We start from the raw sequence: 57671 nt of genomic DNA on the forward strand, positions 1-57671 counted from the left end.
TCCAGGCGCTGCATGTCTGGCCGGAGTTGGACATCACGTTGGCGACGCCGACGTTGACCGCCCTGGCGAGGTCGGCGCTCGGCAGGATGACGTTGGCGGACTTGCCGCCGAGTTCCAGGGCCACCTTCTTGACGGCGGCGCCCGCCGTCGCGGCGATCCGTCGGCCCACGGCCGTGGAGCCGGTGAAGGACACCAGGTCGACGCCGGGGTGCTCGACGAGGGCCTGGCCGGCCACCGGGCCGAGGCCGGTGACGAGGTTGAGGACGCCGGCCGGGACGCCCGCCTCGTGGACCGCCTCGGCGAAGAGCTGGGCGGTCAGCGGGGTGTCCTCGGCGGGCTTCAGGACCACCGTGCAGCCCGCGGCGAGGGCCGGGGCGACCTTGGCGACGATCTGGTGCAGCGGGTAGTTCCACGGGGTGATGGCGCCGACCACGCCGATCGGCTCGTGGAACACGGTCGAGTTGCCGACCTTCTCCTCGAAGGGGTGGGTCGCGGCCAGCTCGGCGTAGGAACCCGCCACCGCGATCGGCACCGCCGCGTGGACGGCCTGGGAGAAGGCCAGGGGCGAGCCGAGTTCGGCGGTGATCGTCTCGGCGATCTCGTCCTTTCGGGCGGCCAGCGCGTCCCGCAGAGCGGTCAGACGGGCCGCGCGCTCGGCGGGCGGGGTCGCGGCCCAGCCCGGCAGTGCGGCGCGAGCCGCCCGTACGGCGGCGTCGACGTCGACGGCGTCCGCCGCCGGGACCCGGGCGATCACCTGCTCGGTCACCGGGTCGACGACCTCGATCACGTCCCGGCCCGTGGCCGGGCGCCAGGCACCGTCGAGGTAGATGCCGTCATGTGCCTTCATCGCGTTCCCTTCGGGCGGGCCTCGTCGTCCGCGACCTAAACTAGCGTTGATAGTTTTCTGGCACCAGAGGACAACGGGTGAAGGACGCGGAACGGACGGGGGACGGACGGGACACCGGACCGCGGACCCCCGGGCCGCCGGCGCTCACTCGTCGAGGTCGGGCAGCCGGGCCGGGGCCGGGCTGATGCGCTCGCCGTGCTGGTCGAAGACGAAGAGGTGGGCGATGTCGACGAGGAGCGGGACCTGCATCCCGTGCCGGAGGTCGAAGTCGGGGGTGGTGCGCACGACGAGGTCGCCGAGCGGCCGGGCCTCCGGGGACGCGGGCTGCCCGTCCCGCGCCGGCGGCTCGTCGAGTACGTCGACCGCACCGGTCCGCAGACCGCCCGCGCTCTTGCGCAGCCGGTCCAGGACCCCGCCCTCGCGGCGCCGGCGCCGGGGCGGCCGCTGGACGGGGCGCGGCGCCTCCAGCTCCGGCACGACGGCGAGCCGGGAGCCGGTGTTGAAGTGGACGAGCACCTCGTGGCCCTGGAACTCCACATGCTCCACCAGGCCGGTGATGTGCGTCTCGCCGGGCCTGGCCTCGGCGGGTGTGGCGATACGGACGGCTTCCGAGCGCAGCCCGACGATCACCTCGCGGCCCTGCTGCACCCGCAGCAGCTTGTGGTCCAGGGAGTGCGGCTCGGGCAGCCGCAGCGCCTGCTTGCCGAGGCTGATCGTCATGGCGCCGTCGAGCGGGGCGCGGACCAGGCCGCGCAGCAGGTTGATGCGCGGGGTGCCGATGAAGGCGGCGACGAAGACGTTGCGCGGCAGGGCGTAGACCGACCGCGGGGTGCCCACCTGCTGGAGGACTCCGCCGCGCAGGACGGCGACCCGGTCGCCGAGCGACATGGCCTCGGCCTGGTCGTGGGTGACGTAGACCGTGGTGACGCCCAGATGCCGGGTCAGCTTGGCTATCTCGGCCCGCAGATGGTTGCGGAGCTTGGCGTCGAGGTTGGACAGCGGCTCGTCCATCAGGAAGGCGGAGGGGTGCCGGGCGATGGCGCGGCCCATGGCGACGCGCTGGCGCTCGCCGCCGGAGAGCTGGCCGGGGAAGCGGTCGAGGAGGTCCTCGATGCCGAGCATCCGGGCGGTGGCGTTCACGCGGGGGCCCGGGTCGGCGCCGGGGGCCTCGATGCGCAGCGGGAAGCCGATGTTGTCGCGGCCGGTCATGTTCGGGTAGAGCGCGAAGTTCTGGAAGACCATCGCGATGTCCCGCTCCGAGGGCGCCAGGTCGTTGGCGTACTCGCCGTCGAGCCGTAACTCGCCCTCCGTGATGTGCTCCAGGCCGGCGATCATGCGCAGCACGGTGGACTTGCCGCAGCCGGAGGGGCCCAGCAGGACCAGGAACTCGCCGGGCGCGATGTCCAGCGACAGCCGGTCCACGACCCGGACGGCTCGGGTGTGGACCTTGCTGACGTCGTGCAACGAGATGGCGCGTGTCATGAGAAGTGTCCCCGGGGACTCGTGTGCCGGGCCGGCCCGGCCGGTGCTCCGCTGTCCGACCTGCCCCGTGCGGGTCGAACGGGGCTTGTGAGTCACGGAAGTTAACGGACTGTGTGCACCCGGGGGAAGAGACTGGCCCGGATCGGACGCCGCCGTCCGACAGGCGAGAAACCGGACTGTCTGATTCAGCGGCTGCCGGGCCCGCCGGCGGACGCCGGCGCGGCCACGGCGGCGGGTCAGCGGGTCGCCGTCAGATGGGCGAAGACGACGACGTTGCTGGTGTAGCCGGTCGCGTGCCGGAAGAGGCCGCCGCAGGTGAGGACGCGCAGCTCGGGACGGCGGGTCGGGCCGTACACCTCCTTGTCGGGGAAGGTGGCCTTGTCGAAGACGCGCACCCGGTCGACGGTGTAGACGGCCGTGCGGCCGTCGGCGCGCCGGGCCTCGATCCGGGCACCCCGGGCCACGCGTGCGAGGCCGGCGAAAACCGCCGGGCCGGTCCTGGTGTCGCGGTGGCCCACGGCGACGGCGGTGCCCCGCTCCCCCGGCGTGGGGCCGCCCGCGTACCAGCCCACCAGCTTGGGCCGGTCGAGCGGGGGCGTCCCGAGGTGCCGGTCCGGGCCGAGCCGGAGCGGGACGATCGGCGCGTCGATGCCCAGGGAGGGCACCCGCAGGCTGGTCGCCGGGGACCGGGGCAGCGGGCGGGGCGGCGGCTTCCGGCTCTCGGAGTCCTTCTTCCCCGCCGTCCGGCTCTCCTGGTCGGCGTCGCCCCCGGGGGCCGGGGCGGCCTGCGCCCCGGCGGACGCCTGCTCCCCGGCCCGGGCCTCCGTGACCGACCCGTCGTGCCCCGCGCACCGGACTCCGACCGTCACCAGGACGACCGTGAGCACGGCCGTCCTGGTGAGGCGGTAGGCGCGGGTCCGGTGCCAGGGCCTGCGTACGCGCCTACGCGGCACCGTGCGTGCGCCGGCGGATCAGGCGGAAGTAGGCGACACCGCCGACGGCCACCAGGCCGACGGCCGCGGCTCCGGCCAGCGGGGTGAAGGCCTGCGAGGTGTCGGCGAGACCGCCACCGCCCGCGTGCACGCCGCCCTCCGGGCCACCCTTCTCACCGTTCCACGCGGAGCCGCCCTGGGTGCCGCCTTCCCGCCCGCCGGAGCTCTGCGTGGTGCCGTTCTGCGCGGTGCCGTTCTGCGTGGTGCCGTTCTGGCCGCCGCCGTTCTGGCCGCCGCCGGCCTGGCCGTTCGGGGCGCCGGCTTCGCGGCCGTCGTCGGTGATCGGCCGGTTCGGGCCCCCGTTCCCGTCGCGCTGACCCTCAGGGCAGTTGATCTTGAAGACCTTCACCTTGGGCGAGGGGACCGGGACGCCCTCGACGGGGGCGAGGGTCCACTCGAGGGTGTACGACCCCTCGGCCAGCCCCAGCGTGTCGGTGTGCCCGGCACCCTGGGTCAGGGTGATGGTGCCGGTGACCGTGGCGGTGTCGGGGGCCGGGGGACGCGCCTTGATGGTGTAGGCGACGCTCGGCAGCTCGCCGAAGTTGGCGGCGTCGAGGTAGAAGCGGCAGGCCACCGGGTCGTCCTTCGAGACGCCCGGGGGGACCTGCTCGCGGTGGATCCTGATGTCACCGGCCTCCCCGACGGCCACGGCGGACGGTGCCGAGAGGCAGGTGAACCCTGCCGCGGCGAGCACCGTCAGGGCCGTGACGCCGAGGCGGGAGCCGAGGGCGGACGGGAGCGTCGAGCTGGACATGCGCATTCCTCCGAGTCAGGACGATTTTCATACAAATCGTTCTTGCACCTGACTCTCTTTCACATCGGCGCGCACGACTGTGGGAGCGGCGCCCGACGCGCCGTCAGACATCGCTCGACCGGCGCAACCCCGATCCGGACCGGCGCCGGGACACGGCGGCCCCCGGTTCCGTCTCCGCGGCCGCGTCCGTCCCGGCGTCCGCCTCGGTCCCCGTCCCCGCGGCCGCCGCCGCTTCCGCGTCCGCACGCGAGCGCACCGCCACCCCCGACGACACCAGCAACAGCACCCCCAGCATCAGGAACGGCGCGGCCACCCCCGCGGCCCCGGCCAGCAGCCCGGCCGCGGCGGGCGCGGCGACCTGGCCCAGCCGGTTGCCGGTCAGGCGCAGCGCGAGAGCGGTGGAGCGGGCGCCGTCGGGAGCCGCCTGGACGACGGTCGTCATGGACAGCGGCTGGCCGACGCCGAGGCAGAAGCCGAGCAGCGCGAGGAGCACGCCCAGCACCCGGACCGGCACGGGCAGCGCGATCCCGGCGCACAGCAGGGCCGCCAGCAGACAGGTCACGGTGAGCAGCGTCGTCCGGCCGAGCAGCCGCAACAGCGGGGTGAGGACGAGCCGGCAGGCTATGGAGGCCGCCGCGCGGACGCTGAGCAGGACCCCGATGACCGACGGCGCGATGCCCCGGTCCTCGCCGACCACCGGCAGATAGGCGGTGAGGATGTCGGTCGCCGACAGCACGGACAGGCTGATGAGGATGCCGGCGGGGACGCCACGGGCACGCAGGATGCGCCCGACGGGGACGCGTTCGCCTTGCTCCGTAGGGGACTTGGGGGTGCCGTCACGGTGTTCGATGCGCCACAGCGAGGTGAACGCGACCGCGCAGCCGGCGCCCGCGACCAGCAGGGCGAGGGCGCTGCCGGCCGCCCGGTCGGGCCCGCCGATCAGCGCGCCGGCGGCGACCGGACCGACCAGCTGGCCGAGCGAGGCGCCGATGGTGAAGTGGCCGAAGTTGCGGTCCTGTTCGTGCGGCGCGGACTGGCGGGCGACGAGCGACTGGGAGCCGATGACGAAGCAGAGATGGCCGAGGCCCATCACCCCGCTCCACAGGGCCATCGTCCAGAGGGAGCCGGCGACACCGCTCAGCACACAGCCGCCGGAGATGAGGACCACGCCGACGGGCAGCAGCGGCGCGCAGCGGCCGTGGTCGGTGCGGCGGCCGAGCGGTACGGCGGCGAAGAGCGGCAACAGGGCGTACACACCCGCGATGACGCCGATCGCCCGCTCGTCCGCGCCCAGCGCGAGGGCCCGGTAGGAGACGGCGGGCCGCGCCATCGACACCGCCCCCTGCGCGAAGCCGAAGGCGATGACGAGACGGAGCAGCCAGCCGCGGTTCCTGCCGGGCCTCACACGTTCCTCCATGGCGCGGTTCAGATGATCCCGAACAGGATGCCCGCGCCGAGGATCGCGAGGCAGGTGAGGGCGGCCCACTTGACCACGAACCTCGTGTGGTCGCCGAACTCGACCTTCGCCATGCCGACGAGGACGTAGACGGCCGGGACGAGCGGGCTCGACATGTGCAGGGGCTGCCCGACGAGCGAGGCGCGGGCCATCTCCAGCGGCGAGACACCGTGCGCCGCGCCGGCCTCGGCGAGGACCGGCAGGACACCGAAGTAGAAGCCGTCGTTCGACATGAAGTACGTGAGCGGGAGGCTCAGGACGCCGGTGACCAGGGCCATGTGCGGGCCCATGCCCTCCGGGATGACGTCCACCATCCACGTGGCCATGTGGTCGACCATGCCGGTGCCCTGGAGGACGCCGGTGAAGACCGCGGCGGCGAAGACCATGCCGGAGACGTTCAGGACGTTGTCGGCGTGGGCGGCGAGGCGGGCTTTCTGGTCCGGGATATGCGGGAAGTTGACGGTGAGGGCGAGGGCGGCACCGAGCAGGAACAGCACCGGGATCGGCATCCACTCCATGATCATGGAGGTGAGCAGCACGACCGTCAGCAGCGCGTTGAACCAGTACAGCTTGGGGCGCAGGGTGGCCCGGTGCGGGTCGAGGCCCTGGAAGTCGCCGTCGTCCTCGCGGGCACCGCCGCTCCCGCCCCGCGCGGCCGCGTCGGTACCGGAGCCGGAACCGCCCGTGCGGACGGGGGACTTGCCGTCGCCGGAGCCGCCGGCGCCCACCAGCACGGTCTCGGCCTCCTTCTCCTCGACCAGCACCTCGTCCAGCGTCAGCGTGCCGAGCCGGGCGCGCTCGCGGCGGCCGAGAACGTAGGAGAGGGCGATGACGAAGAGCAGGCCCACGGCCAGGGCCGGGATCATCGGCACGAAGATGTCGCTGGCGTCGAGCTTCAGAGCGGTCGCGGCACGAGCGGTCGGGCCGCCCCAGGGCAGCGTGTTCATCACGCCGTTGGCCATCGCCGCGACACCGGTCATCACGACCAGGCTCATCTTCAGGCGCTTGTACAGCGGGTACATCGCCGAGACGGTGATCATGAAGGTGGTGGAGCCGTCGCCGTCGAGGGAGACGATCGCGGCGAGCAGCGCCGTACCGATGACGATGCGCAGCGGATCGGCCTTGCAGAACTTCAGGATGCCCCGGACGATCGGGTCGAAGAGGCCGACGTCGATCATCACACCGAAGTAGACGATCGCGAACATGAGCATCGCCGCCGTGGGGGCGAGGCTGGTGACGCCGTCGATGACGTAGTCACCGAGTTCGGCGCCCTTCCCGACGAAGACACAGAACAGTGCCGGGATCAACACGAGCGCCGCGATCGGCGACATCTTCTTCAGCATGATCAGGACCAGGAAGGTCGCGATCATGGCGAAGCCGAGGATGGTCAGCATGAGTGGATACCTAACGTTCGCCCTTGAACATCCCACCTGGGGGTCGGCGGTGGGTTGACGTTAGGTCCGTTCAAACGGTGTTAACAAGACGTTGACCCGCGAGCAATAAGCGCAAAAGTCCAGGTCACAGCTTTGCTCAGCTCAGTGGGCCGGTACGGGGACAAGTTCCACCGGCACTCCGTTGAGCACGGCGTTGCCCGACAGGGGGTCCAGCAGGCTGCCGTCGAGGAGCTGGTTGACGTTGACGCCGGGGTCGGCGGCGGCATGGCTGAGGCGGGTGCCGGGCCGGTCGTGGCCCCAGCCGTGCGGCAGGCTGACCACGCCCCGGCGGACGCCGTCGGTGACCTCGGCCGGCGCGGTGACCTCTCCCCCGGCGCCCTTGACCCGGACCGCGGCGCCGTCGACCACACCGAGCCGTTCGGCGTCCTCGGGGTGGATGTGCAGGGTGCAGCGGTTGGTGCCGCCGGTGAGCGCGGGGACGTTGTGCATCCAGCTGTTGTTGGACCGCAGATGGCGCCGGCCGACCAGGACGAGTGCGTCGGGCTGCCGCAGCAGTCCCTCCCGCAGCCGCGGGAGGTCGTCGACGATCGGCCGCGGCAGCAGTTCGATCCGCCCGCTGCGCGTCTTCAGCGGCTGGGGCAGGCGGGGTCGCAGCGGCCCGAGGTCGATGCCGTGCGGGTGGGCGAGCAGCCGGTCCAGGCCGAGTCCGTCCGGGCGGATGCCGAAGCCGTCGCCGTAGGGGCCGAGGCGCAGCATCATGTCGAGCCGGCGCTCGGGACCGGTCTCGCCGGTGAGCTGTGCGGCGAGCTCGCGCGGATCGCGGCCGTGCACGGGCGAGTGCGGCTCCTGCACCGCCTTGCCGAGGGTCTGGCCGATGACCAGGTCGTCCACGGCGGAGGGGTCGGCACCGTGCATTCCGGTGGCGGCCAGGGTCAGCCGGGCGAGGATCTCGGTCTCGGCCATCCGGCCGGGTTCGAGCGGGACGGCCGGCCGGCTGTAGCGGACCTGGTTGCGCACGGCGAGGGTGTTGAAGGCGAAGTCGTGGTGGGGGCTCTGCGAGGGCGGCGGCGGGGGCAGCACCACGTCGGCGTGCCGGGAGGTCTCGTTGAGGTAGGGGTCGACGCTGACCATGAAGTCGAGGGAGTCGAGGGCCTTGTCGAGCCGGTCCCCGTCCGGGGCGGACAGGACGGGGTTGGCGGCCACGGCGACGAGCGCACGGATCGGCTCGCCCTCCTCCGTCGCGGTGTCGATCTCCTCGGCGAGCGCCGACAGCGGCAGTTCGCCCTTGGCCTCCGGGTGGCGGCTCACCCGGGAGTGCCAGCGCGCGAGCCGGAAGCCGTGGCCGGGACCGGCCGGGCGGGGTGTGCGGTCGGTGGCGGCCTGCGGGAAGAGCGCGCCGCCGGGCCGGTCCAGGTTGCCGGTGAGGATGTTGAGGACGTCGACGAGCCAGCTGGCGAGGGTGCCGTAGGGGACCGTGCAGCTGCCGATGCGGCCGTAGACGGCGGCGGTGGGGGCGGCGGCGAGTTCACGGGCCAGGGTGCGGATGAGCGGGGCGTCCACGTCACAGGCGGCGCTCACCGCTTCGGGGGTGAACTCCCTCACGGCCTCGGCGAGTTCCTCGAGGCCTTCGAGGTGGGGTGCCGTCTCGCCGGGATCGACGAGGAGTTCCTCGAAGAGCACCTGGGCCATCGCGGCGAGCAGCAGCGCGTCGGTCCCCGGCCGGATGGCGATGTGCCGGTCGGCGAGCTTCGCGGTGCGGGTGCGGCGCGGGTCGATGACGGTGAGGGTGCCGCCGCGGGCCTTGAGCGCCTTGAGCTTGCCGGGGAAGTCGGCGGCGGTGCACAGACTCCCGTTGGACTCCAGCGGGTTGGCGCCGATGAGCAGCAGGTGGTCGGTGTGGTCGAGGTCCGGCACCGGGATCGCGTTGGCGTCGCCGTAGAGCAGTCCGCTGGAGACGTGCTTGGGCATCTGGTCGACCGTGGAGGCGGTGAAGAGGCTGCGGGTGCCGAGGCCGGCGATCAGCACGGCCGGGTAGAGCGCGCCGGCCATCGTGTGCACGTTGGGGTTGCCGAGGACGACTCCGACGGAGTGCGGCCCGTACCGCTCGACGACCGGCCGGATCCCGGCGGCCACGGCGTCGAAGGCCTCCTCCCAGGTGGCCTCGCGCAGCTCGCCGTCCCGGCGCACCAGGGGCGTCCGCAGCCGGTCGGGGTCCCCGTCGACGGCGCCGAAGGAGGCACCCTTGGGGCAGATGAACCCCTTGCTGAAGACGTCGTCCCGGTCGCCGCGGGCGCCGGTGACCTTCGTCCCCTCGATGGTGAGCGTCAGCCCGCAGGTGGCCTCGCACAACGGGCAGATTCGCAGGGCGGTGCGGGACACGGGTCCTCCTGGGGCAGGGCGTCGGCGATGACGCGCGGGCTGCCACCGAGCATACCGACCGGTATGAACGGAGGGGAGGGGTCGCGGGGGTCACGGCCGAAACCCGCGGAGAGCGCGAGGGATCCCGGTCGGCGCACCCCCGCGGGACGGCTCAGTCCAGCACTCTCGCCAGATAGGCGCGCAGCAGCTCCCGGATCTCGGCGATGACCTTCGGGTCGCCCTCCGGATCCACCCGGAAGGCGAGCTGGACCAGGGTGTCCGCGGTCTCCACGGCGATCAGGAAGATGCGGCGCAGGTCGTCGTCGGGCTCGCGGACGAGGTGGGCGGAGAGCAGTTCGGTGAGGCGGTCGGCGACCCGGTGATTGGGTTCGGCGTGCCGGGCGCCGACCGGGATCTGGTTGCCGAAGTCGACGAGGGAGAACCCGGGCGCGGTGTGCTTCATGGCCAGGTACTCGTCGAGCACGGCGTCCATGGCGGCCCGCCAGTCGCCTTGGCGCGCCCCCTTCAGCCGCTCGGTGACGCGCTCGGAGTAGCGCTCGAGGTTGCGCTGCGCGAGCGCGTCGGCCATCTGCCGTTTGTTGCCGAAGAAGCGGTAGACGGAGCCGATGGGAACGCCGGCGCGCTCGGCGACGGCCCGGGTGCTCAGGCCGTCGTAGCCGACCTCGTCCAGCAGGTCGGCACAGGCGTCGAGGATTCTGGTCAGCCGTTCGGCGCTGCGCCGCTGCACGGGCGCACGACGGAGCGATGTCGCTTGGGGCACGGAGCTCATGATGCCTTTCCGTCGCGGCGGGGTGAACCTCACCCCTCGGTACGGAGAAAGATGCCCGATGCACTCAACGGGGAGCACGCCGGAGGGAGGGAACCGCTCAGGGCGAGGGCTCCGACGCGGTGATGTACGCCGTGCTCTCCACCGGCTTGCCGTCCACCGCCCACACCGTGCCGTCGTCCGCGTACAGCCGGGCGGTGACCTGGTGGGTGCCGTGCGGGAGGTAGCCGGCCGGGATGCGGTAGGACGGGGCGCGCAGGTCGGCGACCGGCTGGTCGTCCACGTAGAGCCGGGCGGCGCCGCGGCCGTGGGCCGCCGCCGCCTTCGCCGCGGTGGGCGTGAACCGGAAGTTCTCCACCTTCAGGCGGACGTCCCAGCTGCCGTCGTCCTCGGGCTCCACCTCGACACCGACCTCGGGTGCCCCCTTCTTCCCCACCTCGCGGTAGTGCCGCCCTTCGCCGTCCGTGTCCTCGAGTACCTTGCCCACCGGCGAGGGCGAGACCGACACCGCGGTCGCCGCGTCCCCCCGGTCATGGGCGTCACTGGTGCCGCAGCCAGCGGATCCGGTCAACAGCAGGACACAGACCGCGGCCACGGCGAGGCTTCCGCGCGTCCACGACATGCGGGGGAGCGTAGAACAACGGACCGACACGCGGATCCCCCTGGAGTCTGGTTCCGGCCGTCTTGATCGTCCTACGGGAGGAGGACGGGCGCATCTCTTGCGCGGGGGAAACCGCAATCCTACGGTGATACACAGGAATGAGCGGGCGCGCCGACCGGGGCGCCGGAGGGAGCGATCATGAGCAGCGGGGACGCGCGCAGGACGGCCGGGGGCCTGAGCTATCTTTCCGGGTTCGGCAACGAGCACGTCTCCGAGGCACTGCCGGGAGCCCTGCCCGACGGCCGTAACTCGCCGCAGCGCGCGCCCCTCGGCCTGTACGCGGAACAGCTCAGCGGGACCGCGTTCACCGAGCCGCGCGCCCACAACCGCCGCTCGTGGCTCTACCGGATCCGCCCGTCCGCCGCGCACCCGGCGTTCACCCGCGTCGACGACGGCGCTCTGCGCACCGGCCCGTTCACGGAGACGGTCCCCGACCCCAACCGGCTGCGCTGGGACCCGCTGCCCGAGCCGGCGGCGGGCACGGACTTCCTCGCCGGGCTGTGGACCCTCGGCGGCAACGGCGACGCCACCCAGCGCACCGGCATGGCCGTGCACCTGTACCACGCGAACACCTCCATGGAGCGCGTGTTCGGTGACGCCGACGGTGAGCTGCTGATCGTCCCCGAGCACGGCGGGCTGCTGCTGCGCACGGAGTTCGGGCTGCTGCGCGCCGAGCCCGGCGAGGTGGCGCTCGTCCCGCGCGGGGTCCGCTTCCGCGTCGAGCTGCTGGACGCCTCCGCCCGCGGCTACGTCTGCGAGAACTACGGCGCGCCCTTCCGACTCCCCGACCTCGGCCCGATCGGCGCCAACGGCCTCGCCAACCCCCGCGACTTCCGCGCGCCCGTCGCCGCGTACGAGGACGTCGAGGCTCCGGTGGAGGTGGTCGCCAAGTACTGCGGCCACCTCTGGAGCGCGACCTACGACCACTCCCCCCTCGACGTGGTCGCCTGGCACGGCAACCATCTGCCGTACGTCTACGACCTGCGCCGGTTCAACGTCATCGGGACCATCTCCTACGACCACCCGGACCCGTCGATCTTCACGGTGCTGACCTCCCCGTCCGACACCCCCGGTCTGGCCGGGGTCGACTTCGTGGTCTTCGCGCCGCGCTGGCTGGTGGGCGAGGACACCTTCCGGCCGCCGTACTTCCACCGCAACGTGATGAGCGAGTACATGGGCCTGATCGAGGGCGCGTACGACGCCAAGACGGCCGGAAAGGGCGGCTTCGTGCCGGGCGGCGGCTCCCTGCACAACATGATGTCGGCGCACGGCCCGGACCGTGAGACCTTCGACCGGGCGAGCACCGCCGAGCTCGGCCCGCAGAAGATCGACGACGGGCTGGCGTTCATGTTCGAGACCCGCTGGCCGCTCACCCTCACCCCGCACGCGGCCGGGGCGGACCACCTCCAGCAGCGCTACGACGACGTCTGGCGGGGCCTCGAACGCCACTTCCGTCCGTCCGGCGGGGCGCCCGAGGGACGATCCGACGGAACGTCCGACGAGAGGTCCGGCGGGACGTCGCACCGAGCGGCGCCGATCGGTACGGACGGCCCGTGACCGCCTTCGCCCCGGACTCGATCGTCCTCACCCGCAAGCTGCCGCTGTGGTACCAGGTGTCGCAGTCGCTGCGCGCCTCGATACTCGGCCGCTCCCCGCAGGACCCGCTCCGGCTGCCCACCGAGGAGCAGTTGGCGGTTCACTTCGGGGTGAGCGTGCTGACCATGCGACAGGCGCTGAAGGAGCTGGAGGAGGAGGGGCTGATCACCCGGCACCGCCGGCGGGGCACGTTCATCGTGCCGAGCGCGCGGCGGGGCGCCCCGGTCCGCCTCCTCGGCTCGGTCGACGCGATCGTGGCCCAGCAGTCCGCCATGACCACCGAACTCCTCGGCCACGGCCGCACGGCGGTCCCCGCCGAGGTCGCCGAGTACTTCCCGGACCTGACCGAGGTGGCGTCGTACCACCGGCTGCGGAGCGACGAGGACACGGGTGAGCCGACCAACCACGCCCGCAACTACGTCCGCCCCGAACTCGCCGCCCGGATCGGCCCCGACGACCTGGTCCACCGGCCCATGACGAAGGTGCTGCGCGACCTCGCGGGCGTGGAGATCGGCCGGATCACGGACACCGTCGAGGCCCGGCTGGCGGACCCGGAGACCGCCCGGCTGCTCAGGGTCCCGCTGCTCAGCCCGATCCTGCGCTGCACCGGCGTCATCCACGACACCGGCGGGCAGGTCCTCGACGTCGCCGTCATCCACTACCGGGGCGACCGTTTCTCCTTCACGGTCACGCTCGACGCGACGTGACCGGCCAGGGGCGACCCGTCGTACGATGCCCAGCGTGACGCCCGACGACGCTCCGCCGCTGGCGGACCTCATGCCGTGGTCCGTCGCACCGCCGCGGCTCGGCCGGGGGTGGCCGACGGACCCCGACCCGGCTTCCCTGAAAGCCCGCTGGGCCGCCCTGGTGAAGGCCGAGGGCCCACACCGCGAGGCCCTCTTCGAACCGACCCGCTCCCGCACCCTGCGCACGGCGGTCGGCCAGCTGCCCGGGCACTTCGGCGGCACGGAGAAGCTCGTGCGCGCCGAGGGTCCCTGCCCCGAGCCGGTGCGGGTGCTGACCGCGCCCTTCGACGAGCACTGGCTCATCCCCGACCACCGGCTGATCGACGCGGCCCGCCCGGAGCTGTGGCGGGTGGCGGACGAGCACCAGGTCTTCGTGGTGGAGACGCCGTCCCCGCCGGGCCCGCCCCTGCTCGCGACCTCCCTGATCCCGCTGGCGCGCCCCGGCCGGGTCCGCCCGCTGTACCGGCGCCCCGGCGGCGCGGAACCGAACCTGGCGCCCGGCCTGCTGGAGCACCTCGGCCACTCCCCCGATCCGGTGGACTTCCTGGCCTGGACCCTGACCGCCGTCCGCGCCGATCTCACCGTCCCGCTCACCCGGGACCCCGGACTCTGGGCCCGGGGCGTGGAACTGGGCCGCCGCGCCCTGTGGCTGCTCCGCCGCGACGGCGACCGCCCGCGGCTCCCCGGCGGCCGCCGCCCCTACGTCCGCGCCCCGCTGCCGAGCCTGCCCCTGACCCTGCACTACGACCGCGACGAGGAGACCCTGCACCTCGACGGCGGCCGGATCTCCCCGGTCCCGCCGGCCGCCTGGGACTTCACGGCCGGCGGGGTCCGCGTCCTGGAGCAGTGGTTCGCGGCCCGCACGGCGGAGCCCGGGCCGGGCGGCCTCGCCGCGATCCGCCCGACGGCCTGGCCGCAGACCTGGACGTCCGAACTCCTCGAACTGATCACGGTGTCGGCCCTGTTCGCGGAGACGCGCGCACGGCAGGAGGAGTTGACGGTGCCGGACACGGTCACGGCGAAGGAACTGCGCGCGGCGGGCGTCCTGCCGGTCCCGGATCAGGCCCGGCACCCGGCCACGGTCCTCGACCACCACGAGGAGGGCCCGGAGGGCCAGTTCGCCCTGATCTAGCATCCCCCCATGGACCAGAGCCCCCCGCCGTCACCCCCGCCCCTGGAGGGCCTCACCGTCGTCGCCGTCGAACAGGCGGTCGCGGCGCCGTTCGCCACCCGGCAGCTCGCCGATCTCGGCGCCCGCGTGATCAAGGTCGAGCGGATCGACGGCGGCGACTTCGCCCGCGGCTACGACACCGCCGCCGCCGGCCTCGCCTCGCACTTCGTGTGGTGCAACCGGGGCAAGGAGTCCATCGCGCTGGACCTCAAGGACCCGCGCGGCCTCGACGTCGTACGCCGGCTGATCGCCGACGCGGACGTGTTCGTGCAGAACCTCGCGCAGGGCGCGGCGGCCCGGCTGGGGCTGGACGCGGCCACCCTGTGCGCGGCGCATCCACGGCTGATCGCCGTCGACATCTCCGGGTACGGGGCGAGCGGACCGTACGCGGACAAGCGGGCGTACGACATGCTCGTGCAGTGCGAGGCGGGGCTGGTGTCGGTGACCGGGACGCCCGAGCAGCCGGTCAAGGCGGGGATCCCGGCGGCGGACATCGCGGCGGCCATGTACGCCTTCTCGGGTGTGCTGGCGGCCCTGGTACGGCGCGGCACGACCGGGCGGGGCGGGCCGGTGGAGGTGTCGATGCTGGAGGCGCTCGCGGAGTGGATGGGACATCCCCTGCACCACACGATGCACGGCGGCGCCGCCCCGGCCCGCACCGGGCTCGCGCACGCGGTGATCGCGCCCTACGACGCCTACCCCACCGCCGACGGCGGGCGGGTGCTGCTCTCCGTGCAGAACGACCGGGAGTGGCGGCGGCTCGCCGAACACGTCATGGGCCGGCCCGGTCTGGGGACCGATCCGGCCTACGCGACGAACGCGGCGAGGGTGGCGAACCGGGAACGCACGGACGCGCTGGTGGCCGCGGCCCTGGGCGTCCTGGACACCGACGAGGCGCTCGCCCGGCTGGAGGGAGCGGGCATCGCGTGCGCGCGCCTGAGGGATCTGCGCGAACTGGCGGAGCATCCGCAGCTGGCGGCCCGGGAGCGGTGGCGGGAGGTGGGGACGCCGGTCGGGCCGCTGCGTGCGCTGCTGCCTCCGATCACGCTGCCGGGCGGGGCGGAGGCACTGATGGGAGACGTGCCCGCGCTCGGGGAGCACACCGGAGCGCTGCTGCGTGCCGTGGGGATGACGGACGAGGAGATCGCAGCGCTGCGCCGGGACGGTGTGGCCGCCTGAGCGCGGGACTCAGTACGTGAGGACGCGCCGGCCGGTCAGTGCTTGTGGCCTCCGAACAGCGAACGCCGCAGTCGGCGCAGCGGCGCGAAGAGCGAGACACGGCTCACCCGTGCCCTCGTCGTCTTGGGGCCGTGGCCACGCGCGGGCTCACGCGCGGTCAGCTCCCGCATGAGCGAGGTCGCCTCGAGCGTCTCGCGCTGCGGTATGGCGGGGCCCGCCAGCACCGAGAGATGGCGGTCGAGGCGCGAACTGGTCGCACTGCTCCCGCAGGTGATCGCAGGAACCCGCGCCCTGCTGTGCATCGTTATCTGTTCCATGTCACTCCCCACCCGTACGAGTCCACCCGGCCCGGGCAGGGTAACCCTATCGCCCCGTCGAGGCACACATGTATCGAGCTCACAGGATTCACCTTCCCCGTAAGGGGGTTGACGACTCCTTCCTGATTACTCTCCGAATCCAACCGATTTCAGGGTGAGTTGGACAACTGGCTGCGTAGTGGGCTGTGGTGATCCTCCGTCGGGCTCGACGGTCACAGCGAGTGATGTCGCGACCTTGTCGAGACCGGTCGCGACCAAGGGCGTGTCGGGGTCGAAGAGCCCGAGGGAGCGTGGTTGCGCGTCGGGGCGCATGAGCCACAGCTGATGCACCTGTCCGGTGGGCAGCTTCCCGTATCCGCTGAGGGTGACGACCGCCTGTCCCTCCGCGGCGGAGGCGACCACTCCGATACTGCGGCCCTGCGCGTCCTTCCCGGTGCTCGCCCGCGCGTCGGGAGCTGCCAGAACGTGGGCGATCTCACGCGCCCGGTCGCGCTCGGCGTTCAGTTCGTCCTGGGCTCGACCGGCCTGGACGGCGAAGAGCGAGGCGACGACGAGAGCCGCCGCGGCGGTGGCCGTGGCGAACGGCACGAACAACGGGCGGCGCGCGCGGGGCGCACGGGAGCGTCCCGGCGGCGACTGCGTGCCCCAGACGTGCGGGGGCAGTTGGGGGGCGTACTCCCTGCCCGGCGCGCGGGAGGACTCCTGCGGAGTCCTCTGCACGGCCGCGAGGACCCGGCTGCGCAGGTGGGCCGGTGGCTCCGCGGCCTGGGACCAGGCCAGCCGGACGGCGTCCTCGGCCAGTGCCCGCACCTCGGCCGCGCAGCGGTCACAGCCCGTCAGATGCTTCTCGAAGCGGCGCCGCTCGTCGGGTTCGAGGGCGTCCAGGGCGTAGGGGGCGGCCAGCGAGTGCAGGTCCTCGCGGCGGAACAGGCCGAGCACACTCATGCGGCACCTCCCAGGCAGTCGCGCAGCCGCGTGAGTCCGTCACGCATACGGGTCTTCACCGTGCCCAGCGGCAGAGACAGACGGTCGGCCACCTCACGGTACGTGTAGCCGTCGTAGTAGGCGAGGGTGACGGACTGACGCTGGAGCGCCGTCAGCCGGTCGAGGCAGCGGCGGACCAACTGGCGTTCCAGACCCGCCTCGACCTCCTCGGCGACCTGGTCGAAGGCGGGGTCGTGGTACCGCGAGGCCTCACGCTGCTCGCGGTCGACGGCCGCGCGGGCGCTGCGCACCCGGTCGACGGCGCGGCGGTGCGCGAGGGTGAGGATCCAGGAGAGGGCGCTGCCCCGGCTCGGGTCGAAGCGGCCGGCCGAGCGCCAGGTCTCCAGGAGCACCTCCTGGGCGACCTCCTCCGACTGTGCGGGATCCCGCACGACCCGGCGCACGAGCCCGAACACGGGCCCCGACACCAGTCCGTAGAGCTGTTCGAATGCGCGCTGGTCGCCCCCCGCCACGAGCACCATGAGCTCGTCCGCCTCCATGCGGTCCCCCTCCCTGCGGCCGCCACACCCGGGCCGCCCCGTCACACCAGGCATTCGCAACGAACACACCTCCGGATGGGGGGTACGTATCGAAGCGCCGAAAACGCGGGTGAGCAGGAAAGAAAAAGTTTTTGGGATCCGACCAATCCGAACCCGCCCCCCGCTCCGTATCACTGTCCGTCAGGCAACTTGGCACAGAGGACGGACGGCATGACAGCTTTCTCCATGAGCGGCAACGGACGCAGGAGCGTCGCGACCCTCGTCTGCGGTGCGTTGGCCGCCGGGGGGCTCGCAGCCGCCGGCGTGGCCACGCTGGTGCCGGGGGCGGCCCACGCCTCCAGCCACCGTGAGGCCCCCCTCATCTCGGGTACCCCGCAGTACGACAACACCGACGTGTACGCCTTCGTGAGCCCCGACCACGCGGACACGACGACGATCGTCGCCAACTGGATCCCCTTCGAGGAGCCGGCCGGCGGTCCCAACTTCTTCCCGTTCGCCGAGGACGCCCAGTACGACCTGCACATCGACAACAACGGTGACGCGAAGGAGGATCTGACCTTCCGCTACACCTTCAAGACGCATGTGAAGAACAAGAAGACGTTCCTCTACAACACGGGAGTCGTCGAGAGCCTCGACGACGCCGACCTGAACATCACGCAGACGTACGACCTCGAGCTGATCAAGTCCAAGAAGGGCAAGGTCCAGCACGAGACGAAGATCGCGGACGATGTGCCGGTGGCGCCGTCGAACGTGGGCAAGGCCTCGATGCCCGACTACGCCAAGCTGCGCGACCACGCGATCTACAAGCTCCCCAACGGCGCCAAGACCTTCGCGGGTCAGGCCGACGACCCGTTCTTCCTGGACCTGCGCGTCTTCGACCTGCTGTACGGCGGTGACCTCTCCGAGGTCGGCAACGACACGCTCAAGGGCTACAACGTCAACTCGATCGCGCTCCAGGTCCCGAGCGACATGATCACCGAGTCGAAGCACCAGCCGATCGTCGGCATCTGGTCGACCACCCAGCGCGAGAACGCCCAGGGCCACTACTCGCAGGTCTCGCGTCTCGGCATGCCGCTGGTCAACGAGGTCGTCAACCCGATCAAGGACAAGGACAAGTTCAACGCGTCCGAGCCCAAGGACGACGGCCAGTTCCTGAAGAACGTCACCAACCCCGAGCTGCCGAAGCTCATAGAGGCGATCTACAAGATCAAGGCGCCGGCCGAGCCGCGCAACGACCTCGTCGACGTGTTCCTGAAGGGCGTCAAGGGCCTCAACCAGCCCCCGTACGTGACGCCGTCGGAGGAGCTGCGCCTCAACACCTCGATCAAGCCCACCGCCAGCCCCAAGCGGCTCGGTGTCCTCGACGGCGACAACGCGGGCTTCCCGAACGGCCGCCGCCTCACCGACGACGTGATCGACGCCTCGCTCCAGGTCGTCGAGGGTGAGCTGGTCGGTTCCAAGAACGACCTGGGCGACGCGGTCGACAAGAACGACAAGTCCTTCGAGAAGTACTTCCCGTACGTGGCCCTGCCCACCGAGGGCTCGCGCGGCGCGACCGCCAAGACCGAGGCGGCCACCCGCAGCCAGCTCGGTGACGCCCTCTCCGGCTCGACCGGCAACACCACCCTCATCGCCTCCTCCGCGGGCGCCGGCGCCGCCGGGATCCTGCTGATCGGCGGCGGCCTGATGTGGTGGCGCGGACGGCGGCGGGCCTACTAGGCCCTCCTCCTGAGGACGGCCCCAGGGGGCCCTCCTCGTGAACGGGCCGGGGAGAATCCTGCGCTCCCCGGCCCACCCCACATGACTGGCGCGGCCCGCGTACTCATCCCCCACGGCGCGGGCCGCGCCACCCCACGTGAGCAGGCCGAACGACCCCAGGCGAGCTAGGAGAGGGCATGTCCCCGCGGACGAACGACGGCGAACCGGAGCCCCAGCAGTCGGCCTCCGTCCGACCGGTGCCGGAACCGGACCGCCCGACCCCCGAGGCCGACGACCCCGGGGCGCCCCCCGCGGCCGCGCAGGCCCCACCGGAGCCCCCTGAGCCCACCCCGCCACCCGCTCCGACGAAACCCGAGGCAGAGGCCGCGGCCGGGTCCGGTCGGTCGACCGCCGTGACCGGGGACGGAGCGGTGGAGGACGGGGCCGGGGGGTCCTCTGTCGGTGAAGGGGTCGGGGAGCGGGACGGGGGCGGCGGTCTTGTCGTCGGGGACGAGCGGGTCGCCGCCGTGCGTCGGGTGGGGGCCGCCGGCCGACGCTGGCGGAGCGTCCAGCTGGGCGCCTGCGCCGCCATGCTGGCCGTGGCGCTCACCGCCGGGGCGGTCGCGCTCGGGGCGGTGCGGGACGGCCAGGACGTGCCCGTGTCCACTGCGGCGGCGGTCTCCCCGGGGCTGCTCGCCGGTGGGGACCTGGACGCGAGCATCACCGCGCTCCAGGCCCATCTCCGCGCGCAGCCGCGGGACTTCGGCGGCTGGGCCACCCTCGGACTGGCCTATGTCGAGCAGGCCCGCACCAAGGGCGACCCCTCCCGCTACCCCCAGGCCGAGCAGGCCCTGAAGCGCTCCCTCTCGCTGCGCTCCGACAACGACCAGGCGCTGGCCGGCCGGGCCGCCCTGGCCGCCGCCCGGCACGACTTCGCGAACGCCCTGGACCTGGCCGACCAGGCGCTGCGGCTCAACCCCTACAACGAGCGCGCCCTCTGCTCCCGTATCGACGCCCTCGTCGAACTCGGCCGCTACGCCGACGCCGAGGAGGCGGCCCGGACGGCCGACGAACGGCGGCCGGGCGTGCCGGTGTTCACCCGCTACGCCTATGTGCACGAACTGCGCGGCGACGTCACCACCGCTCGCCGGGTCCTTGAGCGGGCGCTCGCCGCGTCGACCTCACCCGGCGACATCGCCTACGTCGCCGCCCAGCTCGGCCAACTGGCCTGGAACCAGGGCGACTACACGACCGCGCTCACCCACTACGCCCGCGCGCTCGCCGCCGACGAGAACTACCTCCCCGCGCTGGAGGGCCGCGCACGCGCCCAGGCCGCGAGCGGACGACAGGCCGAGGCCATCGAGGGGCTGGAGCTCATCGTCGCCCGCTTTCCGCTGCCCGGACCACTGGTGGAGCTCGGCGAGCTGTACGAGGCCCGGGGCGGCGAGGGCGACAGGGCGAAGGCGGAGAACCAGTACGCCCTGGTGGACGCCTGGACGGCGATCGCCCGCGCCAACGGCGTCAACGCCGACCTCGACACCGCGCTCGCCGCCGCCGATCACGGCGACCGGGCGACGGCCCTGCGCGCGGCCCGCGACGACTGGTCCCGCCGGCACACCGTGCACACGGCGGACGCCCTCGCCTGGGCGCTGCACGTCAACGGCAAGGACGCCGAGGCCCTCCCCTACGCCCGGCAGGCCACCGCCACCGGCTACCGCAACGCGTCCTTCCTCTACCACCGCGGGGTGATCGAGAGGGCCACGGGCCACCCCGCCGACGCCCGTACCCACCTCGCCGCCGCCCTGAAGCTGAACCCCGGCTTCTCCCCGCCGGGTGCCCGCGAGGCCCGTAGGGCTCTCGAGACCCTGGAGGCGAGCAAGTGATCTCCCGTCGTCTGCTGGCCTCCTGCGCGGCCGTGTTCACGGCCGGCTGCGCGCTCGCGCTGGTCCCTTCCGCCGACGCGAGCGCGCACCCCCTCGGCAACTTCACCGTCAACCGCTACGACGGTCTCGTCGCCGCCCCCGGACAGCTCCGGGTCGACCACGTGGAGGACCTCGCCGAGATCCCGGCGACCCAGGCGAAGCCGGACATCGAACGGCTCGGGATGACCGGGTGGGCGCGGCAGCGCTGCGCGGCGGCCGCGACCGGCAGCCGCCTGACCGTGGACGGCCGGGCCGTCCCCCTCGCGGCCGGCGCCGCCGAGGCGGTCGTACGGCCCGGTCAGGCGGGCCTCGACACGTTGCGCGTGAAGTGCGCGCTGACGGCGCCGCTGCCCACCGGGTCCGGCGCGGACGGCCTCTCCCTCACCTTCCACAGCGAGGGCGCATCCTCCGGGCCCGGCTGGCGCGAGATCACCGCGCGCGGAGACCGGATGACCCTGGCCGACTCCGATGTGCCGGCGACGTCGGTCTCGTCGGAACTGACCGCCTATCCGCAGGAGTTGCTCTCCTCACCCGCGGACACCTCGACCGCGTCGGTGCGGGTGCGGCCCGGTGGCCCGGCCCTCGTCGAGACGGACCGGGACGCGCCGGCCGCGTCCGTGCTGCCGCGCGGCGCCGACCGCTGGACGCGGGCCCTGGACGATCTGGTCGCCCGGCAGGACCTCACCGTCGGCTTCGCCGCGCTGGCCCTGGTGATCGCCGTCGGGCTCGGCGCGCTGCACGCGGTCGCGCCGGGCCACGGCAAGACCATCATGGCCGCGACGGCCGCGGCACGCGGCGGCCGGGCCCGGATGAAGGACGTCCTTCCCCTGGCCGCCTCGGTCACCGTCACGCACACCCTGGGCGTCGTCGCCCTCGGGCTGCTCGTCACCGCCGGATCGGCCGCGGCGCCTGCGGTGATCGCCTGGCTGGGCCTGGCGAGCGGCGCGCTGGTGCTGTTCGCGGGCGCGACCCTCGTCCGCCGGGCCTGGCGCGGCCGGGGTCCCGGCGATCCCCACGCACATCCCCACCCCCACCCGCACCCCCACGGCGGGCATCCGCACCCGCACCCACCGGCGAAATCGCCCGGCCGTCAACTCGCCCTCGTCGGCGCCCCCACCCCGCACACCCATGCCCATCACGACCCGGGGCACGACCACGGGCACGACCACGGGCACCTTCACGACCACGACGGCCACCGCGATCACGAGCACGAGGACCGTCAGGATCACGAGCACGGTCGGGATCACGAGCACGGTCACGAGCACGCCGGCGCCCACACGCACACCCACGGCGGGCACACCCACACCCACGCCGTCGCCCCCACGCTGCGCGGCACCCTGCTGCTCGGCTTCGCCGGCGGCATGGTCCCCAGTCCGTCCGCCGTGGTCGTGCTGGTCGGCGCGGCGGCGCTCGGACACGCCTGGTTCGGGCTGCTGCTCGTCGTCGCGTACGGCGTCGGGCTCGCGCTGACCCTGACCGCCGCCGGCTTCGCCGTCGTCCGGCTGGGCGCGGGCGCGACCCGCCTGCTGGACCGGCGGCCGCGCTGGACGACCCGTCCGGTGGTGACGCTGGCCCGCCGCAACCTGCCCCTGTGGTCCGCGTTCCTGGTCGTCGTCCTCGGCGCCGGACTGGTGTTCAAGGGGGCCGCATCCGTACTGGGCTGAGCTACGTTTGTGGGGTTGCGGAGGTTTTCGCCCGGATACGAAGAGCGAAATGGGGGCGCGGTGTCCGAAGAACCGGGCAGTGAACGTCTGATCGCGGGCCGCTACCGGCTGCTGACCCCGCTGGGCGAGGGCGGCATGGGCACGGTGTGGCGGGCCCGTGACGAGGTGCTGCACCGCGAGGTCGCCGTCAAGGAGGTGCGTGCGCCGCACGGACTGGCGGCCTCGGACGTCGAGCGGATGTACGCGCGGCTGGAGCGCGAGGCCTGGGCCGCGGCCCGGGTCGCGAACCGGAACGTGGTCACGGTGTACGACGTCGCCACGCAGGACGGGCGGCCGTGGGTCGTCATGGAGATCGTGCACGGGATCTCCCTCGCCGAACTGCTGGACGCCGAGGGTCCGCTCGAACCGGCGCGGGCCGCGTACATCGGCGCCGAGGTGCTGTCCGCGCTGCGGGCCGCGCACGAGGCCGGTGTGCTGCACCGGGACGTGAAGCCGGCGAACGTGCTGATGTCGAACGACGGCCGGGTCGTGCTCACCGACTTCGGCATCGCGACCGTCGAGGGCACCTCCGCGCTGACGATGACCGGCGAGGTCATCGGCTCCCCCGAGTTCCTCGCGCCGGAGCGGGCGCTGGGGCGCACGCCGGGGCCCGAGTCGGACCTGTGGTCGCTGGGCGTGCTGCTGTACGCGGCGGTGGAGGGCAACTCCCCCTTCCGCCACGACACTCCGCTGAGCACCCTGCGCGCGATCGTGGACGAGGAGCTGCCGCCGCCGTACCGGGCCGGGCCGCTCGCGCCCGTGATCGAGGGCCTGCTGCGCAAGGACCCGGCCGAGCGGCTGCCGGCCGACCGCGCCGAGCACGATCTGCGGCTCGTCGCCGCGGGCGGTGCCCCGCGCGGTGACACGCCGCGCCCGACGCCACCGGCGCCGTTCGCGCCGTATCCGCCGACGGTCTCGACGCCGGCCGAGCCGTTCCGCCAGGAGCCGACGGCCTCGACCCCGGCCCGGTCCTGGCAGGCCGCGCCGGCGACGACGGGCCGTTCGGCGGAGCCGGAGCGGAGCCGGCGGGCCGGGGTGGTGCTCGTGACCGGTGTGGTGGTGCTGGCGCTGGCCGTCGCCGGGCTGACGTACGGGCTGCTGAACCGCGACGACGGCGACGACGACGCCGCCGGTGGCGGGGTCACCAACAGCGCTCCGGATGTGGTGAGTTCGCCCGCGACGCAGCCGGAGCAGAGCGAGGACACCGGCGAGTCGCCCGGTCCGAGCCCGAGCGAGAGCGAGAGTGCGAAGGCCCCGGCGCAGACCGTCTCGGTCACCGTCGCGGGCTCGCACACGGAGTACTCGGGCAGCTGTCCGCCGCCGGACGCCGGCGCGCCCGCCTTCACCGCGACGATCACGGTGGGGCGGCTGCCGGCGACGGTGTCGTACCGCTGGGTGTCGAAGGACGGTGAGCTCTCCGGGCAGACCTGGAAGACGCTCGAGTTCCCCTCGGGCGGCGGGAAGTCGCAGCGGGACAAGGTGATCGTGTCGACGTACGCCGAGAGCGGGACGTACCAGAACTCGATCTCCGTCGAGGTCCGGGATCCGGTGCGGACGACGTCCGACCCGGTGCCGTTCTCGGTCACCTGCGAGACGGAGACCCCGACGGACGGGGCCTCCCCCTCACCTTCTGCCTCGGAGTGACGGATCAGGCGGCGCTGTTCAGGACCGGCAGGTAGCCACCCGACTGGCCGGACGCGGTCGGGTGGTACGACTCGCCGATGTTCAGCCAGTTGAGGCTGTGCAGCCAGGAGCTGCCGGAGCAGATCTCGTGGCCGGTGAACGGGGTGCGGACGTCGCCGAAGACGAAGCCGTGGGCGGCGGCGCGCCGGGCGGTCGCGGCGTCGAGGTAGTCGGCGGCGTTGTTGATGGCGGAGCGTTTGGTCTCGGACAGGCCCAGGCAGACCGTGCCGAGCTTGTAGAAACGGGGGTAGCCGATGACGACGACACGCGCGTTGGGCGCCTTGGCGCGGATCGCGGAGTAGACGGTGTCGAGCCTGCCGGGGAGCGTCGAGTCGACGTAGGCCCTGGCCGTGTTGATGCGGGACAGACAGGTGCTGTCGGAGCCGGTGACGCAGGTCGTCATGACGTCGGCGAAGCCCGCGTCGTTGCCTCCGACGGTGATGGACACCAGACCGGTCGAGGAGTTCAGGCCGCCGAGCTGACCCGCCAGAACTTCATCCGTTCGCGCGCCGGAACAAGCCGCGAAGGTGAACGACGACGGGGCGTGGGCGGCGTTCCAGAGGTACGGGTACGCCTTGGTGCTGCGCTTGCAGTTGCCGCTCGAGCTGATGTAGCTGCCCGCGCCGACACCGGAGGAGTAGGAGTCCCCCAGCGCCACATAGCCGCCGGTGGCGGCGAGTTGGGCGCCCTGCGCCGAGGCCGCCCCGGTGAGGGCGGTGCCGAGGGCGAGGAGGACTGAGCTGACGAATACGACAAGTCGGGAACGTCTCATGGAACCTCCCTTAGCAGGATCTCTGCCACAACGTTCGTAGCAACTACGCGTGTTGACGGGAAGTGTCCATGCCAAGACTTTCTGGTTCCTGACGGGATCTTCCACCCCCCTTTGTGGGGCTGATGTTGCGTGGTCATGTCAAGGTTGTTGACAACCCCACAACTCCCTTGTTCCACCCCCGTGGACGGCCGAGGCTTTACCTCGGCCGCGAACGGAACGCGACGTTCGAGGCCGTGTGCGCAACCGCGCGCACTCCCCCACAGCCGCGCGCCGACCCGGGCGCGGGCTGCCCAGAGGAGGACTCCCTCGTCATGGCACAACTGCGTAGCAACAAGGCCCGTCTGACCGCCGCCGTCACCGTGGCCGCCGCCGCCCTCGTCGGCGGGTTCACCGCGCTCCCCGCCCAGGCGGCACCGGCCGAGGGCACGGTCCTCGCGGCCGACTCCCCCACAGCCGTCCAGGACAGCTACATCGTGACCCTGAAGTCGCAGGCCGGCTTCAAGGCGTCCTCGGCCACCGGCAAGAACCTCGTCAAGGGGTACGGCGGCACCGTCGAGAAGACGTTCGGCTCCGCGCTGAACGGCTACACCGCCCACCTCTCCGCCGCCGAGGCGCGGAGACTGGCCGCGGACCCGGCGGTGGCCGCTGTCGAGCAGAACCAGACCGTCCGGGTGACCGACACGACACAGTCGAGCGCCCCCTGGGGCCTGGACCGCATCGACCAGACCTCGCTCCCGCTGTCCGGCACGTACACCTACCCGGACAGCGCGGGCAGCGGCGTCACCGCCTACGTCATCGACACCGGCGTGCGGATCACCCACTCCCAGATCAGCGGCCGGGCCTCCTACGGCTACGACGCCGTCGACGGCGACACCACCGCCTCCGACGGCAACGGTCACGGCACCCACGTGGCCACGACGATCGCGGGCTCGACCTACGGCGTCGCCAAGAAGGCGAAGATCGTGGCGGTGCGGGTGCTCGACAACGCCGGATCCGGCACCACCGCGGGGGTCATCGCGGGCATCGACTGGGTCACGAACAACCACTCGGGCCCCTCGGTCGCCAACCTCTCGCTCGGCGGCGGCGCGTCCAGCACACTGGACACGGCGGTGCGCAACTCGATAGCCAGCGGTGTCACCTACGCCGTGGCGGCGGGCAACAGCAGCGCCAACGCCTCCTCCTACTCCCCGGCCCGTGTCACCCAGGCCATCACCGTCGGCGCCACCACCAGCACCGACGCCAGGGCCAGCTACTCCAACTACGGCTCGGTGCTGGACATCTTCGCCCCCGGCTCCTCCATCACCGCGGGCTGGTACACCAGCGACACCGCCACCAACACGATCTCCGGCACGTCGATGGCGACCCCGCACGTCGCGGGCGCGGCCGCGGTCTACCTGGCGGGCCACACCTCGGCCACCCCGGCCCAGGTGGCCACGGCCCTGGTGAACGGCGCGACCTCGAACGCGGTCACCGGCCCGGGCACCGGCTCACCGAACAAGCTCCTCAAGATCGCCCCGTGACGCGAGCGGTGCCGCCCCGGGCGGCACCGGCCCCTGCGGCGCTGATCTGAACCACCGTTCCCCGGAGGCCTCCCGGCCTCCGGGGAACACTTCTGTCCATTTCCGTGACTATTTCCGCATCAAATGCTTTCGACGTGACGCAATACTCTGTAACGGTCAAAAGAACAAAAAGGTAAGCAGGCCATCAAGGGCTTGCCATCCGGGCGTAATTGTCAATACCGTCATACATCTCACTCGCATCGGACCGTCGGCAACGGCTCCAGGGGAGGGCTCAGGGACCGCGGCGGTATCGGGGCGGGAGCGCGGTAGGGGGGTGCCGAGCTCGGTGACCGCACTGGTGACCGGGCCGTGCCGCGCGGTCGGCTGCCGTCCTTCGACGGTGGCCGGTCAGTTCTGCCAGCTCACCCGTGTCTGCGCGGAGATCACTCCGCCATGGGTGAGAAACCCCCCTTTCGAACCGGACGTGGATTCCGGGCCGCCCAGGGGCGGGCGGCCCACCGGACGAGAGGGACCAGAGTCATGAGTTCCGTTCTTCAACCGGCAGCTTCGGGCCAGGATCTCGAAAGCCCGTCGACCGTCGGCACCTACCGGCCCATCTCCTCCCATCTGGCCATCACGCCACCGGTGAGCGTGGTCATCCCCGCGATGAACGAGGCCGAGAACCTCCCGTACGTCTTCCGGACCCTGCCGGACTGGATCCACGAGGTGGTCCTGGTCGACGGCAACTCCACCGACGACACCGTGCGGGTCGCGCGCGAACTGTGGCCCGGGGTCAAGGTCGTCGGACAGCGGGGCCGGGGCAAGGGCGACGCCCTGATCACCGGCTTCGAGGCGTGCAGCGGCGACATCATCGTGATGGTCGACGCGGACGGCTCGGCCGACGGCAACGAGATCGTGTCGTACGTCTCCGCCCTCGTCTCCGGCGCGGACTTCGCCAAGGGCTCCCGCTTCGCCAACGGCGGCGGCACCGACGACATGACCTTCGTCCGCAAGCTCGGCAACCGGGTCCTGTGCGCCCTCGTCAACGGCAAGTTCGGCGCCCGCTACACCGACCTGTGCTACGGCTACAACGCGTTCTGGCGGCACTGCCTGGACAAGATCGAACTGGACTGCACCGGCTTCGAGGTGGAGACCCTGATGAACATCCGGGTCGTCAAGGCGGGCCTGAGGGTGCAGGAGATCCCCAGCCACGAGTACCTGCGCATCCACGGCGTCAGCAATCTGCGCGCCGTCCGCGACGGGCTGCGCGTGCTGCGGGTGATCCTCCGGGAGCGGTCCGACCGGCGTGCCCGGCACCGGGCGGAGCGCCGCTCGCCGATGCTCGACTCGGTCCGGGGAGAGGCGTCTTGAGCACGATCGACGTCTCGGTCGTCATCTGCGCGTACACCGAGGACCGCTGGGCGGACATCCTCGCGGCGGTCGCCTCGGTGCGGGCGCAGACCCACCCGGCCCTGGAGACCCTGCTCGTCGTCGACCACCACCCGACGCTCCTGGAGCGGCTGAGGAGCGAGTACAAGGAGACCGACGGGGTGCGGGTGCTGCCCAACGCGGGGCCGCGCGGGCTGTCGGCCGGCCGCAACACCGGCATCGCCGCCTCCCGGGGCGAGGTCGTCGCCTTCCTCGACGACGACGCCGTGGCCGAACGGGACTGGCTGCGCCGGTTCGCCGACCCGTACTCCGACCCCCGGGTCCTGGCCGTGGGCGGCCGGGCGGTGCCCGTCTGGTCCTCCGGGCGGCGACCCGACTGGTTCCCCGAGGAGTTCGACTGGGTGGTGGGCTGCTCCTACCGGGGCCTGCCGCCCGGCCGGGTCCGGGTGCGCAACATCCTCGGCGGGAACGCCTCCTTCCGGCGTACCGCGTTCGACTTCGTGGGCGGCTTCGCCACCGGCATCGGACGCGACGGCGGCGAACGCCCGATGGGCGGCGAGGAGACGGATCTGTGCATCCGGCTCAGCCGCGCGAGACCCGACGCGATCCTGCTGATGGACGACCGCGCGGTGATCCACCACAAGGTGCCCGAGGCGCGCGAGCACTTCGGGTACTTCCGCACGCGCACCTACGCCGAGGGCCTGTCCAAGGCGCTCGTCGCACGCAGCGTCGGGGCCGGCAAGGGGCTGGAGTCCGAACGCCGGTACGCCACCCGGGTGTTGCCCGCCGGCGTGGTCCGCGGCCTGCGCGACCAGCTGCTGGCCCGGCGCGGCGGGGCCCGGCGGGCGGCCGCGATCGTCGCCGGGGTGCTCGCCGCGGCCGGCGGGTACGTGGTGGGCAGCGCGCGGGCACGCCGGGCGGGGACGACGTTCGCGGTGGTGCCGATCCCGGTGGACCGGGTGGAGCGGGCCGCGTGACGGGGGCGCGCGTGCCGATCCTCATGTACCACGCCGTGGCCGCCGACCCCAACGACACCACCCGCGCCCTCTCGGTGACGCCCGCGGCGTTCGCCGAGCAGATGGCGGTGCTCGCGGACCGGGGCCGCACCCCGCTCACCACCGCCGATCTGGCGGCCCGTTGGCGGTCCGGCCGACCGCTGCCGGCCCGACCGGTCCTGATCACCTTCGACGACGGCTACGAGGGCGTGCACCGGCACGCCCTCCCGGCGCTGGCCCGGCACGGCTTCCCGGCCACGCTCTTCGTCACCACCGGCTGGATCCGGGGCGCGCACGACACCGGAGGCGGCCTCGACACCATGCTGGACTGGCGGCAGGTGCGCGGACTGGCGGACCACGGCGTGGAGATCGGCGGCCACAGCCACAGCCATCCGCAGCTCGACCAGCTCGACGACGCCCGGCTGCGCGCCGAGCTGACCCGTTGCCGTGACATCGTCGCCGCCGAACTGGGCTCCCCGCCCGGGTCGTTCGCCTATCCATACGGCTACTCCAGCCGCCGGGTGCGCACGGCGGTCCGCGGACACGGGTTCGCCCAGGCGCTCGCCGTGGGCAACGGCCTCGCCCGCCGCGACCAGGGACCGTACGCCCTGCGGCGGGTGACGGTGCGGCGGACCACCGGCACCGAGGAGTTCGAACGGCTCGTCGACGGCCGGGCCATCGGCCGGACGTTCGCGAGGGACCGGGCGCTCACCCGGGGGTACGCGCTGGTCCGGCGGACCCGCGGGCTGTGGCGGATCGTCTGAGGGGTGGCCCCGGCCGGGCCGGTCGGGGCCACCCCCGCACGGCGGGACCGGTGCCGGCGACCGGCCCGGCCGACACACCGGGCGCACCTCGGGCCCTGCGGAAACCGGGTGCGGGCGACGCTCTTGTGCCGGATCATGGCGGCATGTCCGTACCCCCGCACGACGCACTGCCGATCCGGCTCAACGTCGACGACTCCGACTCCCCCGCCGATGTCGTCGACGCGCTGTTCCTCGGCCGCTTCGCGACGGGCGAGCAGCCGTACTCGCACGCGGTGAACATCGACCGCGTGCGCTCCGGCGCGACCCTTCTTCCGCCGCACGCCCGCGTGCTGCGCGTCGCCCGCGACGAGGACCGCAGCGCCACCCTGGCCGAGGGTGACGGCTGGACGCTGCTGGCCTCCCGCTGGAACCGCGGGGCCGACGTCACGGTCACCGCGACCACCGCCGAACTCGCCGCGCAGGTGCTCGACCAGGCCACCGACGGGGCGGCGGACGAGCCCGAGCCGCAGCCGGAGAACGTGACCATGGGTTTCTGGTACGTCTCCCCGCGGCGCGGCCCGCACCGCACCACCCGGCAGATCTCCGCGGGCACCTGGGACGAGGTGCGCCCCAACTACACGACCCCCGTCGCCGAGGCGATGGACCAGCTGATGGGGACGACCCCGCAGGACATCGCCGGCCGGCTGCTCCTGCTGCACGGTCCGCCCGGCACCGGCAAGACCTCGGCGCTGCGCACCCTGGCCCGCTCCTGGCGGGAGTGGTGCCAGGTGGACTGCGTCCTGGACCCCGAGCGGCTCTTCTCCGACGTCGGCTATCTGATGGACATCGCCATAGGCGAGGAGGACGGCACCGGCAAGGGCCGCTGGCGGCTGCTGCTCCTGGAGGACTGCGACGAACTGATCCGCGGCGAGGCCAAGCACACGGCCGGCCAGGCTTTGTCCCGGCTGCTGAACCTCACCGACGGCCTCCTCGGCCAGGGCCGCAACGTCCTGGTCGGGGTCACCACCAACGAGGACCTGGAGCGTCTGCACCCCGCCGTCGTCCGCCCCGGCCGCTGTCTGGCCCGTATCGAGGTCGGCCCGCTGACCCGCCGGGAGGCCGTGGACTGGCTCGGTACGGAGGAGGGCGTCGGCCGCGAGGGCTCGACGCTGGCGGAGCTGTACGCACTGCGCCGGGGCACCTCGCCGACCTCGCTGCCGGAACCGCGGGGGCGATCGGACGCGGGACTGTACCTCTAGGTGTTCTGATGGAGGTATGACGCTGTACGTCGGCACGTCCGGCTGGCAGTACCGGGACTGGAAGGGCCTGCTGTACCCGGCCGACGTCCCCGTGCGGCGGTGGCTGGAGGAGTACGCCGGGCAATTCGCCACCGTCGAGGTCAACAACGCCTTCTACCGGCTTCCGTCGCGGGAGACCTTCGCGTCCTGGGCCGAGCGGGTCCCGCCGGACTTCGTGGTCGCGGTGAAGGCGAGCCGCTATCTGACCCACGTCAAGCGGCTGAAGGAGCCCGAGGAGCCGGTCCGCCGCCTGATGACCCACGCGGCCGGCCTCGGCGACCGCCTCGGCCCGGTGCTGCTCCAGCTGCCTCCGACCCTGCGGGCCGACGCCGGGCTCCTGGACGCCTGTCTGTCCTGCTTCCCGCCGGGCACGCGCGTCGCGGTCGAGCCACGGCACGAGTCGTGGTGGACGCCCGACGTGCGGGACGTCCTGCGGGCCCGGGGCGCTGCCCTGTGCTGGGCGGACGTCCACGCGCGGCCGGTCACCCCGCTGTGGCGCACGGCGGACTGGGGGTACGTCCGCTTCCACGAGGGCCGTGCCCGTCCCTGGCCGCACTACGGCCGCCGCGCCCTGGAGACCTGGCTGGACCGCATCGCGACGACCTGGGCGGCCGAGGACGGCGACGACGTCTACGCCTACTTCAACAACGATCCCGGCGGCGCGGCGGTGGAGAACGCGGCGCTGTTCGGGCGGACGGCGCGGCGGGCGGGGCTGAGCGTGACCCGCACACCGGGGGCCCTCACCACACACCGCTGACCCCCACCGGCAGGACACGCAGCACACCGCTGACCCCCACCGGGGGCCCTCACCGCACCCCACCGACTCCCACCGGCGCGCCTCGCCGCACACCGGTGACCTCCACGGATCACCGCTCGTACGCCGCCCGCAGGGCATCCCGTACGGCGGCGGCCGCCTGTTCCTCGCTGAGTCCCAGGCGCAGCACCCGCTCGGCGTAGGCCTGCGCGGCACCCGCCGCCTCCCGCTCCGCCGCCGGTCCGGCCGCCGCGACGAACGTGCCGTTGCGCCCCCGGGTCTCGATCACCCCGTCCCCCTCCAGCGCCCGGTACGCCTTGGCGACGGTGTTCGCGGCGAGGCCGAGCGACTCGGCGAGCCCCCGCACCGTCGGCAACCGGTACCCGACCGGCAGCGCTCCCGACCGCGCCTGCTCGGCGATCTGCGCCCGCACCTGCTCGTAGGGCGCGGCACTCTCATCGATGTGGATCTTCAAGGTCACGGGCCGATTGTCCCGCACCCGGCGGGGAACGGGAGGGCGGGCCGAGCCGAAAATGGGAGGCAGCACGGCGCGGCCCGGCCGTAGCGTGCGCTCACATGACCGTCATCGTGCGCGACCTGCGTCCCGGGACTCCCGCCGACATCGAGGGCTTCATCCGGGTCCGGCACCGCGCCCTGCCCTATGTGCTGTTCAGCCCGGCCTCCGTGCTGCACGGCCTGTCGCTGTCGCGGCCCGACGTCCACGCCCGCAAGCTGGTGGCCGTGGCGGACGGCGAGATCATCGGCACGGCCCAGGTGGGCCTCGTCCAGGACAGTCCGGAGCCCGGCCAGGGGTCCCTCAACGTGTACGTGGACCCGGCGCACGCCGGGCGCGGCGCGGGCACCCTGCTGGTCCGCACCGCCGAGGAGCATCTGGCCGTCCACGGGGCGGTGAAGCTGTTCGCCTGGGTCCTGGACGAGCCGGCCCACCGCGCCTTCGCCGAACGGCACGGCTACCGGCCGAGCCGCTCCGCGCACTTCCTCCGCCTGGACCTGGGCGGCGCCTCGCTGCCACCGCTCCAGGACCCTCCGCCCGGCGTCGAGCTGCGCACCGCCGCCGACTTCGCCGACGACCCGCGCCCGCTGTTCGCCCTGGACGCGGAGGCGGGCTCGGACGAACCCGGCGACATCGCCGTCGCGCTGACGGACTACGCGGCCTGGGTCGCGGAGTACTGGGAGCATCCGCATCTGGACCGCGAGCTGACCTCGGTCGCCGTGGCCGACGGCCGTCCCGTCGCCTTCAGCGTGGCGCACACCCACGACGGCCTGTACACCACGGGCATGACCGGCACCGCCCGCGCCCACCGCGGCCGGGGCCTGGCCAAGCTCGTCAAGAACGACTCGCTGCACCGGGCCCGCGCCGCGGGGTACGCGCAGGCCTGGACGGGCAACGACGCGGACAACGGGCCGATGCTCACGATCAACAAGTGGTTCGGATACGAGATCTGCGCGACGGAGGTGCGGCATGTCCGTGAACTGGGCTGAGCCGACGGGTTCGGTGGAGGTCGTCCTCGTCAAGGGCGGCCGGACGAAGATCCGTTACGCGGCCGGGCTGTTGTCCGACGACGGCACCCGGATCGCCGTGCGCGCCCCCTGGGCGGGTGACGCCGTACGCGACTTCGGCTTCGTCCGCTTCGAGGCGGGTGACGTCTTCACCGAGTACTACTGGCGGGACCGCTGGTACGCGGTGAAGGAGGTCCGCGACGCGACGGGCGCCCTGAAGGGCTGGTACTGCGACATCACCCGCCCGGCCACGCTGTCCGGCGGTGAACTGGTCGTCGAGGACCTCGACCTGGATTTGTGGCGCTCCGCCGACGGCACGGACGTACGGCGACTGGACGAGGACGAGTTCGAGGAGAGCGGGCTCGCGGAGCGGGACCCGGCGGCCGCGGCCGCCGCGGTGTCCGCCCTCGACGCACTGGAGGCGCTGGCCGGCGTCGAGGGCGGCCTGGAGTCGCTGCTGGAGTGAGCGGCCACCCGGTCAGCGGGACCCACAGGGCGGTGAGCCGGTCCGCCGGCATGAAGCGCCGCTCGCCCACCGGTGCCGCCGCGTCACCGAGGAGGAACACCGCGCCACGCCCGGCGGGCTCGGCGCGGGCCAGCTCGACCATGACCGGGGGCAGCTCTACCCCGTCACCTGGAGCAGTCGGTTCGTCACTCTTTTTCCGCATGTGCCCAAGAGTGACACCCACCACTGACAAGCGAATCGTGACAGTCGCCACTGACAGAAGGGGGGCCGATGAGGAACTCTCCCCCAAAGGGTCTACCTCCGTGAGAACGCGGAACCCGGTAGCTCCTGAAGGAGGCAGCCATGCGCCGTACGACCGTGCAGAAGCCCCTGAAGAAGACGGACTCCCGCCGGATCCGTGACGAGGTGGAGGAACGGCCCGCAGGGCGCCCCGAGGTGCGCAAGGACATCGCACGCACCTGGTGGCCGGACGGCTGAGCGACGGCGCGCTCCGTACGGCCTCTCCCGATCCGGCCTCTCCCGGCCTGCCCCCTCCCGGCCTGCCTCTTTCGGTCGGTCCGGCCGCTCTCGGTCGGTCCGGCCCGCATTCAGTCCAGCCGCTTGCGGTAGTGGACGCGGTCGTAGGGCCCGTCCACGCGCCGCTCCACGAGCACGTAGCCGTACTTCGGGTAGATCTTCCGGTTCTCCCACATCATCGCGTTCGTGCAGAGCCTCACCTCGGACAGGCCCAGCGCACGCGCGTGCGCGTCCACGAAATGCAGCAGCCGCCGCCCGACGCCCCTTCCGTGGGCGTCGGGGCGGACGGCGACGCTGTCGACGTAGAGGTGGTCGGTGAACGCCTCGACCACCACCAGACCGGCCACCCCGCCGCCACCGGGCGGCTCGTCGGTCACGAACACCTTCCCCGCGGCCACATCGGCCGCGTGGTCCGCCTCCATGGGCCGCGGAACCTGCCCGATGCGCTCGATGTACGGCGTGTACGCCGCGTCCGTCACGGCCTTCACGGCCGGCACGTCGGCCGCCGTGGCGGGCCGGATCCCCTCGCTCGTCATGCCCTGGACGTTACCTACCTGATCCCAGTCTCAGCGCTTCCTTAAGGCGACCCTAAAGATCGCCGCGGACCGTCCCGAGCAGCCGATTTCGCGGTTTCTTGGTTCCGGCACACATCAGGCCACCACCTGTTCCGGTTCCGAGGAGTTCCCCCATGCCCGCACGCCGCAAGGCCGCCGCCGTCGCCTCCGTCGCCTCCGTCGGACTGATCCCGGCGGCCCTGACCCTGCTGTCCGCGGCGCCCGCGGCCGCGCACGGGTCGATGGGCGATCCGGTCAGCCGGGTCGCCCAGTGCTACGCGGAAGGCCCGGAGAGCCCGAAGTCGGCCGCGTGCCGGGCCGCGGTCGCGGCGGGCGGCACGCAGGCGCTGTACGACTGGAACGGCATCCGCATCGGCGACGCGAACGGCCGCCACCAGGAGCTGATCCCGGACGGCAAGCTGTGCAGCGCGAACAACGAGGAGTTCAAGGGGCTGGACCTGGCCCGCGCCGACTGGCCGGCGACGAGCGTCGGCAGCGGCTCGTACACCTTCAAGTACCGCGTGACCGCCCCGCACAAGGGCACCTTCAAGGTCTACCTCACCAAGGCGGGCTACGACCCCGCCGGGCCGCTGGCCTGGTCGGACCTCGACCTGGAACACCCGGTGGCGACGGCCACCGACCCGGTCGCCTCGGGCGGCTTCTACACCTTCTCCGGGACCCTGCCCGAGCGTTCCGGCAAGCAGCTGCTGTACGCGATCTGGCAGCGCTCGGACAGCCCGGAGGCGTTCTACTCCTGCTCGGACGTCACCTTCCCCGGCACGGACACCGGGGCGGGAGCGGGGACCGGGACCGGTGCCGCGCCGTCCGCCTCCGCGCCCTCCGAGGAGCAGATCGAGGACGGTGCCGACAAGTCGACGATCGAGCACCACGGTCACGGGGACGACGACGCCACCACGACGACGGACCCCACGGACGGTCCGACGACCGATCCGACCACCGGGCCGGCCGCGGCGACGGAGCCGTCCGCCACGGCCGGGGCGGCCGGGACGGCCGGGACGGCCGGGGCGGCCAACGAGCCGAGGGCGGCCGGTGCCGGATCGGGATCGGGCAAGAGCCTCGCCGAGACCGGCGGCGACGGCAGCGCCCCCTACCTCGCGGTGGGCGGCGCGGCCGTCCTGGCGCTGGGCGCGGCGCTGTTGTTCGGCTCGGTGCGCAGGCGGGCGGTGAGCGGCGGGCGGCACGGCCGCTGAGCCGTCGCCACCCCCTCGGAACTCCGGGGCCTGACCGGCGGCTCAGGTCGGACAGGCCCCGGCGGAACATCTCGCGCGGACCAGTCAGCTCGTCAGCTGTTCAGCTCGTCAGCTCGTCAGCTGAAGACGGACGCGCAGGTGGTGGCGGTGGCGTGGGCCGGGTCGAGCGCGTTGGCCACCTCGTGGAAGGCGAGCCGGTCGAACAGACCGATCGCCAGGTGCTCGGAGAGGTCCAGCGGGCACAGGTCCTGGAGCAGGACGTTGCGCACGTCGGATCCGCTGAGGTACTGGGTGCGCCACGGTGTGACGACCTCGTCGTACTTGGTGGCGATGACGGTGTAGCGGACGCCCGCGACGGTGTCGCCGCCCGCGTTGAGCTTGGTCAGGAAGGCCGATCCGGCGACCTGGTCGGCGAGGCCGGGCGTGGCGGCCGAGAGCAGGTCCTCGGCGCCCGGGAAGTAGGGCAGCAGGTTGGCGAGTCCGCTCAGTGTGGTGCCGTGGTTGTCGGGGGCGATGCCGACGAGCGCGTTGACCTTGGCGGCTCCGCCGAGGAACTTCAGGTAGTAGCGCGGCATCATGCCGCCCTGTGAGTGGCCGACGAGGTCGGCCTCGGCGGCGCCGGTCGCGGCGAGCACCTTGTCGACGAAGGCGGACAGCTGCGCGGCCGACCTGTCGATGGGGCCGAGGCCGTTGAAGAGCGGGACGCCCGGCAGTTGGCCGTAGTCGACGGAGAAGACGCAGTAGCCCCGGACCGTGAGGTAGGGGGCGAGGGCCAGCCAGTTGTCGATCGAGTTGCCGAAGGTGCCGTGCACGAGGACGACGGGCCGGGGGTGGGCGGCGGAGGGCTTGCAGCGGTAGTCGTTCCAGCCACTCGACGAAGCGGTGGCGGTGGCTGTGCCGGTGGCGGTGGCGGTGGAGTCGGCGTGAGCTGCGGTGGCGGGGACGGTGACGGCCGCGGCGGCCAGCAGCAGTGCGGCGAGCGGTCTGAGCGCGCGTTTCCAGGGCAGCATCGGGTGATCTCCTTGCGGCTCAAGGGAGGTGCGATGGCCTTACGCCCTGTGACCCGGATCACGAGGATGCTGTTCACTCGTCAAGTTACGGGCGAGTAGCTGAACTGTGAAGTTACGCGTCGGTAAAAACTTCCAGTGGTAGCCACCGCCGACCGGGATCACTGATATGCCGTCACCAAGTGGGCCTGACGGGGCCATCGGGGGCAATGCGTGACAACTGGTCGCGCAGAACGCGCACTTCCGCCTCGCCGAGCACGGCGGCCCACGCCCGCACCGCCTCGGCGGCCGCCTCCTCCGCCGCCCTGGTGCACTCCCAGCCGCGCTCGGTGAGCACGATCAGCCGGGCCCGCGCGTCCTCGGGATGCGGCCGGCGCTCGACATACCCCTTCCGCACGAGCTCCTCGACGAGCTGACTCGCCGCCTGCTTGGTGACCCCGAGATGGACACCCAGCTCGGTGACCGTGGCACCGGCCGGCGCCAGCCGGGTGAAGGCGAAGCCGTGGGCGGGCCGCACCTCGAACCCGCGGGCGACCACGCCGTCGTTGATGCGCTGGGTGAGGTCTCCCGCGGCGGCGAGCAGCGCGGCGCTCAGGGCAAGGGCTTCGTGGTTGTGCACCTCCGCATTGAAACATCCTTGACAGGTTGGTCAAGCAGCTTGACCATAGAGGCATATAGTCAAGGAGCTTGACCACTTCTGGAACGCCCGGCACTGCGGCGACGTCCGGCAGAGCCCGCAGAGCCCGCAGAGCCCGCGGACAGCCGCCGAACCCGACAGGAGACACCCATGCCCGTCATCCGCTCGTCCGACGCCGTCACCCACGAGATCCACGGCGCCCGCTTCGTCTCGTACGCCACACCCCGTACCGGCAGCAGGGAACTGTGCGCCTGGCGGGGCGAGATCCCCGCCGGGACGAAGGCTCCCGCGCACACGGTCGACCGGGAGGAGATCTTCCATCTGCTCGTCGGCGAGCTGATCCTGACGCTCGACGGCCACGCCGAGCGGATCAGGGCCGGCGACACGGTGATCGTCAATCCGGGGGCGACCCTGGCCGTCGAGAACCCGACGGATCACACCGCGCTCTCCTGGGTCACCACCTCCATCGGCCTGGAGGCGGTACTGGCCGACGGGACCCGGATCACTCCCCCGTGGGCCAACTGATCCCGTCCCGGCCGCCGTTCCCTCACGCCGCCAGCGTCCCGGGCTTCACCGCCCCCGGCCCGAACTTCGCCCGCACCCGGTCGGCCACCTCCTCGATCCGGCGGACCTTCTCGTCCACGGGGTCGAAGGTGAGCTGGTGGGAGGCCTGGTCGGCGGGGCCGAGGGCCTCGGCGCGCAGGGCGATCGCGCGGACCCGGGCACGCTGGAGACCGAGCGCCTCGTACAGGCCGTACGCCGTCCTCGTCAGGGCCGCCGAGTGCGCGGTCGGCTCCGCGAGGGTGCGGCTGCGGGTGGTGGACGAACGGTCGGCGTAGCGCACGGTGAGGGTCAGGGTGCGGCAGACCTTCTCCACCGCCCGCAGCCGGGCGCCCAGTTCCCCGGCGGCGGAGAGGAGCGCGCGACGATGCCGGTCGGGGTCCAGCTCGTCGCGCCCGAAGGGGCGCTCGGTGGCCAGTGACCGGGACACCGCGTTCGGGACGACCCGGCCGCGGTCGACGCCGTTCGCCTTCTCGTGCAGTTCCCGGCCCGCCCTCGCGCCGACCAGGCGCTGGAGCGTGGACAGGGGCGCGGCGGCGACCCGGCCGAGGGTGTCGAGGCCGTACTCGCACAGGGTGCGGGCGGTCGCCGTGCCGACACCGGGCAGCGCGACGACGGGCTTCGCGGCGAGGAACTCCCGTTCTCCGCCCTCGGGGACCGCGCACGTCACCCCGGGCCGGGCGGACCGCAGCGCCATACGGGCCGCCATCGGGCCGGGGCCCGCGCCGATCACGCAGTCGATCCCGTGCAGGGCGAGCGCGCGCACCCTGATCACCGACGCCAGTTCGACGGCGTCGCGCCCGAAGTACCGTTCGGCGCCGCGCAGATCGGCCAGCGCCCCGTCCGGCGGCAACGCCTCGACGACCGGCGTGAACTCCTCCAGCAGCCCGAGCAGCGCCGGCAGGGCCGCCTCGTCCGCCGAAGACAGCTGGAAACGTACGCAGAGGATGGTCATCCCGCACTCCCCGGACTCTGGTGCCACAACTTCCTTCCCACCGCGGGCCCTTCACCCGCGGGGCGCAGATCGGCCCAGGGGTGCATCTCGTACCCCGTGGGCATGCGGATGCGGCGCTGCTCCCGCGCGTCCCGGGCGGCCGAGCCCGCCGGTGCGGGCAGTCCGTCCGAACCCGCGAGCCGCCTGCGCGCCGGGCCGTCGCCGTCGGCGCCCCCGTCAGGGACGGCCGTGTCAGGATCGCCCGCGTCCGGGGCGCCCCCGTCCCGGGCAGCGCCGGAGTCGGCCAGCCGGGCCGCGACCCCCTCCAGCCCCTCCTCCCGGCGCACTTCCAGCAGTTCGGCGAGGTTCCAGGCGGCGGCGCCCACCACGCTGAGGCTGCGCGGGCCGCGGCGCTGCACCACCCCGCGCACCAGCAGCAGCCAGGAGTGGAAGACAGTGTGCGCGCAGGCGTCGTGGGAGTCGTCGAAGAAGGCGAGGTCGACCAGGCCGGTGCCGTCGTCCAGGGTGGTGAAGATGACCCGTTTGCCGGACCGGATCGGCGGGGTCTGGGTGGCCGCCTTGGCGCCCGCCACGAGGACCGTCTCGCCGTGCCGGGTCTCGCGCAGCCGGCGCGCCGACAGCACGCCCAGTTCGTCGAGGAAGCCGCGGTGGTCGTCCATCAGGTGGCGCGAGGTGTCCATGGACAGCACGCCCAGTTCGGCGCTGAGCTTCTCGGCGGAGGACAGGTCCGGCAGTCCGGCGGGGACGGTCTTCCGCCCGCCCGCCAGCGGCAGCTGGCCACCGCCCGCGCCCCGGGCGCCCCGGTGCAGTTCGGTCAGGTGCAGCTGGAGATCACGCCGGTTGGCGCCGAACGCGTCCAGCGCGCCGACCTGCGCGAGCCGCGCGGCGAGCGGACGGCTGGGCCGGGCCCGTTCCCAGAAGTCCAGCAGCGAGGCGTACGGCTGCCCGTCCGCGATCCGTGCGGCCTCGGCCTCGGTGATGCCGTACACGTCGGAGAGGGCGAGCCGCAGCCCCCAGGTCCCCGGACTCCCGGAAGATTCCCCTGAATCAGACACCAGTTCGATACGGTGGGCGACCGCGGACCTGTTCACGTCCAGCGGCAGCACCGGCACCCCTCGCCGCCGCGCGTCCGCCAGCAGCAGCCGCTTCGGGTACATCCCGGGGTCATGGGTGAGCAGCCCGGCATAGAAGGCGGCCGGGTGGTGCGCCTTCAGCCACGCCGACTGGTACGTCGGCACGGCGAAGGCGACCGCGTGCGCCTTGCAGAAGCCGTACGAGCCGAAGGCCTCGACGATCTCCCAGGTCCGCTGAATCGTTTCTGCGTCATATCCGCGGGCCGCCGCGTGCTGGGCGAACCACACCTTGATCCGCCCCTGCGACTCCGGGTCCGACAGCCCCCGCCTGACCCGGTCCGCCTCACCGCGCCCGCAGCCGGTCATGATGGCGACGATGTCGATGATCTGCTCGTGGAAGACGACGACCCCGTAGGTGTCCCGCAGCGGCTCCTCCAGGTCGGGATGCGGATACCGGACCGGCGCCCGCCCGTGCCGGGCCTCGATGAACGGCCGCACCATGTCGGCGGCGACCGGACCGGGCCGGAAGAGGGAGATGTCGACCACGAGGTCGTGGAAGGTGGCCGGCTGGAGCCGCCCCACCAGGTCCCGCTGCCCCGGCGACTCGATCTGGAAGCACCCCAGCGTCTCGGTGGACCGGACCAGCCGGTACGTCGCCGGGTCGCCGCCCTTCAGCGTGTCCAGGTCGATCCGCTCCCCCGTCGCCCGCTCCACCTCGCCCACCGCGTGCGCCATCGCCGACTGCATCCGCACGCCCAGCACGTCCAGCTTGAGCAGCCCGAGGTCCTCGACGTCGTCCTTGTCGAACTGGGCCATGGGGAGCCCTTCGCCGCTGGTCGGCATGACCGGCGTACGGGAGAGCAGGGAGGCGTCGGAGAGGAGCACCCCGCACGGGTGCATGGCGACTCCGCGCGGGAGGGCGTCGAGGGCCTCGACCAGTTCCCACAGCCGCCCGTACCGCTCCTTCTCGCCCGCCAGCGAACGGAGTTCGGGCAGTTCCTCCAGCGCCGTCCGGGCGTCGCGCGCCCGGATGTGCGGGAAGGACTTGGCGATGCGGTCGATGTCGGCCGGGTCCATGGACAGGGCCGCGCCGACGTCCCGGACGGCATGACGGACCCGGTACGTCTCCGGCATCGCGACCGTCGCGACCCGCTCGGTGCCGAACCGGCCGATGATCGCCCGGTAGACCTCCAGCCGGCGCGCGGACTCCACGTCGATGTCGATGTCGGGCAGCACGACCCGCTCCTTGGACAGGAAGCGCTCCATCAGCAGCCCGTGCTCGACCGGGTCGGCGTTGGCGATGCCGAGCAGGTGGTTCACCAGCGACCCGGCGCCGGAGCCGCGGGCCGCGACCCGGATGCCCATCCCCCGCACGTCGTCCACGACCTGGGCGACCGTCAGGAAGTACGAGGCGAAGCCGTGGTGGGCGATGATGTCCAGTTCGCGGTGCATCCGCTCCCAGTAGGCGTGCTTCCCGGCGTGGCCGCGCAGCACCATCCCGGCCGCGGCCCGGGAGGCCAGCGTCCGCTGGGCGGTGCGGCGGCCCGCGCCGACGAGGTGCGGCTCGGGGAAGTGGACGGTGCCCATGCCGAGGTCGTCCTCGGGGTCGACCAGGCACTCGGCGGCCGCCGCCCGCGTCTGTTCCAGCAGGTGGTGCGCGGTGTCGCGCCGGTAGCCCGCCGCCTCGACGATCCGCTCGGCCACGCGCAGCATCGCGCCGGCGTCCTTGAGCCAGGCCTCCCCCGGGTCCAGCCCCTTCGCAGGATCCACCGGGACCAGCCGCCGGGCGGCGTCCAGGACGTCCGCGACCGGGCCCTGACCGGGATCGGCGTACCGGACGGCGTTGCTGAGGACGGGCCGGATCCGCTGTTCGGCGGCGAAGCCGACGGTGCGCGCGGCCAGCCGCAGGGAACCGGGTCCGGTACCGGCGAGCCCGTGCCAGACGGCCTCCAGCCGCAGGGCGTCGCCGTACACCTCCCGCCAGGGGGTGAGGAGCTTCGCCGCGCGGTCCGGCCGGCCCGCGGCGAGTGCGCGGCCGACGTCGGAGGCGGGGCCCAGCAGGACGGTCAGGCCGGCGCCGTGGTTCCCGTCCCAGGGCAGCGACGGGGTGCCCTCGCTCCGGTGCGCGGCCGTGACGATCCGGCACAGGTCGCCCCAGCCCCGGGCGCCGTCACGGGCGAGGAAGGTGACACGGGGGGTCGACTCGTCGATGAAGGCGCCGCCGCGCACGGGGGTGCGGCGCCTGTCCCGTCGTACGGACGCGTCGTCCTGCGGACGCTCCGGGGGCGTCACCGCCAGGTCCACTCCGAACAGTGGACGCACGCCCGCCTTCGCGCAGGCCTTGGCGAAGCGGACCGAGCCGGCGAGGGTGTCGCGGTCGGTGAGCGTGAGGGCGTCCATCCCCCGCTCCGAGGCGCGCTCGGCCAGCCGCTCCGGGTGCGAGGCGCCGTAGCGCAGGGAGAACCCGGAGACGGTGCGCAGATGCGTGAACCCTGGCATCCGCACCTCCATAATCGAACATCAGTTCCCAACTCTCCCACCCCCACCATAGACCAATTTCCGAACATCTGTACGACAGCCGTTCCGGCGCCTCCCACCTGCGGAAACACCCCGCGACCTGGGCTGCGCGGACATGACACCGAGGGGCTCCGGCCTCCACCGCCCTCCCCCGGGCGGGCCGGGAAACGCGCGCCGCGCGGACACCGTCGGCCGCACCACCCCCGGTGCACCGGCCACGCGCGAGGTCCCGCCCCCTCGCACGCCTGAGGTCCCGCCCCCTCGCACGCGGGGCGGGACCTCGAATCGCTCGGCGGGTCGCTACGGGACGATCAGCCGATCTGCGTCCCCGTCGCCGACAGCGCCTCGGTCACCGGCTGGAAGAACGTCTCCCCGCCGGAGGTGCAGTCGCCGCTGCCGCCCGAGGTCAGGCCGACCGCGCTGCTGCCCGAGAAGAGGGAGCCGCCGCTGTCGCCGGGCTCGGCGCAGACGTCGGTCTGGATGAGGCCGTTGACGATGTCGCCGTTGCCGTAGTTCACCGTGGCGTCCAGGCCGGTGACCGTGCCGGAGTGCACCTGGGTGGTCGAGCCGCTGCGGGTGACCTTCATGCCGACGGTGGCCTCGGCGGCGCCGGTGATCTGCTGGGCCGAGCCGTTGTAGAGGTCCACCTCGCTCGGGTGGTCGACCTCGGCGGTGTACTTCACCAGGCCGTAGTCGTTGTCCGGGAAGCTGGACACCTCGTTGGCGCCGATCTCGGTGCCGGAGGAGTCCGACCAGGTGGAGATGGCGTCGGTGCAGTGCCCGGCGGTCAGGAAGTACGGCTCGCCCCCCTTGACCACGTTGAAGCCCAGGGAGCACCGGCCGGTGCCGCCGGTGATGGCGTCACCGCCGGCGATGAAGGGCTTGAACTCCCCCTTGGTGCGCTGGAGTTCGGCGACCTGGCCGAGCCCGTCGACGACCTTGGTGAGCTTGGCCCACTCGGCGTCGGAGACGGTGCGGTCGGCGGTGACGACGACCTTGTTGGTGGTCGGGTCGGTCACCCAGGCGGTGCCCGGGACGGACGCGTCCGCCGTGAGCTTCGTACGGGCGCCGGCCAGCTCGGCGAGGGAGTTCTCGACGATTCTGGCCTTGGCGCCGGCCGCCTCGACGGTCTTCGCGGCGGCCGCGTCGAGGACGTTCACCACGAGGCTCTTGCTCTGCGCGTCGTAGTACGTGCCCGCCGCGTCGGCGCCGAGGTCCTGGCCGAGCGTCGAGGCGAGCTTTCCGGCCGCGAGGGCCGAGAGGGGGGCGGGCTGCGAGGTCTTCGCAGGCTCACTGGCGTTCGCAGTCTGGAAGGTGACTCCGGCCGCGACGAGCGCGGTGATGCCCGCGCCCGTCATGACCATCCGCCGCCCGGGTATGCGTCGGTGCTTCAACTCGCGTCCTCCTGTGGGGGGTCGGCCCGGGCGGTGATGGGGACGGCTCCGGGCCGGAAGGCTGGTTGACGGGCGCTCACTCTTCCGAACCGCACAGGGAGCACACAAGGTCGACTTCAGGACGCGCACAGGGTGAACACCGCGCGCCCCCCGCGCCTTCACCTCGCCGGGGAGCCCCTGGCCACCACAGGAAAATTCGCACTGCAAACGCTACGCGTGAGTAACCACTTACGCGGGGGTGAGGTCTAGTCCTGGCCGGAACCCGACTGCGCCGCGGGCGGCGGAGGTGGGGAAGCCGTCGGGGGTGTGGAGGACGTCGGGGGAAGCGGTTGCTGCTGCTGGGCGCGCTCCAGGAACCGCAGCAGCTCCACCGGGAACGGCAGCACCAGGGTGGAGTTCTTCTCGGCGGCGACCGCCACCACCGTCTGGAGCAGCCGCAGCTGGAGCGCGGCGGGCTGCTCGGACATCTCCTTCGCCGCCTCGGCGAGCTTCTTCGACGCCTGGAGCTCGGCGTCGGCATTGATGATCCGGGCCCGCCGCTCACGGTCGGCCTCGGCCTGCCGGGCCATCGAGCGCTTCATCGTCTCGGGCAGGGAGACGTCCTTGATCTCCACCCGGTCGATGGTGACGCCCCACTCCACCGCCGGGCTGTCGATCATCAACTCCAGCCCCTGGTTGAGCTTTTCGCGGTCGGACAGCAGATCGTCCAGGTCGCTCTTGCCGATGATGGACCGCAGGGAGGTCTGCGCCATCTGCGAGACGGCGAACCGGTAGTCCTCCACCCGCACGACCGCCTCGGCCGGCGAGGTCACCTTGAAGTAGACGACGGCGTCCACGCGGACGGTGACGTTGTCCCGGGTGATGCCCTCCTGCCCGGGCACCGGCATCGTGACGATCTGCATGTTGACCTTCCGGAGCCGGTCGACACCCGGAAGGATCAGGGTGAGCCCGGGGCCGCGCACCTCGGGCCGGAGCTTCCCGAGCCGCAGGACCACGCCCCGCTCGTACTGCTTGAGGACCCGCGCCGCCGCCGCCACGTACACCGCTCCGGCGGACACCAGCGCGACGCCCGCCACCACCAGCTCCTCGACCATTGCCGGCCCCCAGGGGTCCAGAGCACCGCCCGCGCATCACTGCCTGTACCTCGACGGTAGCCCCGTACGCCGGGCAAGGGCGAGCCCCCGCACGCCGGTTGCGTACGGGGGCTCGCCTGCGATCGGCCACAGGCCAGGTGGAGCGGTCCCGGGTGAGGGCCTAGAAGACGCTGACGCCGTAGCGGCTCAGGGCCTCGGTCACGGGCTGGAAGAAGGTCGTACCGCCCGAGGTGCAGTTGCCGCTGCCACCGGAGGTCAGACCGAGCGCGACACCGCCGGAGGTGTAGAGCGCGCCGCCGGAGTCGCCGCCCTCGGCGCAGACGTTGGTCTGGATCATCTGGTAGACCACGTCGCCGCCGCCGTAGTTGACCGTGGCGTTCAGGGCGGTCACCCGGCCGGTGTGGATACCGGTCGTGGAGCCGTCCCGGATGACCGACTGGCCCACCGTGGCGTTGCCGGCGCTGGTGATGTCGGTGTTGCCCGCGGTGCCCGCCTTGGCGACCGAGGTGTTGGTGTAGCGGACCAGCGCGTAGTCGTTGGTCGGGAAGCTGTAGCCGCTGTTCGTGCCCAGCACGGTGGTCTGACCGGAGTTGGAGTACCAGGTCGAGGCGACCTCGCCGCAGTGCCCGGCGGTCAGGAAGTAGTAGGTGCTCCCGCTGACGACGTTGAAGCCGAGCGAGCAGCGGTAGCCGCCGCCGTAGATGGCGTCGCCGCCGCCGATCAGCTTGTTGAACTTGCCCGGGGTGTGCTTGATCGTGAGCGCGCCGGCGTTGTCGCCCGCCTGCTCCTTGATCTGCGCGATCTCGGCGTCCGAGACCGTGCTGTCGACGGTGACCAGGAGGCGGTTGGTCTTGGCGTCGACCGCCCATGCGGTGCCCGGGATGTCGGCCTGGAGCACCGAGTCGCCCGCGCTCTTCAGTTCGGCGGTGCTGAACGTGGCGGTGTCGGCCGCGCTCGCGTGGGGGATGGCGATGGCGGCGGCGGCCACGAGTCCGGTGGCCACGGCGGTCAGCCTGGTCCGTCTCGAGATACCGCTCGTGGGGGTGGTGGGGGTGGTGCGCTTGATCCTCACGTTTCGTTCCCTCCCAGGGGAAGTCGGGGGCCCGTGGTGTGGGGTCGGGGCCCGTGAGGCGCAGCCGGGGACCGGCGTGCGTCCGGATTTCGGACACGCCGTGACCCTGACAAGCGCTGAGGGGGAGTATTCGGCCGAACGGCCGGTCGGCGCAAGGGCGCCTTTCGGCCGTCAGACCTTCAACGAACTGCGTGAGTTGATCCCTCTTGCAGCCTCTTGCCCCAGCTCAGACCAGGTTGCGCTCCCCTGCCTCGACCGCCACGTCCTATGTGTTCCCCGGTGGCGGGGAGGGGCGGGGGAAAGCATCCGCAAGGCGCACGGAGGCAGTACGGCCCGATCGTGGCCGACCGTCGCGCGTCCGTTCGCGCCGCGTGCGCCGCGGTGCCGGCCCTCCGTCCGTGGTCAGCCCGTCGGAGCCCGCCGTGGCGGGTGCCACGGCGGCCTCTTCGGCCCCCCGGGCCCCGGGCGAGTCCGGAAGTCGACCGTCCGGACAGGCCTCGGCGGAGGTTCCCCGGGCGTTTCAGGTACGGGGGGAAAGCGGGGAGCGGGTGGTCCGCCCGTCCCGCGCCGGGCCGGGCAGTCCGAGGTGGGAGCGCAGGGTGCGGCCCTCGTACGCGGTACGGAACACACCGCGTTCCTGGAGCAGCGGCACCACCCGGTCGACGAACTCGTCGAGCCCGTCGGGCATGAGCTGCGGGAGGAGGACGAAGCCGTCGGCGGCCTCCTCCCGCACGGACCGCGCCAGTTCGGCGGCGACCGCGTCGGGGGTGCCGATGAAGGACTGCCGGGCGCTCGTCTCGATCACGGTCTGACGAAGGGAGAGCCCCTTCTCCCTCGACAGCGCGCGCAGCTTCCCGGCCGTCGCGACGGCTTCCCCGTGCCGGGCGCGGTCCCGCGGGTCGGCCACCGGGTCGAAGTCGGGCAGCGGCCCGTCGGGGTCGTACGCCGACAGGTCGACGCCCCAGAGCCGCTCCAGGGTGAGGACGGCGCGCTGGGGGGTGACGAGCTGCCGTCTGATCGTGGCGGCCCGCTCCTGCGCCTCGGCGGCGGTGTCCCCGAGGACGACGGTGACACCGGGCATGATCCTCAGATCGGCGGCGGTACGGCCGTACTTGGCCAGCCGTCCCTTGATGTCGGCGTAGAGAGCGCGCCCGGCCTCCGGTGTGCCGTGCGGCGCGAGGACGACGTCGGCGGTCGCGGCCGCGCACTCCCGGGCCTGCGCGGAACCCCCCGCCTGGATCACCACCGGGTGTCCCTGCGGTGGGCGCGGCACGGTGAACTCCCCGGCGATGTCGAAGTGCCGGCCCTGGTGCGCGAACGGCCGGGCCGCCCCGCCCGGTGTCCAGGAGTCCCACAGTCTTCTCGCGGTGGCGACGAACTCGGCGGCCCGCGGGTACCGGTCGGCGCGGTCGAGGTAGTCCCCCCGGCGGAAGTTCTCGCCGGTGCCGGCGCCCGCGGAGGTCACCACGTGCCAGGCCGCCCGGCCTTCGCTGAGATGGTCCAGGGTGGCCAGCTTGCGAGCGAGTTCGAACGGCTCGTGGAAGGCGGCGTCGGCCGTGGCGGCCAGCCCCAGGTGTTCGGTCACGGCGGCGAGCGCGTGCAGGACGGTGAGCGGCTCGGGGCGGCCCGCCGCGTCCCGGTCGTGGATCCGGCCCCGGTGGGCGCGCGGCCGGGGACCCTCGGCGAGGAGGAGGAAGTCGAACAGACCGCGTTCGGCGGTCCGGGCGAGGTGGTCGAAGGAGGAGAACGCGATCGGCGGCCTCGCGACGGGTCCGGTCCAGACGGTGGTGGTGTCGGCGTCGGGGAAGCAGGCGGCCAGGTGGCAGTGTGCGCTCATGCCGCTCCTCCCGCGTACCGGTTGGCGGGCCGGCCGAGGCCCAGGTGCTCGCGGAGCGTGCTGCCCGGATAGAAGGTGCGGAACAGCCCGCGGTGCTGGAGCAGCGCCACCGTGCCGTTGACCAGCCGCTCCAGATCGCGGCGCGGTTCGACGGGGACGAGGTGGAAGCCGTCGGCGGTGCCGTCCTTGTACCAGGAGGCGATCAGGTCGGCGAGATCGACGGGGCCGCCCCGGTAGAGCGGTCCCTGCGCGGTCTGCCGGGGGCCGCCTCCGCCGTGGCCGGGATCGGCGGCGTGCTCTCCGTCCCCGAGGTCGATCAGCAGACTCACCAGGACGAGCAGGGAGTTCGGGTCGCGACCCGCCCGGGCCGCGTCGGCCCGCAGCAGGTCGCGGACGGTGCGGACCTGCGCGGGGCTCGCCGCGCGGACCAGGGCCACGTCGGCGTGCCGGGCGGCGGTGGACCGGGCGGGTCCCTCGGTGGCGTCGACCACGCGTACCGGGTGCCCCTGCGGAGGTCTGGGCAGGTGGGAGGGGCCCCGGACCGAGAAGTCCGCGCCGGTGAAGTCGACGTGGTGCAGCTTGCCGGCGTCGAGGGAACGGCCGGTCGGCACCTCCCGTACCGCGGCGCCGTCCTCCCAGCTGTCCCACAACCTCGCCGCCACGTCGGCGACTTCGCTCGCCTCCCGCCACAGCGCGTCCGACGGTGCGGAGTGCCGGCGGCCGAAGAGACGGGCCTCGCCCTCCGTGGTGGAGACGTCGATCCGCCAGCCGGCCCGGCCCCGGCTGACCCAGTCGAGGGTGGCGACCGTGGCCTGGACGTGGAAGGGCTCGGTGTGGGTGGTGGTGAGGGTGGGCACCAGTCCGACGCGGTGCGTGGCCGGCGCCACCCGGGACAGCACGGCCGACGCGTCGGGCCCGGGGCGGGCGAAGGTGTCGTCCAGCGTCACGAAGTCGAGTCCGCCCCGTTCCGCGAGCCGGGCCAGCTCCAGGTAGGGGCCGGCGTCGAACACCCCCGGCCGGTCGATTGCGGCCGCCAGGTGCAGCGGGCCCCGGCCGTGCGATGAGGTCATGGGGGAGAACCCTTTCTTCCGTGACGCTTCGAAGTGGAGCGGTTCACCCGACGGCATCGGCGCCCAGGTCCCGCAGGAACACCAGGACGGCCCGGGCGGTGGCGTCGTTCTGCCGGAACGCGGGGCCGCCGGTGCGCGGCCGGGTGAACGCGCCCGGGGTACGGCCGTCGGTGTGCGGCCCGAGCGCGAAACGCCGGGGGTGCGGCCGACCGGCCCGGTCCAGGACCCGCCCGTCGGCGCGGTCCACCCGCAGCAGCCCGTCCGGGGTCTCGTCGGCCCCGTCGGCGTGCAGTTCCCGCAGCAGCGGATCGAGGGCGCGCCGGAGCGTCGGCTCCGGCAGCCGGGCCTCGACCAGCGCCCGCGCCTCGACCGAGCGGCCCGGCACGGTGGGGCTCGACGCCCGGAACACCCCGTCCCGCGCGTGAACGGCCATGTCGGCGCCGACGAACTTCAGCACGCCCGCCCGGGACAGCGCGAGCAGCTGTCCGAGCCGGGGGCCCGGCGGCCCGGAGGCGAGGTAGCTGAAGAACCCGTGCCACCAGGAGCCGATGTCGCCGAGCCGGATCAGCTGTCCGTAGACGGACAGCAGGCCCAGGAAGACGGCCAGGTCGGTGCTGTGGGCGGGGTCGTGACGGCGGCTCAGGTCGCTCTCCACATAGCCGCGCAGCCCTTCCTGGAACTCCTCGAAGGATCCGTAGGTCACCGCCTCCAACGGCCGGTCGAGCGCGGCCAGGTCGAGCCGGTCCCGAGGATCCGGCACGGCGGACGCCACCAGGGCCTCGCGTTCGGCGCCCGCGGCCGCGGCCTCGTACTTCTCCTCGAAGTCGGTCCAGGCGATCGCGGTCCGCTCGGTGTGCACCGTGAACAGCCGGTGGTAGTGGGCGAAGCCCAGCTCCTTCTCCACCAGCGGCCACACATCGCGCCGGAAGTCGAAGCCCTCGGGCCGCGCGAGCAGCCCGTCGATCTCGGCGGGCCCCAGGAACCGGGGCAGCGGCGGCCGCTCGCCGGTCCAGTCGTAGCCGATCTTCGAGTGGTACGGCACTCCGCGCCGCGAGCCGACGTACAGCACCGGTTCCTGCCCCGAGGGCACATAGGTGTCCCCCTCGTACCGGCCGCCGCGCCCCTCGGTGAGCAGCACCATGAGGTCGACGAAGGCGAGCCCGAAACCCCGTACCAGCACGGGTTCACCGGCCGGCAGCGCGCTCAGGTCGCTGTCGGCCGTGAAGTCCGGCGGCAGGTGGAGGAGCCCGTGCTCCCGCGCGTAGGACGCCAACGCGCGCTGTTCCTCGTCGAGTTCGGCGTCCAGATGACCGAGGGCGAGGACGACGAGGTCGGCGGGCAGCGGCCGGTTCCTGCCTTCCAGCCACACCTCTTGGCGTCCCGTACGGGGGCCGCTCACCCGCAGCGCGCGCGTCGGGTGGTGGTGGACCGTGACGCCCGGCGGCAGGGCCGCGACCGCCTGCTCGTGCACCCAACGCAGATAGGAGCCCTGGATCTGCCGGTCGGCGAAAGTACGCCCGGCGATGCCCGCCCACTCGTGCAGGGTCGGGCCGGGGCGCACGGGACCGGCCATCTCCACCGACTCGTCGGTGAACATGGTGACGTCCTCGGCATGCGAGTTCATCCACAGCAGCGGTGACTGGGCGGCCCGCCAGATGCGTCCGGCGCCCGGCGGATGCGGGTCGACGAGATGGATCTCGAGCGGCGAACCGGCGTACAGCTCGGGCGCGTTGGCGGCAATCCGCTCGATGAGGCCGGTCCCCCGCGGCCCGGCCCCGACGATCACGAGGGTGGCGGGCGCTTCGGGGTCGAGGGTTTCGGAAGACATGCGAAGGCTCCGTGACAGCTGGGATCGAACACGGGTAGGTGCCTTCACACACCGGGTGGGGCGCGCCGCGCGGCGCAGATACGGCCGAGCCCCTCAGCAGGGCCGTGCAGCGAGAGTACGGGGGCGTTTCCCCTCACTGTCAAGGCCGTCCACACTGTGAGCGGTACGTCTCAAGTCGGTTGACGCGTAACCGGAGACCTGTTCCACTTGGCCCATGCATCCGCAGCAGTGGCTGGTCACCCGCTCCCACATCGACTTCGGTCGCGTGTGGTCCTGTTCCTGTTGAGCTGACCCACTGCGGCCCCCGCTTCCGGGGCGCCCCTCTCGCGTTCTCCCCTCCCCCAGCTCCGCCTTCACACCCGCGCTTCCCCCTCGATACGCGCTTTTCTCCACCGTTTTCGCCCTACCGCACGTCCGCCCGGCGGTCGGCGGGGCCCGACCGTCCCGCGCCCCGGCGCGGCACGCGGCCGACCACCCGATCCGTCGGCGTCCCCAGCACGCCTCCGTCCCGTCGGTCGGCCCCGCGCAGTCCGCGTCCTCGGCCGCAGTCACGTCCGCGGAGTGCCCTTCGCACACCCCGGCGCCTCGCAGGGGCGCCGGGGCGGACAAGGTGACGTCGCGTCAGCAGGAACAGTCGCAGGAGCAGCACTCACAGCAGCCGCACCCGTCACAGCAGTCGCCGCAGCCGCAGTCGCAGCCGTCGCTGCACCAGCCCTCCCGCTTCTTCCGCGACCAGGGCCCCTCGAACTCGTCGGCGCAGCAGACCTGGCACGTGCAGCACAGCCCGATGGCGACCGCACACCCGGCCCAGAAGCCCCGCTTCCCGGGCCGCGGCGGCTCACCGCCGAAGGGGTTGCCCCCGTAGGGGTTGCCGGGCGCGTGCGGGTCCGCCGGCCCCTGCGGGGCGTACGGGCCGGTCGGCGGCCCGAAGGCGCCCTGAGGCGCAGGGGTGTGTCCGCACGTCCGGGTCCCGAACGCCCGGTCGACCGACTGCTCCAGCTCGTGCGCCAGCAGGCGGTGCGCGAGCCTTCCGTTCTCGAACTCGACGTCGCGCAGCGCGAGCCTGATGCCGTGCAGGGCGTCGTCGGCGAGCCGGCGGGCCTCGGTGAGCGGGGTGCCGGTGGCCGTCAGCGGGTTCCAGGCACCGGCCGCCGCGTCGGACTCCCGGTCCTCGACCGCGTCCAGCAGATGTGCCAGCCGCCCGAAGAGCCGGCCGGCCTCGGCGAGCGGGGCGGCGTTGCCGGGCCGGCCCGCCAGGACCGCGGTGTGCGCGAAGGCGGCGGCGGTGGCGGTCTCGGTCGGCTCGGTCACGGCGGTCAGCGGGGTCCCCGGCCCGGCGAGCGCCTCGATGCCGACCTGCCGGTCCACGGCGTCGACGAGGACGGCGGTGTCGAACCCGACGGCGGCCCCGCCGCGTTCCCCGGCCCGCCCCCAGCTCGCGGCGACCCGGCGGGCGGCGACGGCGACGGGCCGCCGCGCCAGCAGCCCGTCCCCGTCGGCGACGTGGTCACGCACCTTGGCCGAGGCGAGCACCAGCGAGACGGCGGCCGCGAGCCGGGCGCCCTCGCCCTGCGCGACGGACGCGGTGCGCATCCCGCGCAACGGGCACGGCCCCGCCGTCCGCCGCCACCCGTCGGCCCCGACCCGGGAGGCCTGAGCCTCCGTCAGAACCGATATGAGCAGCCCGTCGTAGTTGGTGACGACCCGCGCGAACTGCCCGTGGTCGCCGCGCAGCGCGAGACAGAGCCCGCACAGATGCGCCATCCACTGGGCCTTGAGACCTTCCCCGAGCCGATGAGCGCACGGCCTGACGATTCCGAACACGACAACCCCCGTCGTCCTTGGGACATTGAGCTGCGGCATGCTATCGACCGATTGTCACGCCGGATCTGGGGCACTCGGTTCACCCGGACGCACCGTGCGTCACTCGTTCGCCACGAAGAATCATATTTCACTCACAGTCAGCAGCCGTATGCGGTACGACCCTTGGGAGACGCGGGCTCTCGACGGATGCGCTGTGCACCAGTACCGTCACAAACCCCCCGCGCGGCGTCTATCCACTTGGCGCGACATCCGCATCATGGACGACCATGGGGAATGCGGAAAGCAGAAAGACCGCTGTGAGAGGAGGCGTCCATGGGATCGGTGCGCAAGGCGAGTGCCTGGCTTGGCCTCGTCGACGACAACGATGACGAGCGTTACTACGACGACGACTATTCCGAGGGGACCGACTCCGGCGACGCCTGGGTCACCGACCCCCGTGTGAAGGTGGCGGCGGACACGGCCGAGGAGAAGGGCCGCCGGATCGGCACCGTCACCCCGGACAGCTTCCGGGACGCACGGGCGATCGGTGAGCTGTTCCGCGAGGGCGTGCCGGTCATCATGAACCTCACGGCCATGGAGGCCGGTGACGCCAAGCGCGTCGTCGACTTCGCGGCCGGGCTGATCTTCGGCCTGCGGGGTTCCATCGAGCGGGTGTCCACCCGGGTGTTCCTGCTGAGCCCCGCCAACACCGAGATCGTGAACGGAGACCCGTCCGCGCACCGGACGGACGGTTTCTTCAACCAGAGCTGAGGCAGGGCCGCTCACCGGCCCTGCCCCGGCCCCCGGCCGGGTCAGCGGAAGGCGTCGAGTCCGGTGAGCGCCTTGCCCAGCACGAGCTGGTGCATCTCGACGGTGCCCTCGTAGGTGAGCACCGACTCGAGGTTGGTGGCGTGCCGCATGACGGGGTATTCGAGCGAGATCCCGTTGGCACCGAGGACGGTACGGGCGGTCCGGCAGATCTCGATCGCCTCCCGTACGTTGTTGAGCTTGCCGAAGCTGACCTGCTCGGGACGCAGTCGGCCGGCGTCCATCCGCCGCCCCAGATGATGGGCGAGCAGGATCCCCTTGTGCAGTTCGACCGCCATGTCGGCGAGCTTGGCCTGGGTGAGCTGGAACCCGCCGATGGGCCGTCCGAACTGCTCGCGGGTCTTCGCGTAGGCGACGGCGGTCTCGAAGCAGGAGCGCGCCGCCCCCATCGCGCCCCACACGATGCCGTAGCGGGCGTGGGACAGACAGCTGAGCGGTCCGCGCAGCCCGGTGACCTCCGGCAGGACGGCGTCCGCGGGCAGCCGCACGTCGTCGAGCACCAGCTCGCTGGTCACGCTGGCCCGCAGGGACCACTTGTGTTTGATCTCGGGCGCGGAGAACCCCGGCGCGTCGGTGGGCACCGCGAAGCCGCGGATCCCGTCGTCGCTCTGCGCCCAGACGACGGCCACCCCGGCGACGGACCCGTTGGTGATCCACATCTTGCGGCCGTTGAGCACCCAGTCCGAGCCGTCCCGCTTGGCGTACGTCCGCATGCCGGCGGGGTCGGAGCCGTGATCGGGCTCGGTGAGCCCGAAGCACCCGATGATCTCGCCCGCGGCCATCCCCGGCAGCCAGGTCCGCTTCTGCTCCTCGCTGCCGAAGCGGTGCAGCGCGTACATGGCGAGGGAGCCCTGCACGGAGACGAGGGAGCGGATGCCGGAGTCGGCGGCCTCGAGTTCGAGACAGGCCAGGCCGTACTGCACGGCGCTGGCACCGGCGCATCCGTAGCCGCTCAGCGACATCCCGAGCGCCCCGATGGCGCCGAGCTCGCGTGCGAGCTCGCGGATCTCGGGCAGCTCGCCGTGCTCGTACCACTCGGCGACGCGGGGCAGCACCCGGTCCGCGGCCCAGCTCCGCACGGTGTCACGGATCGCGAGATCCTCGGGCTCCAGCAGATCGTCGATCCCCAGGGGGTCGGTGGGGTCGAAGGGGGGCAACGTCGAGGACGCGGACATGAGAGAGCCTCCGAAAAAAACTAGCACCGCTAGTCACACCATCGCCCGAGACGTTACGACGCGCCGTCCCGCTCGTCCAGTACCCTCCGCGCGAGCCACGGACCGCAAGCCGCGGGCCACGACGGGCGGTGCGCGGGCGCGGGATTCATGCGGAGGTCCCTAGGGACATCCCCGCGAAGACTCAAGCGGAGGTCCCTACGGACATCCCCGCGGAGACCCATGCGGAGGTCCCTACGGACATCCCCGCGAAGACTCAAGCGGAGGTCCCTACGGACATCCCCGCGGAGACTCATGCGGAGACGCGGGACTCCACGACTCCGCGCGGCGCGGGAAGCTCCACCTCCGCCGGAGGCGCCTCGCACTGCATGACCCGCGGCAACCGCAACGCCATCACCGCGCCCAGCAGCAGCAGCCCGGCGCTCACCAGCAGCGTGACATGCAGGCCGTGCACGAAGCTGTCCCTGGCGACCTGCCGCAGCGCCATCCCCACCGGCCCGCCCAGCTGTCCGGCGATCTCGTACGCCTCGCCCAGCGAGTGCCCCGCCGCGTCCGAGGCCGACGCGGGCACCCCCGGCACGGACTTGAGGCCGGGCGCGTACGCGGCGTTCATCACGCTGCCGAGCAGCGCGATCCCGATGCCCGCCCCCAGCTGGTACGACGTCTCCCCGATCGCCGCCGCCCCGCCCGCCTGCTCCGGCGGGGCCTCGCTCAGCATCGACTCGTACGCCGCGAACAAGGTCGTCTCCAGGCCGAAGCCCAGCAGCAGGAACCCGGACAGCAGCAGTCCCGTGTTGTCCGACTCGCCCATCGCGGTCAGTGTCAGCACCGCCAGTGCCGTGAGGACGAACCCCCCGCACACCATCCGGCGCGGCCCGAACCGGCGGAGCAGCCGGGCCCCGGCCAGCCCGGCCGCCATCGCGGCGAAGGTCAGGGGCAGCAGGCGCAGGCCCGTCTCCAGCGGGGACAGCCCCAGCACCAGCTGCAAGTACTGGGCCGCGATCAGCTCAAGACCCACCAGGGCCAGCATCGCAAGGACGATGCACCCCACCGACGTACTGAACGCCGGCCGCCCGAACATCCGCAGATCCACCAGCGGATGCAGACGGCGCCGCTGACGGCGGACGAACAGCACGATCAGCACCGCGCCCACCAGCAGCGGCACCACGGTGAACAGCCCGAGCTCCCCGCCGCCCAGCCGCTTCACCCCGAGCACGACACCGAACAGGCCGGCCGCCGCCATCAGCGCGCCGACCACGTCCCAGGGACCGTCCGCCGCGCCCCGCGACTCGGGCAGCAGAAGCCGCCCCACCGGCAGGCTGACCAGCATCAGCGGGATGTTGACGAGGAAGACCGAGCCCCACCAGAAGTGCTCGAGCAGGAAGCCGCCCAGCAGCGGGCCGACCGCCGCGCCGACCGCGGCCACGGCGCTCCAGATACCGATCGCGAGCGCCCGCTCACGCCGGTCGGGGAACACCTGCCGCAGGATCGAGAGCGTCGCGGGCATGATCATCGCGCCGCCCACGCCCAGCAGGGCCCGCGCCACGATGAGGGTCTGCGCGCTTCCGGCGAACGCCGCCAGCGCGGAGGCGACACCGAACAGGGCGTAACCGATCAGCAGGATCCGTCTGCGGCCCACCTTGTCGCCGAGCGTGCCGAACAGGATCAGCAGCGAGGCGCAGACAAGGGGATAGGTGTCGACGATCCAGAGCAGTTCGATCGCGCCGGGCCGCAGATCCTCGGTGACGGCGGGCACCGCCACGTGCAGCACGGTCGCGTCCACGGCTACCAGCAACAGGCTGGTGCACAGCACCACCAGGACGACCCAGCGGTTGGCACCGGCCCCGGCCGCCCGCCGGCGCAGCCGAGCGGCGGCCGTGGTCGTCCCGGACATGTACGTACCTCCCAGGTGATCCCCCGGTTCGGCGGGCTCACGGGGTGGGGACTCCCCGCGGCTCGGCCGGAGAGGAGCGGTGTCTCCGGCCCGCGCAGACGAACACGAGTGGAACGCAGCGTACGCGAGTTCGCGCCGGGGCCACGTGGCGGACCTCTCACCGCCCCGGGGCAACCCATGTGGCGTACGCCACTCCCCCGCCACCTCCGGGACACTCCCCGTCCCCCCGGCCGGGCCACCTCCGGGACACTCTCCCTGCCCCCGGCCGGGTCCCGCCGGGCCGTCTCCCCGGACGGCCGACCGCCCCGGCCGACCCGGCCGCCGGGCGCGCCGTCGATAATCGGGCCCGTGACCGATCTTGAGACCCGCGTGACGCCCCCCGGCGCCGCGACCCTGCGCCGGGCGGCCCCCGCCCTCCTGGGGTACGCGGCCGTGCGCGCCCTGGGTCTGCTCGCCCTGGTCCTGTGGAGCGCCGCCCGCGACAGGAGCGCGTACCCGCTGCTGACCGCCCGCTGGGACGCCCTGTGGTACACCAGGGTCGCCGAGCTGGGATACGGCTACGAGGTCCGGCTGCCCAACGGCGACGTCCACTCCAACCTGGCCTTCTTCCCGCTGCTGCCCTGGCTGGAGAGGCTCCTGCACGCGGTGACCCCGCTGTCGTACGCCGACGCCGGTTTCGTCGTGTCCCTGCTCGCCTCGCTCGCCGCGGCCTGGGGCGTCTTCGCGGTCACCGACCGGGTGTACGGGCGCCGGGCGGGGGTGTGCGCGGTACTGGTGTGGGCCGTCCTGCCCGTCGGGATCGTGCAGTCGATGGCGTACAGCGAGTCACTGTTCACCGCGCTGGCCGCCTGGTCGCTGTACGCGGTGCTCACCGGCCGGTGGGTGACCGCGGGGCTGCTCGCCTCGCTGGCCGGTCTGACCCGTCCGGTGGGGCTCGCGGTGGTCGCGGCGGTGTGGGCGGCAGCCGTGGCCTCCTTCCTC

At 72.9% G+C, this 57671-nt stretch carries 48 protein-coding genes and 1 pseudogene (2 of these 49 only partly in view); 21 read left to right on the forward strand and 28 right to left on the reverse strand.

Features of this window, described 5'->3' with window-relative positions:
• The 9 genes from AOQ37_RS25055 to AOQ37_RS25095 form a co-directional block, all read right to left on the reverse strand.
• A protein-coding gene (locus AOQ37_RS25055) for an aldehyde dehydrogenase family protein (protein WP_062647068.1) crosses the window boundary here: on the reverse strand, positions 1 to 847 show its 5' portion. It extends 542 nt beyond the left edge of the window; the window shows 847 of its 1389 coding nt (coding positions 1-847); its start codon is at positions 845 to 847; its stop codon lies beyond the left edge, outside the window.
• A 144-nt stretch (positions 848 to 991) separates the two neighbouring features.
• Positions 992 to 2329 carry an ABC transporter ATP-binding protein gene (locus AOQ37_RS25060; protein ID WP_062647070.1) on the reverse strand — a complete coding sequence of 446 codons (1338 nt, stop codon included), beginning with the start codon at positions 2327 to 2329 and terminating at the stop codon, positions 992 to 994.
• A 236-nt stretch (positions 2330 to 2565) separates the two neighbouring features.
• Positions 2566 to 3282, reverse strand: coding sequence for a class F sortase (locus tag AOQ37_RS25065; protein ID WP_062647071.1), 717 nt, complete (start codon positions 3280 to 3282; stop codon positions 2566 to 2568).
• Complete coding sequence (locus tag AOQ37_RS25070) at positions 3272 to 4075, reverse strand: hypothetical protein (RefSeq protein WP_062647073.1); 804 nt, start codon at positions 4073 to 4075, stop codon at positions 3272 to 3274. The genes AOQ37_RS25065 and AOQ37_RS25070 overlap by 11 nt, the downstream gene beginning before the upstream one ends.
• A gap of 103 nt (positions 4076 to 4178) precedes the next feature.
• Positions 4179 to 5480, reverse strand: coding sequence for an MFS transporter (locus tag AOQ37_RS25075; protein WP_062647240.1), 1302 nt, complete (start codon positions 5478 to 5480; stop codon positions 4179 to 4181).
• Positions 5481 to 5500: 20 nt separating this feature from the next.
• Positions 5501 to 6925 carry a CitMHS family transporter gene (locus AOQ37_RS25080; protein WP_062647075.1) on the reverse strand — a complete coding sequence of 475 codons (1425 nt, stop codon included), beginning with the start codon at positions 6923 to 6925 and terminating at the stop codon, positions 5501 to 5503.
• Positions 6926 to 7066: 141 nt separating this feature from the next.
• Complete coding sequence (locus AOQ37_RS25085; RefSeq protein ID WP_062647077.1) at positions 7067 to 9304, reverse strand: molybdopterin oxidoreductase family protein; 2238 nt, start codon at positions 9302 to 9304, stop codon at positions 7067 to 7069.
• Positions 9305 to 9455: 151 nt separating this feature from the next.
• Entirely contained in the window at positions 9456 to 10073 is a 618-nt protein-coding gene (locus AOQ37_RS25090) for a TetR/AcrR family transcriptional regulator (RefSeq protein ID WP_062647078.1), read from the reverse strand.
• 97 nt (positions 10074 to 10170) lie between these two features.
• Complete coding sequence (locus AOQ37_RS25095) at positions 10171 to 10692, reverse strand: hypothetical protein (protein ID WP_234436995.1); 522 nt, start codon at positions 10690 to 10692, stop codon at positions 10171 to 10173.
• 177 nt (positions 10693 to 10869) lie between these two features.
• On the opposite strand from AOQ37_RS25095, the pseudogene hmgA reads away from it, so the two are divergent.
• The 4 genes and pseudogenes from hmgA to AOQ37_RS25115 form a co-directional block, all read left to right on the forward strand.
• Positions 10870 to 12189, forward strand: a pseudogene (gene hmgA, locus AOQ37_RS25100) (homogentisate 1,2-dioxygenase); the annotation flags it as partial.
• 95 nt (positions 12190 to 12284) lie between these two features.
• Positions 12285 to 13034, forward strand: coding sequence for a GntR family transcriptional regulator (locus AOQ37_RS25105; protein WP_062647082.1), 750 nt, complete (start codon positions 12285 to 12287; stop codon positions 13032 to 13034).
• Between the two features lie 25 nt (positions 13035 to 13059).
• Complete coding sequence (locus AOQ37_RS25110; protein ID WP_062647084.1) at positions 13060 to 14205, forward strand: type ISP restriction/modification enzyme; 1146 nt, start codon at positions 13060 to 13062, stop codon at positions 14203 to 14205.
• 9 nt (positions 14206 to 14214) lie between these two features.
• On the forward strand, positions 14215 to 15423 hold the full coding sequence (locus tag AOQ37_RS25115; protein WP_062647086.1) for a CaiB/BaiF CoA transferase family protein: 1209 nt from the start codon (positions 14215 to 14217) through the stop codon (positions 15421 to 15423).
• A 35-nt stretch (positions 15424 to 15458) separates the two neighbouring features.
• On the opposite strand, the gene AOQ37_RS25120 is transcribed toward AOQ37_RS25115, so the two are convergent.
• From AOQ37_RS25120 to AOQ37_RS25130, 3 genes are all read right to left on the reverse strand, one after another.
• Positions 15459 to 15740 (reverse strand): hypothetical protein, encoded by a 282-nt coding sequence (locus AOQ37_RS25120; RefSeq protein ID WP_062647087.1) that lies wholly within the window; start codon positions 15738 to 15740, stop codon positions 15459 to 15461.
• A gap of 126 nt (positions 15741 to 15866) precedes the next feature.
• Complete coding sequence (locus AOQ37_RS25125; RefSeq protein ID WP_062647089.1) at positions 15867 to 16685, reverse strand: anti-sigma factor; 819 nt, start codon at positions 16683 to 16685, stop codon at positions 15867 to 15869.
• Positions 16682 to 17224 carry a sigma-70 family RNA polymerase sigma factor gene (locus AOQ37_RS25130; protein ID WP_062647091.1) on the reverse strand — a complete coding sequence of 181 codons (543 nt, stop codon included), beginning with the start codon at positions 17222 to 17224 and terminating at the stop codon, positions 16682 to 16684. Before AOQ37_RS25130 ends, AOQ37_RS25125 begins: the two co-directional genes overlap by 4 nt.
• Before the next feature lie 210 nt (positions 17225 to 17434).
• On the opposite strand from AOQ37_RS25130, the gene AOQ37_RS25135 reads away from it, so the two are divergent.
• The 4 genes from AOQ37_RS25135 (at position 17435) to AOQ37_RS25150 (ending at position 24191) form a co-directional block, all read left to right on the forward strand.
• Complete coding sequence (locus tag AOQ37_RS25135) at positions 17435 to 18943, forward strand: DUF4331 domain-containing protein (protein WP_199825077.1); 1509 nt, start codon at positions 17435 to 17437, stop codon at positions 18941 to 18943.
• Positions 18944 to 19119: 176 nt separating this feature from the next.
• The gene (locus tag AOQ37_RS25140) at positions 19120 to 20805 is read left to right on the forward strand and encodes a tetratricopeptide repeat protein (protein ID WP_062647093.1); all 1686 of its coding nucleotides are present in this window, start codon (positions 19120 to 19122) and stop codon (positions 20803 to 20805) included.
• Positions 20802 to 22508, forward strand: a complete 1707-nt coding sequence (locus AOQ37_RS25145) for a sulfite exporter TauE/SafE family protein (RefSeq protein ID WP_062647095.1) — start codon at positions 20802 to 20804, stop codon at positions 22506 to 22508. Before AOQ37_RS25140 ends, AOQ37_RS25145 begins: the two co-directional genes overlap by 4 nt.
• Before the next feature lie 60 nt (positions 22509 to 22568).
• Entirely contained in the window at positions 22569 to 24191 is a 1623-nt protein-coding gene (locus AOQ37_RS25150) for a serine/threonine-protein kinase (RefSeq protein WP_062647097.1), read from the forward strand.
• A 4-nt stretch (positions 24192 to 24195) separates the two neighbouring features.
• On the opposite strand, the gene AOQ37_RS25155 is transcribed toward AOQ37_RS25150, so the two are convergent.
• The gene (locus tag AOQ37_RS25155; protein ID WP_062647099.1) at positions 24196 to 25002 is read right to left on the reverse strand and encodes an SGNH/GDSL hydrolase family protein; all 807 of its coding nucleotides are present in this window, start codon (positions 25000 to 25002) and stop codon (positions 24196 to 24198) included.
• A gap of 311 nt (positions 25003 to 25313) precedes the next feature.
• On the opposite strand from AOQ37_RS25155, the gene AOQ37_RS25160 reads away from it, so the two are divergent.
• The 6 genes from AOQ37_RS25160 to AOQ37_RS25185 all read left to right on the forward strand — a co-directional run bounded on the left by AOQ37_RS25160 (position 25314) and on the right by AOQ37_RS25185 (position 31683).
• Positions 25314 to 26522 (forward strand): S8 family peptidase, encoded by a 1209-nt coding sequence (locus AOQ37_RS25160; RefSeq protein ID WP_062647100.1) that lies wholly within the window; start codon positions 25314 to 25316, stop codon positions 26520 to 26522.
• A gap of 519 nt (positions 26523 to 27041) precedes the next feature.
• Positions 27042 to 27872 (forward strand): glycosyltransferase family 2 protein, encoded by an 831-nt coding sequence (locus AOQ37_RS25165; protein WP_062647102.1) that lies wholly within the window; start codon positions 27042 to 27044, stop codon positions 27870 to 27872.
• Positions 27869 to 28867, forward strand: a complete 999-nt coding sequence (locus AOQ37_RS25170; RefSeq protein WP_062647104.1) for a glycosyltransferase family 2 protein — start codon at positions 27869 to 27871, stop codon at positions 28865 to 28867. Before AOQ37_RS25165 ends, AOQ37_RS25170 begins: the two co-directional genes overlap by 4 nt.
• The gene (locus AOQ37_RS25175; protein ID WP_374701541.1) at positions 28864 to 29649 is read left to right on the forward strand and encodes a polysaccharide deacetylase family protein; all 786 of its coding nucleotides are present in this window, start codon (positions 28864 to 28866) and stop codon (positions 29647 to 29649) included. Before AOQ37_RS25170 ends, AOQ37_RS25175 begins: the two co-directional genes overlap by 4 nt.
• A gap of 143 nt (positions 29650 to 29792) precedes the next feature.
• Positions 29793 to 30887: a DUF5925 domain-containing protein gene (locus AOQ37_RS25180; RefSeq protein ID WP_062647105.1), complete on the forward strand. Its 1095-nt coding sequence runs from the start codon at positions 29793 to 29795 to the stop codon at positions 30885 to 30887.
• Positions 30888 to 30903: 16 nt separating this feature from the next.
• Positions 30904 to 31683: a DUF72 domain-containing protein gene (locus AOQ37_RS25185; protein WP_062647107.1), complete on the forward strand. Its 780-nt coding sequence runs from the start codon at positions 30904 to 30906 to the stop codon at positions 31681 to 31683.
• 109 nt (positions 31684 to 31792) lie between these two features.
• Here the strand turns inward: AOQ37_RS25185 and AOQ37_RS25190 are convergent, their stop codons facing one another.
• Entirely contained in the window at positions 31793 to 32161 is a 369-nt protein-coding gene (locus AOQ37_RS25190; RefSeq protein ID WP_062647109.1) for a GntR family transcriptional regulator, read from the reverse strand.
• A 95-nt stretch (positions 32162 to 32256) separates the two neighbouring features.
• On the opposite strand from AOQ37_RS25190, the gene AOQ37_RS25195 reads away from it, so the two are divergent.
• The 3 genes from AOQ37_RS25195 to AOQ37_RS41880 all read left to right on the forward strand — a co-directional run bounded on the left by AOQ37_RS25195 (position 32257) and on the right by AOQ37_RS41880 (position 34144).
• A complete protein-coding gene (locus AOQ37_RS25195) occupies positions 32257 to 33183 on the forward strand; it encodes a GNAT family N-acetyltransferase (protein WP_062647110.1) in 927 nt (308 codons plus the stop codon).
• Positions 33164 to 33667, forward strand: a complete 504-nt coding sequence (locus tag AOQ37_RS25200; protein ID WP_062647246.1) for a ribonuclease FAU-1 family protein — start codon at positions 33164 to 33166, stop codon at positions 33665 to 33667. The genes AOQ37_RS25195 and AOQ37_RS25200 overlap by 20 nt, the downstream gene beginning before the upstream one ends.
• Before the next feature lie 342 nt (positions 33668 to 34009).
• Complete coding sequence (locus AOQ37_RS41880; RefSeq protein ID WP_107085289.1) at positions 34010 to 34144, forward strand: hypothetical protein; 135 nt, start codon at positions 34010 to 34012, stop codon at positions 34142 to 34144.
• A gap of 110 nt (positions 34145 to 34254) precedes the next feature.
• Here AOQ37_RS41880 and AOQ37_RS25205 read toward each other — a convergent pair whose 3' ends face one another.
• Complete coding sequence (locus tag AOQ37_RS25205; protein WP_062647112.1) at positions 34255 to 34719, reverse strand: GNAT family N-acetyltransferase; 465 nt, start codon at positions 34717 to 34719, stop codon at positions 34255 to 34257.
• A gap of 152 nt (positions 34720 to 34871) precedes the next feature.
• On the opposite strand from AOQ37_RS25205, the gene AOQ37_RS25210 reads away from it, so the two are divergent.
• Positions 34872 to 35948, forward strand: coding sequence for a lytic polysaccharide monooxygenase auxiliary activity family 9 protein (locus AOQ37_RS25210; protein ID WP_062647114.1), 1077 nt, complete (start codon positions 34872 to 34874; stop codon positions 35946 to 35948).
• Positions 35949 to 36064: 116 nt separating this feature from the next.
• Here AOQ37_RS25210 and AOQ37_RS25215 read toward each other — a convergent pair whose 3' ends face one another.
• Positions 36065 to 36958, reverse strand: a complete 894-nt coding sequence (locus AOQ37_RS25215) for an esterase/lipase family protein (RefSeq protein WP_062647116.1) — start codon at positions 36956 to 36958, stop codon at positions 36065 to 36067.
• 172 nt (positions 36959 to 37130) lie between these two features.
• Positions 37131 to 37574, reverse strand: a complete 444-nt coding sequence (locus AOQ37_RS25220; RefSeq protein WP_062647118.1) for a MarR family winged helix-turn-helix transcriptional regulator — start codon at positions 37572 to 37574, stop codon at positions 37131 to 37133.
• A 168-nt stretch (positions 37575 to 37742) separates the two neighbouring features.
• Here AOQ37_RS25220 and AOQ37_RS25225 point away from each other — a divergent pair, with 168 nt between their 5' ends.
• Positions 37743 to 38117 (forward strand): cupin domain-containing protein, encoded by a 375-nt coding sequence (locus AOQ37_RS25225; protein ID WP_062647119.1) that lies wholly within the window; start codon positions 37743 to 37745, stop codon positions 38115 to 38117.
• 22 nt (positions 38118 to 38139) lie between these two features.
• Here AOQ37_RS25225 and AOQ37_RS25230 read toward each other — a convergent pair whose 3' ends face one another.
• From AOQ37_RS25230 to AOQ37_RS25270, 9 genes are all read right to left on the reverse strand, one after another.
• The gene (locus AOQ37_RS25230; protein WP_062647121.1) at positions 38140 to 39108 is read right to left on the reverse strand and encodes a DNA polymerase Y family protein; all 969 of its coding nucleotides are present in this window, start codon (positions 39106 to 39108) and stop codon (positions 38140 to 38142) included.
• A complete protein-coding gene (locus AOQ37_RS25235) occupies positions 39105 to 42680 on the reverse strand; it encodes a DNA polymerase III subunit alpha (protein ID WP_062647248.1) in 3576 nt (1191 codons plus the stop codon). The genes AOQ37_RS25230 and AOQ37_RS25235 overlap by 4 nt, the downstream gene beginning before the upstream one ends.
• A gap of 329 nt (positions 42681 to 43009) precedes the next feature.
• The gene (locus tag AOQ37_RS25240) at positions 43010 to 44092 is read right to left on the reverse strand and encodes a S1 family peptidase (protein ID WP_062647123.1); all 1083 of its coding nucleotides are present in this window, start codon (positions 44090 to 44092) and stop codon (positions 43010 to 43012) included.
• A 245-nt stretch (positions 44093 to 44337) separates the two neighbouring features.
• Positions 44338 to 45186, reverse strand: coding sequence for a slipin family protein (locus AOQ37_RS25245; RefSeq protein ID WP_062647124.1), 849 nt, complete (start codon positions 45184 to 45186; stop codon positions 44338 to 44340).
• Between the two features lie 160 nt (positions 45187 to 45346).
• Positions 45347 to 46258 (reverse strand): S1 family peptidase, encoded by a 912-nt coding sequence (locus AOQ37_RS25250; RefSeq protein ID WP_062647126.1) that lies wholly within the window; start codon positions 46256 to 46258, stop codon positions 45347 to 45349.
• A gap of 520 nt (positions 46259 to 46778) precedes the next feature.
• Positions 46779 to 48095 carry an NtaA/DmoA family FMN-dependent monooxygenase gene (locus tag AOQ37_RS25255; protein ID WP_062647128.1) on the reverse strand — a complete coding sequence of 439 codons (1317 nt, stop codon included), beginning with the start codon at positions 48093 to 48095 and terminating at the stop codon, positions 46779 to 46781.
• Entirely contained in the window at positions 48092 to 49165 is a 1074-nt protein-coding gene (locus AOQ37_RS25260) for an LLM class flavin-dependent oxidoreductase (protein WP_062647130.1), read from the reverse strand. Before AOQ37_RS25260 ends, AOQ37_RS25255 begins: the two co-directional genes overlap by 4 nt.
• A 43-nt stretch (positions 49166 to 49208) precedes the next feature.
• Positions 49209 to 50993, reverse strand: a complete 1785-nt coding sequence (locus tag AOQ37_RS25265; protein WP_062647132.1) for an FAD/NAD(P)-binding protein — start codon at positions 50991 to 50993, stop codon at positions 49209 to 49211.
• 621 nt (positions 50994 to 51614) lie between these two features.
• Positions 51615 to 52817 carry a DUF5685 family protein gene (locus tag AOQ37_RS25270; protein WP_199825078.1) on the reverse strand — a complete coding sequence of 401 codons (1203 nt, stop codon included), beginning with the start codon at positions 52815 to 52817 and terminating at the stop codon, positions 51615 to 51617.
• A gap of 312 nt (positions 52818 to 53129) precedes the next feature.
• Between AOQ37_RS25270 and AOQ37_RS25275 the strand changes: the two genes are divergently transcribed.
• Positions 53130 to 53567 carry a cell division protein SepF gene (locus AOQ37_RS25275; protein WP_062647134.1) on the forward strand — a complete coding sequence of 146 codons (438 nt, stop codon included), beginning with the start codon at positions 53130 to 53132 and terminating at the stop codon, positions 53565 to 53567.
• A 41-nt stretch (positions 53568 to 53608) separates the two neighbouring features.
• On the opposite strand, the gene AOQ37_RS25280 is transcribed toward AOQ37_RS25275, so the two are convergent.
• Both AOQ37_RS25280 and AOQ37_RS25285 read right to left on the reverse strand, forming a co-directional pair.
• Positions 53609 to 54799 carry an acyl-CoA dehydrogenase family protein gene (locus tag AOQ37_RS25280; RefSeq protein ID WP_062647135.1) on the reverse strand — a complete coding sequence of 397 codons (1191 nt, stop codon included), beginning with the start codon at positions 54797 to 54799 and terminating at the stop codon, positions 53609 to 53611.
• 289 nt (positions 54800 to 55088) lie between these two features.
• Positions 55089 to 56690 carry an MFS transporter gene (locus AOQ37_RS25285; protein WP_062647137.1) on the reverse strand — a complete coding sequence of 534 codons (1602 nt, stop codon included), beginning with the start codon at positions 56688 to 56690 and terminating at the stop codon, positions 55089 to 55091.
• A gap of 348 nt (positions 56691 to 57038) precedes the next feature.
• On the opposite strand from AOQ37_RS25285, the gene AOQ37_RS25290 reads away from it, so the two are divergent.
• Positions 57039 to 57671, forward strand: the 5' portion of a protein-coding gene (locus AOQ37_RS25290) for a mannosyltransferase family protein (protein WP_062647138.1). Its footprint extends 576 nt past the window's final position; the window shows 633 of its 1209 coding nt (coding positions 1-633); its start codon is at positions 57039 to 57041; its stop codon lies off the right edge, out of view.

The organism is Streptomyces maremycinicus (assembly GCF_001184025.1).
GTDB lineage: Bacteria > Actinomycetota > Actinomycetes > Streptomycetales > Streptomycetaceae > Streptomyces > Streptomyces maremycinicus.

Coding starts and splice junctions, on each gene's coding strand:
- AOQ37_RS25195 (WP_062647110.1), top strand. CDS start 32,257: ATGACCGTCATCGTGCGCGACCTGCGTCCCGGGACTCCCGCCGACATC.
- AOQ37_RS25235 (WP_062647248.1), bottom strand. CDS start 42,680: ATGCCAGGGTTCACGCATCTGCGCACCGTCTCCGGGTTCTCCCTGCGC.
- AOQ37_RS41880 (WP_107085289.1), top strand. CDS start 34,010: ATGCGCCGTACGACCGTGCAGAAGCCCCTGAAGAAGACGGACTCCCGC.
- AOQ37_RS25130 (WP_062647091.1), bottom strand. CDS start 17,224: ATGGAGGCGGACGAGCTCATGGTGCTCGTGGCGGGGGGCGACCAGCGC.
- AOQ37_RS25285 (WP_062647137.1), bottom strand. CDS start 56,690: ATGTCCGGGACGACCACGGCCGCCGCTCGGCTGCGCCGGCGGGCGGCC.
- AOQ37_RS25140 (WP_062647093.1), top strand. CDS start 19,120: ATGTCCCCGCGGACGAACGACGGCGAACCGGAGCCCCAGCAGTCGGCC.
- AOQ37_RS25215 (WP_062647116.1), bottom strand. CDS start 36,958: ATGCTGCCCTGGAAACGCGCGCTCAGACCGCTCGCCGCACTGCTGCTG.
- AOQ37_RS25115 (WP_062647086.1), top strand. CDS start 14,215: ATGGACCAGAGCCCCCCGCCGTCACCCCCGCCCCTGGAGGGCCTCACC.
- AOQ37_RS25125 (WP_062647089.1), bottom strand. CDS start 16,685: ATGAGTGTGCTCGGCCTGTTCCGCCGCGAGGACCTGCACTCGCTGGCC.
- AOQ37_RS25275 (WP_062647134.1), top strand. CDS start 53,130: ATGGGATCGGTGCGCAAGGCGAGTGCCTGGCTTGGCCTCGTCGACGAC.
- AOQ37_RS25060 (WP_062647070.1), bottom strand. CDS start 2,329: ATGACACGCGCCATCTCGTTGCACGACGTCAGCAAGGTCCACACCCGA.
- AOQ37_RS25110 (WP_062647084.1), top strand. CDS start 13,060: ATGCCCAGCGTGACGCCCGACGACGCTCCGCCGCTGGCGGACCTCATG.
- AOQ37_RS25225 (WP_062647119.1), top strand. CDS start 37,743: ATGCCCGTCATCCGCTCGTCCGACGCCGTCACCCACGAGATCCACGGC.
- AOQ37_RS25245 (WP_062647124.1), bottom strand. CDS start 45,186: ATGGTCGAGGAGCTGGTGGTGGCGGGCGTCGCGCTGGTGTCCGCCGGA.
- AOQ37_RS25165 (WP_062647102.1), top strand. CDS start 27,042: ATGAGTTCCGTTCTTCAACCGGCAGCTTCGGGCCAGGATCTCGAAAGC.
- AOQ37_RS25280 (WP_062647135.1), bottom strand. CDS start 54,799: ATGTCCGCGTCCTCGACGTTGCCCCCCTTCGACCCCACCGACCCCCTG.
- AOQ37_RS25205 (WP_062647112.1), bottom strand. CDS start 34,719: ATGACGAGCGAGGGGATCCGGCCCGCCACGGCGGCCGACGTGCCGGCC.
- AOQ37_RS25080 (WP_062647075.1), bottom strand. CDS start 6,925: ATGCTGACCATCCTCGGCTTCGCCATGATCGCGACCTTCCTGGTCCTG.
- AOQ37_RS25255 (WP_062647128.1), bottom strand. CDS start 48,095: ATGAGCGCACACTGCCACCTGGCCGCCTGCTTCCCCGACGCCGACACC.
- AOQ37_RS25180 (WP_062647105.1), top strand. CDS start 29,793: ATGTCCGTACCCCCGCACGACGCACTGCCGATCCGGCTCAACGTCGAC.
- AOQ37_RS25155 (WP_062647099.1), bottom strand. CDS start 25,002: ATGAGACGTTCCCGACTTGTCGTATTCGTCAGCTCAGTCCTCCTCGCC.
- AOQ37_RS25095 (WP_234436995.1), bottom strand. CDS start 10,692: ATGTCGTGGACGCGCGGAAGCCTCGCCGTGGCCGCGGTCTGTGTCCTG.
- AOQ37_RS25070 (WP_062647073.1), bottom strand. CDS start 4,075: ATGTCCAGCTCGACGCTCCCGTCCGCCCTCGGCTCCCGCCTCGGCGTC.
- AOQ37_RS25185 (WP_062647107.1), top strand. CDS start 30,904: ATGACGCTGTACGTCGGCACGTCCGGCTGGCAGTACCGGGACTGGAAG.
- AOQ37_RS25090 (WP_062647078.1), bottom strand. CDS start 10,073: ATGAGCTCCGTGCCCCAAGCGACATCGCTCCGTCGTGCGCCCGTGCAG.
- AOQ37_RS25120 (WP_062647087.1), bottom strand. CDS start 15,740: ATGGAACAGATAACGATGCACAGCAGGGCGCGGGTTCCTGCGATCACC.
- AOQ37_RS25210 (WP_062647114.1), top strand. CDS start 34,872: ATGCCCGCACGCCGCAAGGCCGCCGCCGTCGCCTCCGTCGCCTCCGTC.
- AOQ37_RS25160 (WP_062647100.1), top strand. CDS start 25,314: ATGGCACAACTGCGTAGCAACAAGGCCCGTCTGACCGCCGCCGTCACC.
- AOQ37_RS25135 (WP_199825077.1), top strand. CDS start 17,435: ATGACAGCTTTCTCCATGAGCGGCAACGGACGCAGGAGCGTCGCGACC.
- AOQ37_RS25265 (WP_062647132.1), bottom strand. CDS start 50,993: ATGTCTTCCGAAACCCTCGACCCCGAAGCGCCCGCCACCCTCGTGATC.
- AOQ37_RS25230 (WP_062647121.1), bottom strand. CDS start 39,108: ATGACCATCCTCTGCGTACGTTTCCAGCTGTCTTCGGCGGACGAGGCG.
- AOQ37_RS25260 (WP_062647130.1), bottom strand. CDS start 49,165: ATGACCTCATCGCACGGCCGGGGCCCGCTGCACCTGGCGGCCGCAATC.
- AOQ37_RS25200 (WP_062647246.1), top strand. CDS start 33,164: ATGTCCGTGAACTGGGCTGAGCCGACGGGTTCGGTGGAGGTCGTCCTC.